General features: G+C 59.8%; 53 protein-coding genes, 1 other RNA gene and 1 pseudogene (2 of these 55 cut by a window edge). 19 read left to right on the plus strand and 36 right to left on the minus strand.

The genetic code is table 11. The features are described 5' to 3' along the window. The 4 genes in view from KUL77_RS04105 to KUL77_RS04120 are tightly spaced (at most 50 nt apart) and all read left to right on the plus strand, a layout consistent with a single transcriptional unit that may run on beyond the window. A protein-coding gene (locus tag KUL77_RS04105) for a pirin family protein (RefSeq protein WP_297143945.1) crosses the window boundary here: on the plus strand, window positions 1-323 show its 3' portion. The gene continues 382 nt to the left of window position 1, outside the view; the window shows 323 of its 705 coding nt (coding positions 383-705); its start codon lies beyond the left edge, outside the window; its stop codon occupies window positions 321-323. Between the two features lie 50 nt (window positions 324-373). Continuing rightward, window positions 374-574, plus strand: coding sequence for a zinc-finger domain-containing protein (locus tag KUL77_RS04110; RefSeq protein ID WP_297143947.1), 201 nt, complete (start codon window positions 374-376; stop codon window positions 572-574). 21 nt (window positions 575-595) lie between these two features. Beyond that, a complete protein-coding gene (locus KUL77_RS04115) occupies window positions 596-1,699 on the plus strand; it encodes a glycosyltransferase (RefSeq protein ID WP_297143949.1) in 1,104 nt (367 codons plus the stop codon). Continuing rightward, window positions 1,699-3,015 (plus strand): O-antigen ligase, encoded by a 1,317-nt coding sequence (locus tag KUL77_RS04120; protein ID WP_297143951.1) that lies wholly within the window; start codon window positions 1,699-1,701, stop codon window positions 3,013-3,015. The genes KUL77_RS04115 and KUL77_RS04120 overlap by 1 nt, the downstream gene beginning before the upstream one ends. Here the strand turns inward: KUL77_RS04120 and lpxL are convergent. Then, window positions 3,006-3,914 (minus strand): LpxL/LpxP family Kdo(2)-lipid IV(A) lauroyl/palmitoleoyl acyltransferase, encoded by a 909-nt coding sequence (gene lpxL / locus KUL77_RS04125; RefSeq protein WP_297143953.1) that lies wholly within the window; start codon window positions 3,912-3,914, stop codon window positions 3,006-3,008. The two genes, KUL77_RS04120 and lpxL, sit on opposite strands and share 10 nt — an antisense overlap. Window positions 3,915-3,957: 43 nt before the next feature. Here lpxL and waaA point away from each other — a divergent pair, with 43 nt between their 5' ends. After that, on the plus strand, window positions 3,958-5,259 hold the full coding sequence (waaA, locus tag KUL77_RS04130) for a lipid IV(A) 3-deoxy-D-manno-octulosonic acid transferase (RefSeq protein ID WP_297143955.1): 1,302 nt from the start codon (window positions 3,958-3,960) through the stop codon (window positions 5,257-5,259). On the opposite strand, the gene KUL77_RS04135 is transcribed toward waaA, so the two are convergent. The 3 genes from KUL77_RS04135 to KUL77_RS04145 form a co-directional block, all read right to left on the minus strand. Then, on the minus strand, window positions 5,233-6,561 hold the full coding sequence (locus KUL77_RS04135) for a TolC family outer membrane protein (RefSeq protein ID WP_297143956.1): 1,329 nt from the start codon (window positions 6,559-6,561) through the stop codon (window positions 5,233-5,235). The genes waaA and KUL77_RS04135 overlap by 27 nt on opposite strands. Window positions 6,562-6,581: 20 nt before the next feature. Beyond that, on the minus strand, window positions 6,582-7,235 hold the full coding sequence (locus KUL77_RS04140) for a protein-L-isoaspartate O-methyltransferase (RefSeq protein ID WP_297143958.1): 654 nt from the start codon (window positions 7,233-7,235) through the stop codon (window positions 6,582-6,584). 135 nt (window positions 7,236-7,370) lie between these two features. Then, entirely contained in the window at window positions 7,371-8,033 is a 663-nt protein-coding gene (locus tag KUL77_RS04145; protein WP_297143960.1) for a TetR/AcrR family transcriptional regulator, read from the minus strand. Between the two features lie 98 nt (window positions 8,034-8,131). Here KUL77_RS04145 and KUL77_RS04150 point away from each other — a divergent pair, with 98 nt between their 5' ends. From KUL77_RS04150 to KUL77_RS04160, 3 genes are all read left to right on the plus strand, one after another. After that, a complete protein-coding gene (locus KUL77_RS04150; RefSeq protein ID WP_297143961.1) occupies window positions 8,132-9,178 on the plus strand; it encodes an efflux RND transporter periplasmic adaptor subunit in 1,047 nt (348 codons plus the stop codon). 3 nt (window positions 9,179-9,181) lie between these two features. Beyond that, window positions 9,182-12,244 carry an efflux RND transporter permease subunit gene (locus KUL77_RS04155; RefSeq protein ID WP_297143963.1) on the plus strand — a complete coding sequence of 1,021 codons (3,063 nt, stop codon included), beginning with the start codon at window positions 9,182-9,184 and terminating at the stop codon, window positions 12,242-12,244. A gap of 110 nt (window positions 12,245-12,354) precedes the next feature. Next, window positions 12,355-15,273 (plus strand): ligand-binding sensor domain-containing diguanylate cyclase, encoded by a 2,919-nt coding sequence (locus tag KUL77_RS04160; protein ID WP_297143965.1) that lies wholly within the window; start codon window positions 12,355-12,357, stop codon window positions 15,271-15,273. On the opposite strand, the gene KUL77_RS04165 is transcribed toward KUL77_RS04160, so the two are convergent. Beyond that, window positions 15,270-16,139, minus strand: coding sequence for a LysR family transcriptional regulator (locus tag KUL77_RS04165; protein ID WP_297143967.1), 870 nt, complete (start codon window positions 16,137-16,139; stop codon window positions 15,270-15,272). The two genes, KUL77_RS04160 and KUL77_RS04165, sit on opposite strands and share 4 nt — an antisense overlap. Before the next feature lie 96 nt (window positions 16,140-16,235). On the opposite strand from KUL77_RS04165, the gene leuC reads away from it, so the two are divergent. The 3 genes from leuC to KUL77_RS04180 all read left to right on the plus strand — a co-directional run bounded on the left by leuC (window position 16,236) and on the right by KUL77_RS04180 (window position 19,713). Continuing rightward, the gene (leuC, locus tag KUL77_RS04170; RefSeq protein WP_297143968.1) at window positions 16,236-17,657 is read left to right on the plus strand and encodes a 3-isopropylmalate dehydratase large subunit; all 1,422 of its coding nucleotides are present in this window, start codon (window positions 16,236-16,238) and stop codon (window positions 17,655-17,657) included. Continuing rightward, window positions 17,654-18,301: a 3-isopropylmalate dehydratase small subunit gene (gene leuD, locus KUL77_RS04175; protein ID WP_297143969.1), complete on the plus strand. Its 648-nt coding sequence runs from the start codon at window positions 17,654-17,656 to the stop codon at window positions 18,299-18,301. The genes leuC and leuD overlap by 4 nt, the downstream gene beginning before the upstream one ends. A 125-nt stretch (window positions 18,302-18,426) precedes the next feature. After that, entirely contained in the window at window positions 18,427-19,713 is a 1,287-nt protein-coding gene (locus KUL77_RS04180) for an arsenic transporter (protein WP_297143971.1), read from the plus strand. Window positions 19,714-19,754: 41 nt separating this feature from the next. Here the strand turns inward: KUL77_RS04180 and gdhA are convergent, their stop codons facing one another. The 14 genes from gdhA to KUL77_RS04250 form a co-directional block, all read right to left on the minus strand. Further along, complete coding sequence (gene gdhA / locus KUL77_RS04185; RefSeq protein WP_297143973.1) at window positions 19,755-21,098, minus strand: NADP-specific glutamate dehydrogenase; 1,344 nt, start codon at window positions 21,096-21,098, stop codon at window positions 19,755-19,757. A gap of 78 nt (window positions 21,099-21,176) precedes the next feature. Beyond that, window positions 21,177-22,238, minus strand: coding sequence for a 3-isopropylmalate dehydrogenase (leuB, locus tag KUL77_RS04190; RefSeq protein ID WP_297143975.1), 1,062 nt, complete (start codon window positions 22,236-22,238; stop codon window positions 21,177-21,179). 23 nt (window positions 22,239-22,261) lie between these two features. After that, window positions 22,262-23,800, minus strand: coding sequence for a 2-isopropylmalate synthase (locus KUL77_RS04195; RefSeq protein WP_297143977.1), 1,539 nt, complete (start codon window positions 23,798-23,800; stop codon window positions 22,262-22,264). Beyond that, on the minus strand, window positions 23,797-24,900 hold the full coding sequence (locus KUL77_RS04200) for a threonine dehydratase (protein WP_297143979.1): 1,104 nt from the start codon (window positions 24,898-24,900) through the stop codon (window positions 23,797-23,799). The genes KUL77_RS04195 and KUL77_RS04200 overlap by 4 nt, the downstream gene beginning before the upstream one ends. 28 nt (window positions 24,901-24,928) lie before the next feature. Then, window positions 24,929-25,162 carry an ACT domain-containing protein gene (locus tag KUL77_RS04205; protein WP_297143981.1) on the minus strand — a complete coding sequence of 78 codons (234 nt, stop codon included), beginning with the start codon at window positions 25,160-25,162 and terminating at the stop codon, window positions 24,929-24,931. Continuing rightward, complete coding sequence (gene ilvG / locus KUL77_RS04210; protein ID WP_297143983.1) at window positions 25,146-26,861, minus strand: acetolactate synthase 2 catalytic subunit; 1,716 nt, start codon at window positions 26,859-26,861, stop codon at window positions 25,146-25,148. The genes KUL77_RS04205 and ilvG overlap by 17 nt, the downstream gene beginning before the upstream one ends. Beyond that, window positions 26,861-27,856 carry a ketol-acid reductoisomerase gene (gene ilvC, locus KUL77_RS04215; protein ID WP_297143985.1) on the minus strand — a complete coding sequence of 332 codons (996 nt, stop codon included), beginning with the start codon at window positions 27,854-27,856 and terminating at the stop codon, window positions 26,861-26,863. Before ilvC ends, ilvG begins: the two co-directional genes overlap by 1 nt. A 327-nt stretch (window positions 27,857-28,183) precedes the next feature. Further along, window positions 28,184-28,831: a ribose-5-phosphate isomerase RpiA gene (gene rpiA / locus KUL77_RS04220; RefSeq protein WP_297143986.1), complete on the minus strand. Its 648-nt coding sequence runs from the start codon at window positions 28,829-28,831 to the stop codon at window positions 28,184-28,186. Between the two features lie 5 nt (window positions 28,832-28,836). Next, the gene (locus tag KUL77_RS04225) at window positions 28,837-29,307 is read right to left on the minus strand and encodes an EVE domain-containing protein (protein WP_297143988.1); all 471 of its coding nucleotides are present in this window, start codon (window positions 29,305-29,307) and stop codon (window positions 28,837-28,839) included. Next, window positions 29,304-29,897 carry a 5-formyltetrahydrofolate cyclo-ligase gene (locus tag KUL77_RS04230; protein ID WP_297143990.1) on the minus strand — a complete coding sequence of 198 codons (594 nt, stop codon included), beginning with the start codon at window positions 29,895-29,897 and terminating at the stop codon, window positions 29,304-29,306. Before KUL77_RS04230 ends, KUL77_RS04225 begins: the two co-directional genes overlap by 4 nt. A gap of 41 nt (window positions 29,898-29,938) precedes the next feature. After that, window positions 29,939-30,120, minus strand: a non-coding RNA gene (ssrS, locus tag KUL77_RS04235) — 6S RNA. A 52-nt stretch (window positions 30,121-30,172) separates the two neighbouring features. Next, the gene (locus KUL77_RS04240; RefSeq protein WP_297143992.1) at window positions 30,173-30,460 is read right to left on the minus strand and encodes a cell division protein ZapA; all 288 of its coding nucleotides are present in this window, start codon (window positions 30,458-30,460) and stop codon (window positions 30,173-30,175) included. After that, window positions 30,457-30,678 (minus strand): TIGR02449 family protein, encoded by a 222-nt coding sequence (locus tag KUL77_RS04245; protein ID WP_297143993.1) that lies wholly within the window; start codon window positions 30,676-30,678, stop codon window positions 30,457-30,459. Before KUL77_RS04245 ends, KUL77_RS04240 begins: the two co-directional genes overlap by 4 nt. Window positions 30,679-30,687: 9 nt before the next feature. After that, window positions 30,688-32,904: a GGDEF domain-containing phosphodiesterase gene (locus tag KUL77_RS04250; protein ID WP_297143995.1), complete on the minus strand. Its 2,217-nt coding sequence runs from the start codon at window positions 32,902-32,904 to the stop codon at window positions 30,688-30,690. Between the two features lie 136 nt (window positions 32,905-33,040). Here KUL77_RS04250 and KUL77_RS04255 point away from each other — a divergent pair, with 136 nt between their 5' ends. Next, entirely contained in the window at window positions 33,041-33,583 is a 543-nt protein-coding gene (locus KUL77_RS04255; RefSeq protein ID WP_297143996.1) for a UPF0149 family protein, read from the plus strand. 14 nt (window positions 33,584-33,597) lie between these two features. Further along, window positions 33,598-34,929: an aminopeptidase P N-terminal domain-containing protein gene (locus KUL77_RS04260; protein ID WP_297143998.1), complete on the plus strand. Its 1,332-nt coding sequence runs from the start codon at window positions 33,598-33,600 to the stop codon at window positions 34,927-34,929. Window positions 34,930-34,937: 8 nt separating this feature from the next. On the opposite strand, the gene pepQ is transcribed toward KUL77_RS04260, so the two are convergent. The 7 genes from pepQ to pilB all read right to left on the minus strand — a co-directional run bounded on the left by pepQ (window position 34,938) and on the right by pilB (window position 44,019). Continuing rightward, complete coding sequence (gene pepQ, locus KUL77_RS04265; RefSeq protein WP_297144000.1) at window positions 34,938-36,254, minus strand: Xaa-Pro dipeptidase; 1,317 nt, start codon at window positions 36,252-36,254, stop codon at window positions 34,938-34,940. Between the two features lie 60 nt (window positions 36,255-36,314). Beyond that, window positions 36,315-36,656, minus strand: coding sequence for a PilZ domain-containing protein (locus KUL77_RS04270; protein WP_297144001.1), 342 nt, complete (start codon window positions 36,654-36,656; stop codon window positions 36,315-36,317). Beyond that, the gene (locus KUL77_RS04275; protein WP_297144003.1) at window positions 36,646-38,895 is read right to left on the minus strand and encodes a DUF1631 family protein; all 2,250 of its coding nucleotides are present in this window, start codon (window positions 38,893-38,895) and stop codon (window positions 36,646-36,648) included. The genes KUL77_RS04270 and KUL77_RS04275 overlap by 11 nt, the downstream gene beginning before the upstream one ends. Before the next feature lie 78 nt (window positions 38,896-38,973). Further along, complete coding sequence (gene hemW / locus KUL77_RS04280) at window positions 38,974-40,125, minus strand: radical SAM family heme chaperone HemW (RefSeq protein WP_297144005.1); 1,152 nt, start codon at window positions 40,123-40,125, stop codon at window positions 38,974-38,976. A 6-nt stretch (window positions 40,126-40,131) separates the two neighbouring features. Next, a complete protein-coding gene (locus KUL77_RS04285; protein WP_297144007.1) occupies window positions 40,132-40,995 on the minus strand; it encodes an A24 family peptidase in 864 nt (287 codons plus the stop codon). Window positions 40,996-41,001: 6 nt separating this feature from the next. Next, complete coding sequence (locus tag KUL77_RS04290) at window positions 41,002-42,159, minus strand: type II secretion system F family protein (RefSeq protein ID WP_297144077.1); 1,158 nt, start codon at window positions 42,157-42,159, stop codon at window positions 41,002-41,004. 132 nt (window positions 42,160-42,291) lie between these two features. Continuing rightward, window positions 42,292-44,019, minus strand: coding sequence for a type IV-A pilus assembly ATPase PilB (pilB, locus tag KUL77_RS04295; protein WP_297144009.1), 1,728 nt, complete (start codon window positions 44,017-44,019; stop codon window positions 42,292-42,294). Between the two features lie 58 nt (window positions 44,020-44,077). On the opposite strand from pilB, the gene KUL77_RS04300 reads away from it, so the two are divergent. Then, window positions 44,078-44,203 carry a hypothetical protein gene (locus KUL77_RS04300; RefSeq protein WP_297144011.1) on the plus strand — a complete coding sequence of 42 codons (126 nt, stop codon included), beginning with the start codon at window positions 44,078-44,080 and terminating at the stop codon, window positions 44,201-44,203. Window positions 44,204-44,390: 187 nt separating this feature from the next. Here the strand turns inward: KUL77_RS04300 and KUL77_RS04305 are convergent, their stop codons facing one another. The 4 genes and pseudogenes from KUL77_RS04305 to KUL77_RS04320 form a co-directional block, all read right to left on the minus strand. Further along, a complete protein-coding gene (locus KUL77_RS04305; protein ID WP_297144013.1) occupies window positions 44,391-44,741 on the minus strand; it encodes a prepilin-type N-terminal cleavage/methylation domain-containing protein in 351 nt (116 codons plus the stop codon). 135 nt (window positions 44,742-44,876) lie between these two features. Further along, a complete protein-coding gene (locus tag KUL77_RS04310; RefSeq protein ID WP_297144015.1) occupies window positions 44,877-45,233 on the minus strand; it encodes a prepilin-type N-terminal cleavage/methylation domain-containing protein in 357 nt (118 codons plus the stop codon). A gap of 341 nt (window positions 45,234-45,574) precedes the next feature. Further along, complete coding sequence (locus KUL77_RS04315) at window positions 45,575-45,874, minus strand: HigA family addiction module antitoxin (protein WP_297144017.1); 300 nt, start codon at window positions 45,872-45,874, stop codon at window positions 45,575-45,577. A 1-nt stretch (window position 45,875) separates the two neighbouring features. Beyond that, window positions 45,876-45,962, minus strand: a pseudogene (locus KUL77_RS04320) (type II toxin-antitoxin system RelE/ParE family toxin); the annotation flags it as partial. Between the two features lie 176 nt (window positions 45,963-46,138). On the opposite strand from KUL77_RS04320, the gene KUL77_RS04325 reads away from it, so the two are divergent. The 4 genes from KUL77_RS04325 to KUL77_RS04340 all read left to right on the plus strand — a co-directional run bounded on the left by KUL77_RS04325 (window position 46,139) and on the right by KUL77_RS04340 (window position 52,329). Beyond that, window positions 46,139-47,143 carry a class I fructose-bisphosphate aldolase gene (locus KUL77_RS04325; protein ID WP_297144019.1) on the plus strand — a complete coding sequence of 335 codons (1,005 nt, stop codon included), beginning with the start codon at window positions 46,139-46,141 and terminating at the stop codon, window positions 47,141-47,143. Between the two features lie 132 nt (window positions 47,144-47,275). Continuing rightward, window positions 47,276-48,355 (plus strand): efflux RND transporter periplasmic adaptor subunit, encoded by a 1,080-nt coding sequence (locus tag KUL77_RS04330; RefSeq protein ID WP_297144021.1) that lies wholly within the window; start codon window positions 47,276-47,278, stop codon window positions 48,353-48,355. Between the two features lie 4 nt (window positions 48,356-48,359). Beyond that, window positions 48,360-51,494, plus strand: coding sequence for an efflux RND transporter permease subunit (locus tag KUL77_RS04335; RefSeq protein ID WP_297144023.1), 3,135 nt, complete (start codon window positions 48,360-48,362; stop codon window positions 51,492-51,494). Further along, on the plus strand, window positions 51,487-52,329 hold the full coding sequence (locus KUL77_RS04340; protein WP_297144025.1) for a TrmH family RNA methyltransferase: 843 nt from the start codon (window positions 51,487-51,489) through the stop codon (window positions 52,327-52,329). The genes KUL77_RS04335 and KUL77_RS04340 overlap by 8 nt, the downstream gene beginning before the upstream one ends. Window positions 52,330-52,332: 3 nt before the next feature. On the opposite strand, the gene KUL77_RS04345 is transcribed toward KUL77_RS04340, so the two are convergent. The 3 genes from KUL77_RS04345 to KUL77_RS04355 all read right to left on the minus strand — a co-directional run bounded on the left by KUL77_RS04345 (window position 52,333) and on the right by KUL77_RS04355 (window position 54,291). Further along, entirely contained in the window at window positions 52,333-53,496 is a 1,164-nt protein-coding gene (locus KUL77_RS04345) for a serine hydrolase domain-containing protein (protein ID WP_297144026.1), read from the minus strand. 99 nt (window positions 53,497-53,595) lie between these two features. Beyond that, window positions 53,596-53,952 (minus strand): type II toxin-antitoxin system RelE/ParE family toxin, encoded by a 357-nt coding sequence (locus tag KUL77_RS04350; protein ID WP_297144028.1) that lies wholly within the window; start codon window positions 53,950-53,952, stop codon window positions 53,596-53,598. Window positions 53,953-53,955: 3 nt separating this feature from the next. Continuing rightward, window positions 53,956-54,291 carry a type II toxin-antitoxin system Phd/YefM family antitoxin gene (locus tag KUL77_RS04355; RefSeq protein ID WP_297144030.1) on the minus strand — a complete coding sequence of 112 codons (336 nt, stop codon included), beginning with the start codon at window positions 54,289-54,291 and terminating at the stop codon, window positions 53,956-53,958. A gap of 211 nt (window positions 54,292-54,502) precedes the next feature. Between KUL77_RS04355 and KUL77_RS04360 the strand changes: the two genes are divergently transcribed. After that, window positions 54,503-54,694, plus strand: a complete 192-nt coding sequence (locus tag KUL77_RS04360) for a hypothetical protein (RefSeq protein ID WP_297144032.1) — start codon at window positions 54,503-54,505, stop codon at window positions 54,692-54,694. 3 nt (window positions 54,695-54,697) lie between these two features. Here KUL77_RS04360 and KUL77_RS04365 read toward each other — a convergent pair whose 3' ends face one another. The 3 genes in view from KUL77_RS04365 to KUL77_RS04375 are tightly spaced (at most 3 nt apart) and all read right to left on the minus strand, a layout consistent with a single transcriptional unit that may run on beyond the window. Beyond that, complete coding sequence (locus KUL77_RS04365; protein WP_297144034.1) at window positions 54,698-55,291, minus strand: ACP phosphodiesterase; 594 nt, start codon at window positions 55,289-55,291, stop codon at window positions 54,698-54,700. A gap of 3 nt (window positions 55,292-55,294) precedes the next feature. After that, complete coding sequence (locus KUL77_RS04370) at window positions 55,295-56,068, minus strand: LytTR family DNA-binding domain-containing protein (protein WP_297144036.1); 774 nt, start codon at window positions 56,066-56,068, stop codon at window positions 55,295-55,297. After that, window positions 56,065-56,228 carry the end of a histidine kinase gene (locus KUL77_RS04375; protein WP_297144038.1) on the minus strand. The gene runs 1,078 nt beyond the window's last position, so the window shows 164 of its 1,242 coding nt (coding positions 1,079-1,242); the start codon falls outside the window, past its right edge; the stop codon is at window positions 56,065-56,067. The genes KUL77_RS04370 and KUL77_RS04375 overlap by 4 nt, the downstream gene beginning before the upstream one ends.

The raw sequence follows: 56,228 nt of genomic DNA on the forward strand, positions 1-56,228 counted from the left end.
CTGCGTATGACCAAAAGCATTTTTCTCCTGATGCGCGGCGCGGGCGTTGGGCCGTATTGGCTTCGCCAGAGGGCGAAGGCGGTTCTATCGCCATTCGCCAGCAGGTCAAATTAAGCGCAGCGCGGCTTGTGGAAGGGGCGTCGGTGCAGGTGGCGCTTGATCCAACGCGGCGTTATTGGCTGCATGTGGCCACCGGCGCTGTGCAATACGCGGGGCGTGTGCTGCACGCGGGCGATGCGCTGGGGTTTGTGGAAGAAACCGGCGTGCTTACCTTGCAGGGCGTGGCAGAGGGCGATGTTCTTCTGTTTGATCTGCCAGCTTGATGCGCACACTGTTAAACTGGGGTCTTCTGCAACTGCGTTGATGTATTGCCATGGCTGAGCCCGCAACCTCTAACCCTACGCCCGCCAAAGCGCAGCAGCGCTATGAAATCCACCGTGCGGATCTGCCGCTGGGCTGTCCGCTGCCGTCGATGGCGCTGTGGAACCAGCACCCGCGCGTATTTCTGCCGATTGAAAAAGACGGCCGCTGCAAGTGCCCGTATTGCGGCACCCAGTACGTGTTGGTTGATTAACCCGCTGGCGGCGCGGCGGGCGTGCGCCGGAAGACCGTGATCCAATTGCTGCCTGCTCTGGAGGCCGGTGGCGTTGAGCGCTCTACCTTAGAAATCGCTGCGGCCTTGGTGGCGCGCGGCGATCGCGCCATTGTGGTATCTGCCGGGGGGCGCTTGCTGCCCGCGCTGCAGGCGCTGGGGGCCGAACACGTTACGCTGGAGATCGGGCGTAAATCGCCGCTGGTGCTGCGTCATCTTGGCGCGCTGCGTAAGCTCCTCGCGCAGGCCGATATCGTGCACGCGCGTTCGCGCCTGCCCGCGTGGATGGCATGGCTGGCGCTACGCGGTCTGCGCGGTGCGCGCCCGCATTTCGTGACCACCGCGCATGGGCTGAATTCGGTATCGCGCTATAGCGCCATCATGACGCGCGGTGAGCGGGTGATCTGCGTTTCAAATACCGTGAAGGCGTATTGGCTGCAGCACTATCCAAATGCTGATCCGGCGCGCTTCACGGTGATCCCGCGTGGAATCGACCCCGCCTTATTTCCGCACGCGCTGCATCCCGATACAGAAGCGCGTGCGCGGCTGGCGCAGCAGTACTCACAACTGGGTGGGCAGGGGCCGCTACTACTGCTGCCGGGGCGCGGCACGCGTCTGAAAGGCCATGCCGATGCGATTACGCTGCTGGAGGGATTGCGCGAACGCGGCATCGATGCGCGCCTATGGATGCTCGGGGCGCGGCAGCGCGGGCGCGAGGCGTATCTGCAAGAGCTGCAGCAGCAGCTTCAAGGCAAAGGGCTGCAAGACTATGCGCTGCTCGCCGAACCGACCTCGACCATGCCGCAGGCCTATGCCGCAAGCGATCTGGTGCTGCAGCTGTCGCGGAAACCGGAGGCGTTTGGGCGCACGGTGATCGAAGCGCTCTCGGTGGGGCGGCCGGTGCTCGGCTGGGCGCATGGTGGCGTGGGTGAACTGCTCGCGGAGTTGCTGCCAAAGGGTGCCATTCCAGCGTTCGATCAGGAACAATTGGCCGCAGCTGCGCAGGCTTTGCTGGCTTCGCCACCTTCACTTCCGCAGGCCCAGCCCTATACCCTACGGGCGATGCAGGAAGCTACCTTAATGCTCTACGACACGCTGGAATCTTGATGAGTGCACAACCGGCTATACCAACCCCTTCAGGCTGGCGCTGGGCCCCCGCATGGGTCTTGGCGTTTGTAGCTCTTTGGCCCGCGCGCGGCGTGGCCGAAGCGGTGCTGGTGGTGGGGGCGCTATTGGCCTTGGCGAAGCTGCTTGCAAGCCGGTTTCGCGGTGGTGGCGCGCTCTTGAGTGGGCATGCTTGGGCGCTCACCAGCACGCTCTTTTTTGCCTACTGGCTGCCGCAGCTGTTTTCAACGGTCGATACTGTCGATGCGGCACGTTCACTGCGAAAGGTGTTGGTGGGGCTGATCTATTTACCGTTTCTGTGGCTGGTAGCCAGTGCAGTGGCGACGCAGACGGGTAGGCGCAAGACCTTTGCTGGATTGGCCATCATCGTGCTGGTATGGACGCTTGACGCGTTATGCGAGGCGATATTCGGAACCAGTCCCATTTTTTGGCTGTTTGACCACGCCAAAATCGCGATCAACGGGCACAGCATGTGTACGGCCGACGAAGTTGCAGCGGCCGACCGCTTGGGTGGCGTGCTGGGGGCCTGTAATTTGAAGCTGGGGATCGTGCTGGCCAGCCTGTCACCGTTTGCTTTGGCGGCAGCGCGGCAGAAATGGGGCGCGCTTGGTTGGCTGATTACGGCGACACTCATCGGGCTGGTGGTGTTGCTGGCCGGTTCGCGCGCATCGTGGCTGACCTATGCCATCGTGCTGGTCTGGACAGGATGGAGCTGGTTGGGGTGGCGTAAGCTGGCGCTGCTGTTGGCTGGAGGCGTGCTGGCGCTGGGCATTGCAGGCGTTGCTTCACCGCAGGTAGGCGCGCGCCTGCAGCGCACAGCACTGGCGCTAACCGGGAGCGCGGCGGGTGTTGATGAAGCGCTTTCTGGGCGCAGCCAGATTTGGTCGGCGGCGCTGTGCATGGTGCGCGAACACCCCATCAACGGCGTTGGCGTGCGCGGGTTCCGTGACGCGTTTCCCGGCTGTGACCCAACGCCTGAGCAGGCACCTGCATGGGGTGAAGGCGCGGCCTATCACGCGCACCAAATCGTGCTGGAGGTGCTTAGTGAAACGGGCGGCATCGGTTTGCTCTTTTGGCTGCTTGGCGTGGCACTGGCTTGGCGCGCATGGCGCTATGCGGAGCCTGATGCGCGTGAGCGTGCACGCCCGGCTATGCTGGCACTCGCGGCCAGTGTGTTTCCACTAAATACCCATCTGGCCGCATATTCCACCTTCTGGGGCAGCGTTCTGTTGCTGCTTATGGGCTTGTATGCCGGTAGCCTGTGCGCGCAGGAGCCTGCCGAGAAGGCTCAGCCGTAGCGTGAGCTACCGTCTGGCTGGCGCTTGAAGCGGCGGTGCAGCCACAGGTACTGTGCGGGCGCTTCCCGCACCATGGCTTCTATCGCGGCGTTGACGTTGGCGCTGTCGGCACTGGCGTCATCGGTGGGGAACGGTGAAAGCGGCTCGCCAATGCGCAGAATGTAGCGGCCACCTTCGCGGCGATGGAAGAAGGGCACCACCGCGCAACCGGTAAGGCGGGCGAATTGATGTGTGGCCGTAATCGTTGCGGCAGGGATACCAAAAAAAGGTGCGAAGACAGTGTCTTTGCCGCGCATATCTTGGTCCGGCGCATACCAGAGCGCACCACCGCGCTTGAGGTGCTTTAGCGCGCCGCGCGTATCGCTATTGGAAAACATCGCGCAGGCATAGCGCAGGCGGCCGCGTAGCACCGCCCATTCCATCACCGGGCTGCGGTGCTTGCGGTACATGCCCGCCAGCTCGATATGGCCGCACAGCAGCCGCCCGCACATTTCCAGCGTCATAAAGTGGCCGGAGACCAGCAGTACGCCGCGGCCTTCGTCCTTTATCCGCTGCAAAATTTCGAGCCCTTCGATATGCGCGGTTTCACGCTGTGTGGAAATACCGCCCCACCACGCGCGCGCAAATTCAAACAAACCTATGCCCACTTCACGAAAGTTTTCGCGCAATAAACGCTCGCGCGCGGCGGGGTCAAGTTCAGGCAGGCAAAGCGCAAGATTGGTGCGTGCGGCCTCGCGGCGCGAACCCAATAAGCGCAGCGCAAGCGCGCCGATCACTGCGCCTAACCCGCGCTGTAGTGAAAACGGAAGCCGCGCAAGTAAGGCGCATACGCCCACACCCAGCCACACGGGCCAGTGGCGAGGTGCAAGCAGAGTGCGAGAAAAAGGTGTGGAAGCCATGGGGGGATTCTACCGGGATGCCGGCCTCCGGTATCCTTAACGGATGCGGCCCGACCTTACCGAGCGCGTGCTGCGCGGTCTTTATTCGGCTGCGCTGTATCTGCTGCTGCCAATTACTCTGTACCACTTAGTCTGGCGTGGGTTCCGTCAGCGTGCCTATTTGCAGCGCTGGGACGAGCGCTATGCAGGCTATCTTTCACGGGTGCAGGCCGCGCCGGTATGGCTGCATGCGGTGTCGGTGGGCGAGGTAAATGCCGCCGCGCCGCTGCTCAATGCGCTGCGCGCGAGGCGGCCAGACCTGCGCGTGGTGGTGACCACGATCACGCCAACCGGGTCTGAGCGGGCGCAGGCGCTGTGGGGCGATAGCGTTGAACATGTGTACCTGCCCTATGATTTACCCGGCGCGGTGAATCGATTCTTACAGCAGTTTCAGCCAGCGCTGGCACTGATTGTGGAAACCGAGCTGTGGCCGAATCTGCTGTTTGCCTGCCGCGATCGCGGTATTCCGGTGCATATCCTCAATGCGCGGCTATCGGCGCGCTCACTGCGCGGCTATCGCGTGCTTGGGCCGCTGATTCGGCGCGTGCTTGCTGGGGTGCATCTGGTGGCCGCGCAGTCGCGTGATGATGCGCGGCGCTTCGTTGCATTGGGCGCGGATGCAGGGGCAGTGCAGGTTACGGGCAATCTCAAGTTTGATTTGCCGCCACTGCAGGCGCAGGCATTCGTTGCGCAGTTTCAGCAATTGGCTGGAGCGCGGCCGGTATGGATTGCGGCCAGCACCCACGAGGGCGAAGAGGCGGCTGTATTAGAGGCGCATCGCCTGCTGTGCGCGCAACAGCCGCAGGCGCTGCTGCTATGGGCGCCGCGCCACCCGGAGCGGTTTCATGCGGTGGCCCAGAAAGCGCGTGAGGCTGGGTTTAGCGTGGCGCTGCGCAGCGAGCAGGGCTGGCCAGATCGTGCGGATCAGGTGTTCATCATCGATACGCTCGGCGAGCTGCTGAACTTCTTTTCCTGCGCGCCGGTGGCTTTTGTGGGCGGCAGTTTGCAAGACATCGGCGGGCACAACTTGCTGGAACCTGCCGCGGCGGGCAGCGCAATTTTAACGGGCCCGCATTTGCATAATTTTGCTGATATTTCCAAGCGGCTGCGCGAGGCGAATGCCATGCGTATTGTGACCGATGCGCGCAGCCTCGCGGCGCAGGTAGAAACGCTGCTGCAGGACGCAGCGCAGCGGCAGGTGATGGTGGCCGCCGCGAGCCGCCTACTGGAAGACGGGCGGGGCGCGCTCGAGCGCACCCTGGCCCTAATTGCTCCGGCCTTACCGGCTGGTGAGGCTGGCGTCTAACACCTTGTCGGCGGTGAGCATGCGGTTGATGTCTTCAACGTCGGAGACATCCAGCGAACCTGCGGCTTGGTCAAGCTGCAAGCGGCTTTGCAAGAAGCTGTACTTCGCCTGCGCATAGGCCTGCTGTGCAGAGAACAAAGTGCGCTGGTTGTTCAGCACGTCCAGCACGGTGCGCGTACCTACTTCTAAGCCCACCTGCGACGCATCGTATGCGCTTTGTGCAGAGACCAGCGCCAAGCGGCGGGCCTCCACCTCACTGATGCCCGCGACCAGTGCTTGGTAGGCGCTGCGCGTGCCGCGTTCGATCGAGCGCTTGGTTTGCTCCAACGCATCGGCAGTGGCGTCGCGCTGGGCCAGCGCGCTGCGCACGCCCGATTGCGTGCCAAAACCAGAGAAGATCGGAATGTTGAGGGTCAGGCCAACGCTGGTGTTGGCTTTGTTGGCCCCCAAAAATGCCGGGTCATACAGGCTGGGAATGGCCTTGCCGTAGGACGCCGACAGGCCCAGCGTGGGCAGGTGGGCCGAACGCGCCGAAGTGACGCTGGCTTCAGCCGACTCCAAGCTGGCTTCCTGTGCTTTCAGCGTGGGGTTGCTGGCCAGCGCATCGGCCACCCAAGCGTCCACGGATTTTTCCTGCGGCAGCGCCGGTTTGAAGTCGTCGGGCAGGCCCTTCAAATTACTGACCGGGGCGCCGGTAATTTCGACCAGCGCCTGATAGGCATCGCGCGCGGCGTTGCGGGCCAGCAGCGTGCTGGCGCGCGCGCCTTCGTACTGGGCGCGGGCTTCATAAACGTCGGTGACCGGCGCAAGCCCCACTTCCAAACGCTTGCTGGCGAAGTCGAATTGCTTCTTCAGCGCGGTTTCCGCCGCCTCAGCCGCCGTGAGTGTTTCTAGCTGGGCAAGCACGTTGAAGTACGCGGCCGAGGTGCGGGTAATCAGGCTTTGCCCGGCCGCTTCCAAATTAAAGCCACCGGCACGGTCTTGGGCCTTAGCCCCTTTGAGGTTGGAGTAGCTGCCGAAGTTGAACAGCGATTGCTGCAAGTTGACGCCCCATGAGCCCGTCTGGCTATCGCCTGCGCCGTGATCGACGCGGTTAGCGCCGATCGAGCCACCGATATTGGGCAGCAGCGCCGCGCGCGCCTGCACCGGACGTTCGGCCGAGATGGCGCGGTTAGCCTCGGCGGCGGCGAATTGTGGATCGCTGTTGCGTGCGTTCTGGTAGCTCTGGAGCAGGTCATCGGCTTGCGCCACGGTGGGCACGAGGGCGAAGGCAAGGGCGAGTGCGAGCGGACGGAGCAGCATGGGGTGGGATCCTTGACGGCTTAAAGGGTGAATGCAGGCGCAGGCTGCGCGCCCGCGAGATAAACGAGGTCGGTTTCAAACAACGAATCAATGCGGGTTCCGTTGACAGCGCGGTGCACCAGCACGGCTTCCATCACCGGCGACTGGCCGTGCACGATAAACATACGGCCACCCGGATTCAGCCATTCCACAAAGCGCTCTGGCACTTCTGCGGCGGCGGCCCCAACAAAGATGACATCGAAGCTGCGGCCCGGGTTCCATTCAAACGCATCGGTGCAGCGCACGGTGACATTGGCGCAGCCTTGTGCGGCGATGCGCGCCTGCGCGGCTTCGGCGAGGTCGGCATGGCGCTCGATGCTGACCACTTCGCGCGCGAGCTGGGCAAGGCAGGCGGTGAGGTAGCCACTGCCGGTACCGATTTCCAGCACACTTTCTTCCGGCTGTAGCTGTAGTGACTGTAGTGCGCGGCCTTCCAGTACGGGCTTGAGCATGGTCTCGCCGCGGCCGATGGGCAGCTCGGTGTCGGCGTAGGCAAGGTGGCGCAGCGATTCGGCAACGAAGGCATGGCGCGGCATTTTGGCCAGCACGCTCAACACGCGCACATCCAGCACGCCCCAAGGGCGCACCTGCTGTTCCACCATGGTTTCACGGGTACGGGTGTAATCGATGCTCATTATGAAAAATGTCCGTTGCTAAGAACCGCGTATTGTAGCCCTGCGGATGCCCCATTGCTGGGCAGCTTGGCTGTTTGGGTACACCAGTACGCAGTGCTGAAAGTCACCGCGACTTGTGGCTTGGAAAGGCACTGTTCAGCGTACGGCATAGGCGCGCAAGAATAAGTCGACCACGCTGTTGAGGTGGGCGTTGAGCTCTTCGGTGCTGCTGTCAAAACCGTGCCCCAGCACGGCCTGCGCATGGATATTGCCTTTCAGCAGGGTGAAGAAATGGCAAGACGCACGCGATGGCTCAGGGATTTCCAGTTGCCCGGCTTCGATGCGACGCTGGAGCAATGCGGTAAACGCAGTGTCGATGCGCGCGGGGCCTGCGTCCCAAAAGAGTTCTGAAATTCCACTTTGCGCGACCTGCGGTGAGCACAAAATGCGATGCCCGGCGATGGCTTCTGGGGTCATGACCATCTGCAAAAATGCGCGGGCAACCAATGTGAGTCGCTCGCGTAGCGGTAGGTCGGGGTCGGGCTCAAAAAGGTGCGCGGGCATGGCCTGCTCGCAGTGCGCACGGACGACTTCAGCGAATAACCCGTCTTTATCGCCAAAATGGCTATATACCGTGAGCTTGGAAACACCAGCGGCTTGCGCGATTTGATCCATGCTGACGCCCGCGTAGCCGTTTTGGGTAAACAGCTGTTTGGCGGCCTCAAGGATCGCTGCGCGCTTTGCCAAGTCTTTAGGGCGGCCGGGGTTGCTGCTGCGGGCTGCTTGGGCGGTGGCGGGCTTGGAGCGCTGAGCGTGCATGATCTGGAACTTTTGATCTAATGACTTCGGTTACTATAGCATACTCATTAGTTCAATAAATCACTGAGCCGACTATGCGCAGACTGGCCGTCCGGGAAATGTTCAGTTGTATCGCCATGGGGGTGTTGCTGGCCGCGTGTGCAAAAGACCCGGCCCCAGCGGCAGTGCCTAAGACGGTGTTGGTGGTACAGCCCGGCGCGGGGTTAGGGGTTGCGGGCGAGGCATTTGCCGGTGACGTGCGGGCGCGCGAAGAAAGCCCGCTGGCGTTTCGCGTAGGCGGCAATTTGCAAAAGCGCCTCGTGGATGCCGGGCAAATGGTACAAAAAGGCCAGCTCTTGGCCGCGCTGGATCCGGGCGACGCGCAGCTACAGCGAGCGGCGGCCAAGGCCGACGTGGATCGGTTGAATGGGGATTTGCAGCGCTATCGTAAATTGCTTGCGCAGCAGCTCATCAGCCAATCGGCGTTTGATGCGCAACAGGCGGGCTATCTGGCGGCGCGTGCGAAGTACGACCTGATGCGCAACCAAGACGACTATACCCAGCTGCGCGCGCCTGCCGATGGGGTGATTGCCAGCCGTCAGGCCGAGGCGGGGCAAGTGGTAGCGGCGGGCCAGCCCATCTATGTGTTGGCGGCGCAGCGTGGACGCGAAGTGGCGATCAGCCTGCCGGAAGCGCGGATTCGTGATTTCCAAACCGGGCAGAAGGCCAAGATTGAACTGTGGAATGCGCCGGGGCAGCTGCTAAGCGGGCATCTGCGTGAAATTGCAGCAGTCGCTGATCCGCAAACACGCACCTATGCCGCACGCGTCGCGGTAGAAACGGAAGACGCGGGCAAGGTGGAGCTTGGCCAAAGCGCACGCGTGTGGATCGGTGCGGCGCCGTCTGGCGGTGCCTTGCGCCTGCCGCTGAGCGCGGTGCAGCGTGCGCGTGATGGTGCCAGTAGTGTGTGGGTGGTGGACGCGTCGGGGCAGGTGCAACCGCGTGCGGTGAAATTGGCCGGTTATGGCGCAGATAGTGTGCCGGTGCTCGATGGGGTGAGCGCACACGATTGGGTGGTGGCGGCCGGTGGGCATCTGCTGCGTGCAGGTGAAACGGTGCGCCCGGTGGATCGTAAAAATCGCCCCGTTACGCCGCAGGGGCACTGAGCCATGGTGCGCTTCAATGTATCGGAGTGGGCGCTGCGTAATCGGCCGCTGGTGCTATTCATCATGCTGGTGGTGGCGCTGGCGGGTGTCTTCTCTTATCGCCAATTAGGGCAGTCGGAAGATCCGCCCTTTACCTTCAAGGCGATGGTGGTACGCACGTTGTGGCCGGGGGCTACGGCCGAGCAGGTGAGTGAGCAGGTGACCGAGCGCATCGAAAAAGCGCTGATGAGCACCGGCAAGTACGAATTCATTCGCGCCTATTCGCGTGCGGGTGAGTCGCAGGTGATTTTTATGGCGCGCGATGCGATGCCATCAAAAGATGTGCCCGAGCTGTGGTACCAAATTCGTAAGAAAGTGGGCGATATCCGCATGACGCTACCAGCGGGTGTGGTGGGGCCATTTTTCAACGATGAGTTTGGCGACACCTTCGGCAATATCTATGCGCTTACAGCGCCAGGCTTTGACTACGCGCTGATGAAAGACTACGCCGACCGCTTGCAGCTGGAGCTGCAGCGTGTACCCGACGTGGGTAAGGTCGAGTTGATTGGCCTGCAGGATGAAAAAATTTGGATTGAATTATCCAATACGAAATTAGCCTCACTGGGCATCCCACTGGCGGCGGTCAAACAGGCGCTTGATGAACAAAATGCGATCGTGCCTGCAGGCTTTTTTGAGACGCGCAGTGATCGCCTGCAGTTGCGCGTGGATGGGCAGTTTGATTCGGTGGAACAGATTCGCGCCTTTCCCATTCGCGCCGGGGGGCGCAGCGTGCGTTTGGGCGATATTGCAAGTGTGACGCGCGGGTTCTCGGACCCTGCCGCACCGAAGCTGCGCTTTATGGGGCAAGACGGTATTGGCATTGCAGTGGCAATGCGCGACGGTGGCGACATCATCCGTTTAGGGAAAGCGCTCGAGAAAGAGTTCCAGCGTTTGCAAACCGCTCTACCCATTGGCATGCAACTGCGCAAAGTGTCGGATCAGCCGCAGACCGTACACGAGGCAGTGGGGGAGTTTGTACGCGTGCTAGCGGAGGCCGTGGCCATTGTGCTGCTGGTGAGCTTCTTCTCACTGGGGCTGCGCACGGGCGCGGTAGTGGCCGTGAGTATCCCACTGGTGCTGGCGATGACCTTTATGGTGATGCACTGGTTCGACATCGGCCTGCACAAGATTTCGCTCGGCGCGCTGGTGTTGGCGCTGGGGCTCTTGGTGGATGACGCCATCATCGCGGTGGAGATGATGGCGATCAAAATGGAGCAAGGATATTCACGCATCAAAGCCGCCGGCTTTGCGTGGGAGTCCACCGCCTTCCCCATGTTGACGGGGACCTTGGTCACCGCTGCCGGGTTTTTGCCCATTGCAACGGCGGCATCGAGTACTGGCGAGTACACGCGTTCGCTGTTTCAGGTGGTGACGATCGCGCTCTGTGTGTCGTGGGTGGCCGCGGTGCTGTTTATTCCGTGGTTGGGTGAAAAGATGTTGCCCACACCCCACGCGTTGGCAGCACAAAGCTCCCATGACCCCTATGCCACGCCGTTCTACCAGCGCTTGCGCGCTTGGCTCAATACCTGCCTGCGCCATCGTTGGTGGGTGATTGGCACAACGATAGCGCTGTTTGTGGCCTCTATTTTGCTATTCCGTTTTGTGCCGCAGCAGTTCTTTCCGAATTCGGTACGGCCCGAATTGATGGTGGATTTAGAACTGGCCGAAGGCAGTTCACTGCGCGCCACCGAAGCCGAAGCCAAGCGGTTGGAAGCCCTGCTGAAATCGCGCACCGACATCACCAATTACGTGGCTTATGTCGGCACTGGATCGCCGCGGTTTTATCTGCCGCTGGATCAGCAATTTCCGGCGGCTAACTTTGCGCAGTTTGTGGTGTTGGCGAAAGACCTGCCCTCGCGTGAAGCCACTCGTCAATGGCTGATCGAGCAGGTGGCGCCGCAGTTTTCTGCGCTGCAGTTTCGCGTCACACGGCTAGAAAATGGCCCGCCGGTGGGATACCCGATCCAGTTCCGCGTGTCGGGAGAAGATATTGGGCAAGTGCAGGCGCTTGCGCACCGCGTAGCGGAGAAGGTGCGCGGCAATGTATATGTCACCAATGTCAATTTGGACTGGGATGAACCCAGCAAAATCATTCGCTTGCACCTAGACCAAGACCGCGCCCGCGCACTGGGCGTGAGTAGTGCGCAGGTGGCGCAGTTTCTCTCAAGCTCGCTATCGGGGCTATCGGTTAGCACCTATCGTGAAGATAACGAGTTGATTGAAATTTTGCTGCGCGGTACCGGTGATGAACGGCAACGCCCTGATTTGTTAGCCAGTCTCTCCATTCCAACACCTGGCGGCAGCGTGCCACTGGCACAGGTGGCCACGCTGGAATACGGTTTCGAAGACGGCATCATCTGGCACCGCAATCGCCTGCCCACGGTAACCGTGCGCGCCGACCTTGCCGACGACGCACTCACGCCGCCCACTGTCGTGGCGCAGATCGAGCCCACACTTGCGCAGATCAAAACGTCGCTGCCAGAAGGTTATCTGCTGGAAACCGGCGGCACAGTGGAAGACTCGGCGCGCGGGCAAAACTCGATCAAAGCGGGAATGCCGCTTTTTTTGATTGTTGTGGTGGCGCTGTTGATGCTGCAATTGCGTAATTTCTCGCGCACTGCATTAGTGCTGCTCACCGCGCCTTTGGGGTTGATTGGTGTGGTGCTGGCGCTGCTGCTGTTCCGCGTTCCGTTTGGTTTTGTCGCCATGCTGGGAACCATTGCGCTGGCTGGGATGATCATGCGTAATTCGGTGATCTTGGTGGATCAAATTCGCCAAGATATGGATGCCGGGCATGATCGCTGGCATGCCATTGTGGACGCCACGGTGCGCCGCTTCCGCCCCATTGTGCTCACGGCATTGGCGGCGATCTTGGCGATGATCCCGCTATCGCGCAGCGCGTTTTATGGGGCAATGGCCATTTCTATTATGGGAGGGCTTGCGGTGGCGACCTTGCTGACGCTGTTCTTCCTGCCGGCGCTCTACGCGGCGTGGTTCAAGGTGCGGGAAGACGAATCCGTGACTTGATGGTCTGCCTTCCTGCCCAAAGTAATGCTAGATTGGCGGCCAAATAGGTAGATCAGCGCATCAAGGGAGGCGTTTTGCAGGGGGGCGCGCATCTTGTATCTATCAGTAATGTGCTGAACCAGCGCTTGTTTGCGCTGGTGCTTCTGCTGCTGGCGCTGGTTACCGCGCCGCCGGTACGGGCCGAAACGCCCGTGCTCCGCCACTACACCATCAGCGGTTGGGCGATGGAAGATGGCCTGCCGCACCCGTTGGTGCATGCCATTGCGCAAGATCGCGACGGTTTCATTTGGGCAGGGACATGGGAAGGTGCGGTGCGCTTCAATGGCCGCGACTTCACCGTGTATGACCGGCAAAACACGCCTGCAGAACTCTCCGGTGTCTATAGCATCCTTCCGGAAAAAGACGGCGGCATCCTGTTTGGTACCACCAGTGCCGGGGTGTATCGCTATTTTCAAGGCCGCTGGGAGCCCCTAGGGCAAGGGGAGGCGCGTAAGTTGCGGGTGCGCGCGCTATTGCGTGACCGCATCGATGGCGCAATTTGGATCGTCACCGGGCAAAAATTGCTGCGGCTAGATCGCAATGGCGTGCTGCATAACACCGGGGATGAGGTGGGGCTGCATTCGGTCAAAGTGGTCACCATTGCGCAAGATGCGCAGGGCGCCTTGCTGGTGGCCGGCGAACGCGGCGTACAGCGCTTGCTTGGCAATAAGCTGACGCCGTGGGGAAGCGATTGGCTGCCCAGTGATTCGATCATGGACTTGATCCAAGACGGGCGTGGCGGCTGGCTGGCCGCGGGGGATGGCGGCGTAGCGTGGAAGCAGGCCAGTGGCCAGGTGCAGCACTTTGTTAACCACCAACGGGTGGATCGTGTCGTGCTGGATCGCAATGGTGTGCTGTGGATGGCGATGGCCTCCGGCGCGCTGATGCGGCAAGACAGCATGGGGGAGAAAGAGGCGCAGCGGGTCAATATTCCCGGAACGCTCAGCCCTGCGCTGTTTGTCGATCGAGAGGGGCTTGTCTGGCTAGGCGGCACAGATGGTCTGTTTCGCGTTGCAGAGGGGGCAGGCAGCGGTATCACACACAGTGATGGGCTGAGCAGCGACTACATCCGCTCGGTACTACAAGACCGCGCGGGCACTGTGTGGATAGGCCAAGCCAATGGGCTGAGTCGCTGGCGTAACGGCAAGATCGAAAACCTAACGCTCACCCAGGCCAAACAAGGGCGGCAGGCTTCGGTACTGGCGCTGACACAGGCCCACGACGGCGTTTGGGTGGGAACCTATGACCAAGGCGTGTTCAAAGTGGATCAAGCAGGGCGCGTGTTGTCGGAGTTGCGCCTGCCGGGCCTGCGCCAGCCGTTGATTCGCGCGCTGCTAGAAGACCCCGACGGCAGCCTGTGGGTGGGCGGCAACCATGGGCTTGTGCGTATTAAACGCGATGGCAAACGCCTGCCCTATCTGGATGCCTCCGCGCAGGCGTCCGATATGGTGCAAGCGCTTTATCGTGGGGCAGACGGGATGCTTTGGGTGGGAACGGCCAACGGCATGGTGTCGATCGCTCCCGATGGTGTTATGAAGCGCTGGCGGCCGGATATCGAGATTCCGGCGAACTATGTCTTTGATTTTTTGGAAGACAGCAACGGTGATCTTTGGATTGCAAGCGAACGCGGCCTGCTGCGTAAGCGTGGCACTACGTTCAATACCTACGACCACCACGTAGGCATGCCACGCGATAAGGTATTTCGCATCTTGGACGACGGTGCAGGAAATCTGTGGCTGTCGTCCAATATGGGTGTGTTTCGTATCGCGCGCAGTGAATTTGACCGTGTTGATACGCAGCGCAGCACAACGCTTGCCGTGCATGTGGTGGATAAAAGCGATGGCATGCCGGGTAGCCAGTGCAACGGCGCTTCGATGCCAGCGGGCTGGCGGATGCACGATGGGACGCTGCTGTTCCCCACATCGGCGGGTGTTGCGCTTATTGATCCGCAAAGCGCTGAGCGCGATGGGGAGAGTGTGCCTAAGGTAGCGCTGGAAAGTATCGCCGTGGACGGTGTGCCTAGGTCTATTGGGAAGCAGCTGCAGTTGCGCGCAGGCGAAAGCCGCCTACAGATTCATTTTGCGGGGCTCAGCTTTCGCGCTCCAGATAAGCTGCGTTACCGCTACCGTCTGCATGGGTATGACCGCGCTTGGGTAGAAAGCGATAGCGGCAACGAAGCGGTTTATACGGGCCTGCCGCCGGGAAATTACCGGCTGCAGGTGCAATCGATGGCGCTTCCGCTTGATTGGTCGAAGCAGGATTTGATTGGCGAAACCGAGCTTGCCATCGTGATGCAGCCAGCCCTTTGGCAGCGCACGTGGGTGCGTGCAGCGGCGGCGGCTGTCATGCTGCTAATCGTCGTGCTTGCACTATGGTGGCGAAGTGCTAGTTTCCGTCGCGCCCAGCGCAGGCTAGGGCGCATTATTGCCGAACGCACCGAAGAGCTGAGTGAGAAAAATCGCCAGCTAGAGGTTGCGGGTTTTCGCCTGCAGTTCCAAGCCAGTCACGACGATTTAACTGGGCTCCCCAATCGGCGCGCAGGGGATAAGTTCTTGAACGAGCGCGTGGCGCAGGCGCAGGAAGAGCGTGCACCGCTGAGCGTTGCACTGCTGGATATCGATCACTTCAAGCGCGTCAACGACCACTACGGACACCCAGCAGGCGATGCGGTGCTGCAGCACTTTGCCCAACATCTGAGTGAATTTGCCGCCGAATGGGGCGTCTTTGTGGCCCGTTTTGGTGGCGAAGAATTCTTGATTTGCATGGATGCCTTTGGCGTGCAGGACGCCACGCATAAAATTCGTCTGCTGCTTGCAAAGGTGGCCGAAAATAGCGTTGTTCTGGCCGATGGAACGGCAATTGGCGTGACGTTTAGCGCGGGCGTAACGGAGCTTCAGCCCGAACATAATGCCTATACGCTGTTCACCCGCGCCGACGATCTTCTGTTAAAGGCGAAGCAGGCCGGGCGGAATCAGGTGATGTCAGACTAAACGCGTTCGGCTTCTAACAGCGCTAAAAAGGCTTGGCCTGCGCGCGGGAGCGAGCGCCCAGCATGGGTCACAGCGCCCAGCCGACGTGAAAGTGAAATGCCGCTGACCGGCAATACACGCAGCTGCTGATCGACCATCGTGTGCGGCAGCACGCTCCATGCAAGGCCAACCGCACTGAGCATTTTCAGCGTTTCCAAATAGTGCGTGGTCATGCGTAGGCGCAGCTGCAGACCGTGCCGCACAAACGCGTCGGCCACGATGCGGTGGGTAAAAGTGCCGAGGTCAGGCAGCACAGCGGGGTGGCGTGCGAGGTCTTCAAGACTCAGCCGCTTACGCTGTGCAAGCGGGTGCTCGGGGGCGGCAACAAAGCAGAGTTTGTCCTCCCAAATGGGGGTAGTTGAGAGCGGGTGCGCGGCTTGGCCCAATGTGGTGAGCGCCAGCTCAATTTTGCCCTGCAGGACTTCTTGCCAAGCCTGTTCGGAATCTAAAAAACGAATATCCAAGGTGACGTCTGGATACAACGCGGTGAAGCGGCGGAGCAGCGGCGGCAAGCGGTGCAGGCCGATATGGTGACTGCTGGCCATCCGCAGCGGCCCACTCACGCCGTGGCCAAGTGCGTGCAGCGCCTGCTTGGCGGCGTCGGCATCGGCCAGCAGCTGGCGTGCGCGCGGTAGTAGCAGCACGCCCGCCTCGGTGAGAACGGTTTGCCGGCCCACGCGATCAAACAATCGTGCATCCACGGCGGCTTCGAGCTGGGCGATGCGCTTGCTGATAGCAGGCTGGGTAAGATGCAGAGAATCACACGCGGCGGAAAATCCGCCGTGTTCGGCCACCGCCACAAAGGCGGCTAAGTTGACGAGTTCCACAATAATTCCTGATAGGAATGATTTTAATTAAAAATATACATTTGAGTTATAAATAACAAGCGGGCATGCTGGAAGCCTGTTATCAAGGTAAGCGCAATGGCCGGGAAAACGCTGTACGACAAACTATGGGAACTGCACGAGGTGGTGCGTCGCGAAGACGGCTCGTCGCTGCTGTATATCGACCGGCAGATTCTGCATGAAGTCACCTCGCCGCAGGCATTTGAAGGCCTGCGCCTTGCCAAACGCGCGCCGTGGCGCGCCGGGGCCAATATCGCCACACCCGATCACAATGTCCCCACTACGCGTGCTGAGCGTGCGGGTGGGCTGGCTGCGATCGCCGATGAAGTCTCGCGGCTGCAAGTGCAAACGCTGGATGAAAATTGCGAAGACTTCGGCATTACCGAATTCAAAATGAACGATCCACGGCAAGGCATCGTGCATGTGGTGGGGCCGGAGCAGGGCGCCACATTGCCGGGCATGACGGTTGTCTGTGGCGATTCGCACACCTCCACCCATGGCGCGTTTGGCGCGTTGGCACACGGCATTGGTACGTCGGAAGTGGAGCATGTGCTGGCCACGCAGTGCCTTGTGGCGCAGAAAATGAAGAATATGCGCGTGCGCGTGGAAGGCGAGATTCCGCCCGGCGTAACCGCGAAAGATATCGTGCTGGCGATCATTGGCAAAATTGGCACCGCCGGGGGCAACGGCCATGCGCTGGAATTTGCGGGCAGTGCTATTTCTGCGCTGTCGATGGAAGGCCGCATGACTGTGTGCAATATGGCGATCGAAGCTGGTGCGCGAGTAGGTATGGTGGCGGTGGACGAAAAAACCATCGCCTATTTCAACGGCCGCCCGTTGGCTCCCAAGGGCGCGCAGTGGGACGCTGCCGTCGCCCATTGGCGCACGCTGGTGTCCGACGCTGACGCGCAGTTTGATCGTGAAGTGGAGCTACGTGCAGAAGACATCAAACCACAGGTAAGCTGGGGCACGTCGCCAGAAATGGTGGTAGCGGTGGATGGCTGCACACCAGACCCGGCACAAGAAGCCAGCCCCACCAAGCGCGCATCGATCGAGCGCGCGCTGCACTACATGGGCCTAGCACCCAAGCAGCCGATTAAAAGTATTCAATTGGATCGCATTTTTATTGGTTCGTGCACCAATGCCCGGATCGAAGATCTGCGCGCGGCCGCTGCCGTGGCCAAGGGACGCAAGGTGGCACGCAGTATCAAACAAGCGTTGGTTGTGCCGGGCTCGGGTCTGGTTAAAACTCAGGCCGAACGTGAAGGTTTGGATCAAATCTTTTTAGACGCAGGCTTTGAATGGCGTGAGCCGGGTTGCTCGATGTGTTTGGCGATGAACCCCGACCGTTTGGAGCCGGGCGAGCACTGCGCTTCTACCTCCAATCGCAATTTTGAAGGCCGCCAAGGCAGCGGTGGGCGCACACATTTGGTAAGCCCCGCCATGGCCGCCGCCGCGGCCATCGCAGGCCATTTTGTTGATGTACGGGAGCTGCAATGACCCCTTTTACCACGCATACGGGCTTGGTCGCGCCGCTGGATCGCGCCAATGTCGATACCGATCAAATCATCCCTAAGCAATTTTTGAAGTCGATCAAACGCACCGGCTTTGGCCCCAATCTGTTCGACGAATGGCGCTATTTAGATATAGGTCAACCGGGGCAAGACTGCAGCAAGCGCCCACTCAACTCTGATTTCATCCTCAACGCAGCGCGCTACCAAGGCGCAAGCGTGCTGCTGGCGCGCGAAAACTTCGGCTGTGGTTCCAGCCGCGAGCACGCGCCGTGGGCGTTGGCCGAATACGGCTTCCGCGCCATCATCGCGCCCAGCTTTGCCGATATTTTCTTCAACAATAGTTTTAAGAATGGCTTGCTGCCGATCGTATTGCCGGCTGAGGCCGTGAACGCGCTGTTTGCACAGTGCGAGGCGAATGAGGGCTATACATTAAGTGTGGATCTTGCCGCGCAAACGGTGACCCGCCAGGACGGCGTGCAATACTCGTTCGATGTGGATGCCTTCCGCAAGCACTGCCTACTCAACGGCCTTGATGATATTGGTTTGACCTTGCAAGAACATGCTGCGATCAAGGCGTTTGAAGCGCGCCACAAGGCCGCGCAACCATGGCTGTTTGCTGGGCTAGGCTGAAGGCGGGGTTAGAGCAGATAATACGCCTGCTATCACGCTGGCTTTGATGTAATGAATGTTCTGACTGGGTTTCATATCGACAATTACTGCGGCGGTGACGCACAAAAAGCGGGCAAGAGCGGCCTATGCTGATTGCGCTGCTGATCTTCATCGTCACCATTGCCTTAGTCATCTGGCAGCCCAAAGGTCTTGGTGTGGGATGGAGCGCTATGTTGGGTGCTGCATTGGCCTTGTTGACCGGGGTCGTGGCGTGGGCGGATATCCCGACGGTCTGGGGTTTTGTCTGGAATGCCACCTTTACTTTCGTTGCGGTGATCATCATCAGCTTGTTGCTGGATGAGGCCGGTTTCTTCGAGTGGGCAGCGCTGCATGTGGCGCGCTGGGGTAATGGCAGCGGGCGCCGATTATTCACCTTTCTCGTATTGCTCGGTGCGGCGGTGGCCGCGTTGTTTGCCAATGATGGCGCGGCATTGATCCTGACGCCGATCGTGATCGCCATACTTATGGCGCTGCGGTTCAGCCCGTCGGCTACATTGGCGTTCGTGATGGCGGCTGGATTTATCGCAGATACCGCCAGCCTGCCGTTGGTTGTCTCCAACCTAGTCAACATCGTCTCGGTGGATTATTTCGACGTTGGCTTTGCCGAATATGCCGCGATTATGATTCCGGTCAACCTTGTCTCTGTCGCGGCGACGCTGGGGATGCTGTCGTGGTTTTTTCGCCGCGACATTCCGCGCAACTACGACGTGACTCAGCTGAAGGATCCGCGTTCGGCCATTGTCGATCGCACTACCTTCAAGGCAGGCTGGGCGGTGTTGGCGTTGCTGCTGGTTGGGTTTTTTGGGCTGGAGCAGATCGGTGTACCGATCAGCGTGGTAGCAGGGTGCGGTGCGCTGGTGCTGCTGGGCGTGGCGGCGCATGGTCATGTGATATCGACCCGCAAAGTGATTCGAGAAGCGCCGTGGCAGGTCGTGGTGTTCTCGCTTGGCATGTACCTAGTGGTTTACGGCATGCGCAACCAAGGGCTGACGAACTATCTGACGAGATTGTTGGATCTTTTTGCCGAACAGGGTTTGTGGGCCGCAACGGTCGGGACAGGCCTGCTGATCGCGTTCCTGTCGTCGATCATGAACAATATGCCGACCGTACTGGTTGGTGCGCTGTCCATCGATGCCAGTCAGGCCGAGGGCGTCGTGCGTGAGGCGATGATTTACGCCAACGTCATCGGCAGCGATCTGGGGCCGAAATTCACCCCGATTGGCAGTTTGGCCACGCTGCTGTGGTTGCACGTATTGGCGCGCAAGAACATCAGGATCACTTGGGGCCATTACTTCAAGGTCGGTATCGTCTTGACGCTTCCAATCCTGCTCGTGACTTTGCTGGCCTTGGCAGTGCGGCTGAGCTTTGTGTGACGGATACGCGACTCACGGCTGCAGCCCCACTGCCGTGGTGTTCAATACAGCCCTTGCGCCAGCATTGCGTCGGCCACTTTGACAAAGCCGCTGATGTTGGCGCCGTCCACATAGTTCACACTGCCATCGCGACGGGTGCCGTGACGCACGCAGTTGCCGTGGATGTCTTTCATGATGAGGTGCAGACGCTCGTCCACTTCGGCGTGGGTCCACGCTAGGCGCATGGCGTTTTGGCTCATCTCTAAACCGGAAGTGGCCACGCCGCCCGCATTGCTGGCCTTGCCCGGCGCGTACAGCGTGCCGGATTCTAGGAACACGTCCACAGCTTCCAAGGTGGAAGGCATATTGGCGCCTTCGGCGACGCAGAGCACGCCGTTGTTCACCAGTGCGTGCGCGTCGTCACCGTCCAATTCGTTTTGTGTGGCGCAGGGCAGGGCGATTTCAGCCGGGATATGCCACGGGCGCTTGCCGGGCAGATAGTCAAAACGCTTGTCTTCACCCAGCTCGGCTAGGCGGCCGCGGCGTTCGTTTTTTAGCTGCATAATCTGTTCAACGGCTTCCGCATCGAACCCGTCTTTTGCATACAGTGTGCCGTCGGAGTCGCTGAAGGTCAGCACCTTTCCGCCGAGTTCGTTGACCTTCACCGCTGCGTATTGGGCCACATTGCCCGAGCCGGAAAGCAGCACGCGCGCGCCGTGGGTTTGGCGTTTGGCGTGACGCAGCATTTCTTCTACAAAATACACGGTGCCGTAGCCGGTGGCCTCGGGGCGCATCAGGCTGCCACCGTAGGCAATGCCCTTGCCGGTGAACACGCAGGAGGCGTCGTTGCTGAGCTTTTTCATCATGCCGGCCATAAAGCCGATTTCACGTGCACCCACGCCAATATCGCCTGCGGGGACGTCGGTATTCGCACCGATATGGCGGTACAGTTCCAGCATCAGCGCCTGACAAAAGCGCATCACTTCACCGTCGCTTTTGCCCTTGGGGTCGAAGTCTGAACCGCCTTTGCCACCGCCCATGGGGAGCGTGGTTAGTGCGTTTTTGAGCGTTTGTTCAAACGCCAAAAACTTCAAAATAGAAAGATTCACCGAAGGGTGAAAACGCATGCCGCCTTTGAATGGGCCAATGGCGCTGCTGTGCTGGACGCGAAACGCGCGGTTGACCTGCACATGGCCGTTATCATCGGCCCAAGCCACGCGGAATTGAATGGCACGCTCGGGTTCAACGAGGCGCTGCAGCAGGCCCATGCGGGCGTACTGAGGATGGCGCTGCAAAAATGGCCAGAGGCTAGCCGTCACTTCGTTGACGGCCTGCAAAAACTCGGGCTGGTCGGGGTCGCGGCGCTGGATATTGGTAAGGAAATCGTCTCGGAGTGGGAGCGTCATTAAGAATCCTTCAGGGTGGAAGTGAGGGCGGCTGTGTGATGCGTGTGTTCATGGGCGTAACTCCTAAGAAGGGCATGTCTAGCGCATGCCTTGGATGACCGCAGTAGTGACGGCGGTGGTTGAAATGGCGCTGCTTGCGGGCGCAAGGTCAGCGGTAAAAGTGCCTTGCTGCAACGCAGCATTTACAGACTGTTCCACACAATCGGCTTCGGATGCAAGCCCTAATGAATGCCGCAGCAGCATGGTGGCGCTGAGGATCGCAGCGTAGGGGTTGGCAATGCCTTTGCCGGCAATATCGGGCGCGCTGCCGTGGATGGGTTCATAGATGCCGTTCTTGCCTTCGCCAAGCGAGGCAGACGGCAGCAGACCAAGCGACCCGGCCAGCATCGAGGCTTCGTCGGTGAGGATGTCGCCGAACATATTTTCAGTAACGATCACGTCGTAGTCGCGCGGCCGCGCCAGTAGGTGCATGGCCATCGAATCCACGAGTTGGTGTTCTAGCTGTACGTCGGGAAATTCATCGCGCATCACACGCGTGGTGACGTCACGCCACAGGCGTGAGGTTTCCAGTACGTTGGCTTTATCCACCGAGGTGAGTTTGCCGCGGCGGCTGCGTGCGAGCTGCGCGGCGTGACGCACCACGCGCTCGATCTCAAGTACCGAGTAGCGGCAGAGGTCGCTGGCGTCGGTGGCGCTGCGGGTTTTGTTGCCAAAATAGATGCCGCCGGTGAGTTCGCGCACCACGAGTAAATCGACACCTTCAAGCAGTTGCGGTTTGATCGGAGAAGCGCCCAGCGTTGCCGTATGCGGTTTCACCGGGCGCAGGTTGGCAAACAGACCGAGTGCGCGGCGGATCGCAAGCAAGCCCTGCTCTGGGCGCACCTTGGCATTGGGGTCAGACCACTTTGGGCCGCCCACCGCGCCCAGTAGCACCGCATCGGCGCTGTGTGCGGCGGCAAGCGTGGCCTCTGGCAGTGGTTGGCCAGTGGCGTCAATTGCCGCACCACCGATCAGGTGCTCATGAAATTGGAACGTGTGGCCAAACTGTTCTGCCACCGCGCGCAGCACGGAGACGGCGGCGGTGGTGACTTCGGGGCCAATGCCATCCCCTGGCAGTACAACGATGTTCGCGTGAGACATGCAGATCGTCCTTGAGGTAAGCGTTAGGCGCTGGCGGCAAAGCGCAGGCAGGAGGCGGCGCGCTGAATCTTGTTGGCTACCGCCAACCACGCGATAGCGGAAGCCTCGAGTACGTCACGGCTGGTGCCTTGGCCGGTATAGGTTTCGCCGCCAATGCGTGCGCTGATATTGGCTTCACCGCGCGCGTCGCGGCCAATGCCCATGCTGTGCACTTCGTAGCTTTCCAGCTCGAAGTCCACACCACTGGCGCGGGCCAGTGCGGCAAATAGCGCGGCGATGGGGCCGTCGCCGTGGTCTTCGTGCTGTACGTTGCGGCGGTCAGGGTCAATTAGTTCTACGCGGGCGTGGGTGCGTGCACCTTCGTCGGTGAGGTGCATGCGCACCACTTCCCATCCGGGGGCATGCTGGTGGCCTTCCACGAGGCGCAGCAGGTCGGCGTCATGGATCTCATGTTGGGTTTGTGTCATCACCTTGGCTTGGGCAATCACTTCATCCAAACGCGCATCATCCAGCACATGTCCCAATGTGCGCAGGCGATCGGCCACCGCCGCGCGACCACTGTGGCGGCCTAATACCAATTGCGAATCTTCCCAGCCTACGTCCTGTGGGCGCATGATTTCGTAGGTGTCGCGGTTTTTCAGCATGCCGTGTTGATGGATGCCCGACTCATGTGCAAATGCGTTTTGCCCCACGATGGCCTTGTTGCGCTGCACTTGGATGCCCGTGAAGCGCGAGAGCAGGCGCGAGGTGTCCAGTAGTTTGGGGGTGACAATGCCGGTGTCCACGCCGTACCAGCCACCGCGTACTTTCAGCGCCATTACCAATTCTTCCATCGCGGCATTGCCTGCGCGCTCGCCAATACCATTGATGGTGCATTCCACTTGGCGCGCACCGCCTTCAATCGCGGCCAGTGAATTGGCTACCGCTAGGCCAAGATCGTTATGGCAATGTGCGCTGAAGATCACGTCATCAGCGCCTTTTACTTTGGCGCGCAGATAGCGGAAGAGCTCGCGGATTTCATCGGGTGTGGCGTAGCCAACGGTGTCTGGAACGTTGAGCGTGCGCGCACCTGCGGCGACAGCGGCGCTGAACACATCCACCAAATAATCGTGCTCGGTGCGGAACGCGTCTTCGGCAGAAAACTCGATGTCATCCACGTATTTGCGTGCCAGCTCCACGCCCATGATGGTGCGTTCGATCACCTGCTCACGGCTCATATTGAGCTTGTGTTCGCGGTGCAGCGGGCTGGTGGAAATAAAGACATGGATACGCGGTTTGGCGGCATCGTGCAGGGCGCGTGCACAGGCTTCGATATCGCCTTGATGGCAGCGTGCCAAACCGGCAATGGAGGCATTACGCACTTCCTTGGCAATGGTCTGCACGGCGCCGAAATCGGCAGGGGAGCTATTGGGGAAACCGGCTTCGATCACGTCCACACCAAGATCGGCCAGCGCGTGGGCGAAAGCAATTTTTTGTGCGGCGCTCATGGTGAAGCCGGGGGATTGTTCGCCGTCACGCAGGGTGGTGTCGAAGATGCGAACGTGGTCTTTGGAAATGCTCATGCGAAGGTGATCTCTGCTGTAGATTTTGTGCGCGCGTTGCGCGGCACGGGGATAGGTTTGACAGAATGCAGTAGGCCAGCCGTAGGTGTTGATGCACCTGCGGCCGGCGGTGTAAGTCGTTCTTGCTTGCGCTGACGCGGTTTGCGCGGCGGCCGTGGGCGCACATCGCGCAGTAGAGTGGCCAGAACATTGGCATCCAAATTGCCACCAGACACCACCGCACATTTGCGCTTGCCCGCCACGCGGCGGCCAGCGGCGAGTGCCAGCGCGCCCGCACCTTCGGCGATGACATGTTCTTCTAGTGCAAGTCGCACCAAGGTTTCGCGCAGTTCGGGTTCACGCACGATCACTACATCGTCAATGAGTTGTTGCAGTAATGTGCGGGTGATGAAGCCGGGGACCTTTACTTTCACGCCGTCGGCCAAGGTGGCGACGGGTTCACGAATGCTGGCATCGCCACGCAGTGCGCGGGCCATGGAATCGACGCCTTCCACCTGCGCGCCAATGATGCGCACGCCTTGAGATTTCAGCGCCAATGCGACGCCCGAGGCCAACCCACCACCGCCGATAGGTACGATCACCACATCGGGACGAATGCTGTGGGCAATTTCTAAGCCCACTGTGCCTTGTCCTGCAATGACATCGGGGTCATCGAAGGCCGACAGCAGGCGGTAATCGTTTTGCGCCGCGAGCTCATTCGCAAACGCCTTGGCTTCGTCGTAGGTCTCGCCGTGCAAGCGCACGGTAGCCCCCCAATGCGCCACACCAGCAATTTTGGTTTGCGGTGCAGATTTTGGCATCACCGTAATGGCCTGCATGCCAAGGCGATACGCGGCCCACGCGAGCCCTTGTGCGTGGTTACCCGCTGAGGCGGCAATGGTGGGGCGCAGGTCGCCGCGCTCGCGTGCGGCAAGCAGTGCATTCAGCGCACCGCGCACTTTGTACGAGCCAGTGCGTTGCAGGTTTTCTAGTTTTAGCCAGCAGCCAAAACGTTCGGCGTAGTGAGTGGGAGTGATGTCGAGATAGGAGCGCAGCCGTGCCTGCGCCGCCAGTACATCACTGGCGGTCACGCGTGGGGGAGGGGCTACGGAAGGCTCCATTAAACGTGGGCCTGTACAAAGTGCTGCATTACGCGCATGGCTGCACCTTCACGCTGAGGCAGTCGTACAGCTTTTCCAGTTGGTGTTTGAGGCCTTCCGGCTCGCGCTGACCTTCCACGGTCATGCGCAGATTCCATTGGTCTGCACCATCGGCTTGGCCTTCCACATGGATCGGCTGAAAGCCGCGCCGTTCGGTAGTGCCTACGATGCGCACCAGCGCGCCTTCCACTTGACGCAGGGTGAGATCAAGCTGGTAGCGCATCGGTGGTCTCCTGTTCGGTGTGGCTGGGGTCGAGCATTTGCGCGTTGTTGTGGTTAGGCGGCACCAGTGGCCAGACGTTGGCGGCAGTGTCGATAGGAACATGCAGCAGTGCAGGACCGTCGGCATTAAGCAGTGCTTGCAGTGCGGCATCGACACCAGCGGCCTTGTCCACGCGCAGTGCTTGGATGCCAAAGGCTTCGGCCACGGCGGCGAAATCGGGGTTGTCGGAGAGGTCCACTTCGGAATAGCGTTTATCGAAGAACAACTCCTGCCACTGCCGCACCATGCCGAGTGCTTGGTTATCCAGCAGCACGATCTTTACCGGCAAGCGATAACGCTTCAGTGTGGCCAGCTCTTGGATGTTCATCATGATCGAGCCATCACCACTGACGCAGACCACCTGCGCATCACGGCAGGCTTCCTGCGCGCCCAGTGCGGCGGGCAGGCCAAAGCCCATCGCACCCAACGCACCGGAGGTGAGGTGTTTTTGCGGGTGCGACATCTGCCAATGTTGGGCCACCCACATTTGATGTTGGCCCACATCGCACGCCACGATGGCGTTCGGGGCTAGCTCAGAGATACGCTTGAGCAGTGCCGGTGCATACACGCCTTCGCCGGGGGCGTTGTAGCGCGGTGCGTATTGCTGCGCACGCTGTTTGCATTGGCTGCGCCATGCTTTACGCGCCGTACCGTTGCGGCCATGCAGATGGGCGGCGCAGGGCAGGGTGAGCTTGGTCAGCGTGGTGATCAAGTCACCGCGCACGCCAACATCGGCTTGGCGCAGCTTGCCAATTTCGCAGGCATCTAAATCCATGTGAACGATGCGCGCCTGCGGCGCAAACTCGGCCAGCTTGCCGGTGGCGCGGTCGTCAAAACGTGCGCCCACAACGATCAGTAAATCGGCTTCTTGCACCGCCAAATTCGCTGCGCGGCTGCCATGCATCCCCAGCATGCCCATATTCAGCGGGTGCTGGGTAGGCAGAGCGCCCAAGCCTTTCAGCGTCAGCACGGTGGGGATTTGTGTGGCATCAACAAAGGTGCGGAACTGCTGCACGGCACTGCCAAGATTGATCCCGCCGCCGCCGTAGATCACTGGGCGCTGTGCTTGTGAAATCATCGCCAGCGCTGCGTGCAGGGAAGCGTCTTTCGGTTGCTCCACTGCGTCCGTACCCAACGAAACGTGTTCGGGGAGCTGCGAAGCATCGGCTAATTGCACGTCTTTCGGGAGATCAATCAAGACCGGGCCGGGGCGGCCGCTACGCGCTAAGCGAAACGCTTCACCCAGCATCGTTGGAAGGTCTTCCACGCGGCGCGCGATGAAATTATGTTTGACCATGGGCATGGTCATCGCGAATACATCCAGTTCTTGGAATGCATCGGTGCCCATCAATGCCGTAGGTACCTGCCCGGTGATGACCACCATGGGCACCGAGTCCACCATTGCATCGGCAATGCCGGTAACAAGGTTAGACGCACCGGGGCCGGAGGTTGAGATGCAGACGCCCACGCGCCCGCTGGCCCGCGCATAGCCATTGGCAGCATAGGCAGCGCCTTGTTCATGGCGCGGCAATACATGCCGCAGTTGCGGGGTGTCGTGCAGGGCATCGTAGAAGGGCATGATCGCGCCGCCGGGATACCCAAACAGGGTGTCCACTCCTTCTGCCACTAATGCCTGAGCGAGCCAGCGAGCGCCGTTCATTACGCAGCCTCTGCGGTTTTTTCGGGGGAAGGCTGCTGGGCCGAACCTAACCATTCCATCTTGGCGCGCAGCTTCTTTCCAACCACTTCGATGGGATGTTCCAAATCGGCCTGCTTCATCGCTTTGTAATTGGCATTACCGGAGGCGTATTCGGCGATCCACTGGCGTGCAAAAGTGCCGTCTTGGATTTCCGTCAGCACTTTCTTCATTTGTGCGCGGGTGTTGGCATCCACCACGTAATCACCACGGGTCAGTGAGCCGTACTGCGCGGTTTCGCTGATGAACTCGTGCATGCGGGTGATGCCGCCTTCGTAGAACAGGTCCACGATCAGCTTCAGCTCGTGCAGGCACTCGTAGTAGGCCACTTCCGGCTGATAGCCCGCTTCCACCAAGGTTTCCCAGCCCGCTTGCACCAAGCGCGTGGCGCCGCCGCACAGCACCGCCTGCTCGCCGAACAGATCGGTTTCGGTTTCTTCTTTGAAGGTGGTTTTGATCGCGCTCTGACGCGCGCCACCAATGCCTGCGCAGTAGGTCAGCGCGAATTGCTCGGCCTGGCCGCTCTTGTCTTGATACACCGCATACACCGACGGCACGCCGCGGCCAATTTCATACTCGCGGCGCACCAGCGCGCCGGGGCCTTTCGGCGCCACCAGCACCACATCGAGGTCTTCGCGCGGGGTGATTTGGCCGTAGTGCACGTTGAAGCCGTGGGCAAACAGCAGGCAGGCGCCCTTGTCCATATTCGGTTCAATCACCTCGGCATACAGCTGCGGCTGCACCATGTCCGGGGTGAGGATCGCGACGATCTGCGCTCCTTTCACCGCCTCGGCCGGAGCCTTGGGGTGGAAGCCATCGGCCTTGGCCTTGAACTCGGTGGGGCCGCCCGGGCGCAGGCCCACGGTGACGTCAAAACCAGAGTCGCGCAGGTTGAGCGCGTGGGCCCGGCCTTGGCTGCCGTAACCGATGATGGCGATGCGGGGTTTGCTGCTGGTCATTACGGGTTTCCTTGGTGTGGATGGGTTGAAGTTTTTGAGAGGTCTTAAAACGAAAAACCCCGCAACCTTTCGGTGCGGGGTTTTGTCGATTCGGGCGTTTGTTTCTTTTTTACACGCCGTACCGTCCCGCACATGTGGGCGAGGTAATAAGTACGAGTACGAGAATGGACGCCGCGGAAGCGGAGTTCAAACACGATGACGGTGGTGTGTTGTGCTGCAACATAGACGCAGAAGAACACATCTCAAATTGACTTGTCAACTAGATTATCAATTCCAATTTGGAATTGAAAAAATCACTTTTAAGAATTGAATGAATAAGCCTGTGCCTCAAAACACCTGCGGCGGCTGACCGCCCACGATCACCACATCGGCCGGGCGACGGGCGAACAGGCCCACACTCACCACGCCGGGGATCTGGTTGAGCGCGCGTTCCATCGCCACTGGGTCGGTAATGGCGAGGTTATGAATATCTAAAATGACGTTGCCGTTGTCGGTGGTCACACCGTCGCGCCAGACCGGGTCGCCGCCAGTCATTTTCAGAATTTCGCGCGCCACGAGGCTGCGCGCCATCGGGATCACTTCCACCGGTAGCGGAAATTTACCCAGCACAGGCACCTGCTTGGACGGATCAATAATGCAGATAAAGCGTTCGCTGGCTTCGGCAATAATTTTCTCGCGAGTCAGCGCCGCGCCGCCGCCCTTGATCAGGCATTTATTGCCGTCGCATTCGTCGGCACCATCCACATACAGCGATAACGGCCCGGCGGCGTTCAAGTCAATTACTTCAATACCGTGCGCTTTCAGCCGCGCGGTACTTTGCTCAGAGCTGGATACCGCCCCTTGGATGCGGTCTTTCCATGCGGCCAGCGCATCGATGAAATAGGCCACGGTGGAGCCAGTGCCCACGCCCACGATCATGCCGTCTTCAACGTATTCAATGGCACGCTCGGCGGCCAGTTTTTTTAATTCGCTCATTAGCTTTATTCCAGAGAGAGCAGCAGCTTCCACTGCGCGAGAGTGACGGGGAAAACAGAAAGCCGGCTGCCGCGCGCGGTAAGTGGGAAACCTTCACCTAGGGCGTCGGTATGCTCGCGGATTTCGGTCAAGGAAATGGTGCGCTTGAGCTTGCGTTCAAACGCCACATCCACCAAAAACCAGCGTGGTGTTTCGCGCGTGGCCTTGGGGTCAAAGTAATAGACGTTAGGGTCGAACTGCGTTTCATCGGGGTAGGCGTGGCTAGCTACAGTGGCGAGGCCCACGATGCCCGGTACCTTGCAGTTAGAGTGGTAGAACATCACTCCGTCACCGATCTGCATGCCGTCGCGCATAAAATTGCGCGCTTGGTAGTTGCGCACGCCGTTCCACGGTTCGGTGCCAACGCGTTCCAAATCGTCGATGGAGAACGCGTCTGGTTCGGACTTCATCATCCAATAGCGTTTGCGTGGGCTCATGCGATGTCCTTGGCAAGATAGGTGGCCTCTTCGCAGCAGACCGCATCGAGTGGCACATCCCAGTGGTCTTGCGGGATAGCGTCGAGGCGCTGCGCGGCAAAGCCTACGCCCACCAGATGCGGCGGGGCGGGCTGTGTGTGGCGGGCGGCGAGGCTGCGGTCATACCAACCACCGCCCATACCAAGACGATGGCCGTGCGCGTCAAAGCCTACCAGCGGCAGCACGATCAGCGCCATATCCGCAGCGGTCAGTGCGCTGCTGGGGTGAATGTCGGGCTCGGGGATGCCGTAACGGTTGGTCACCAGGGCATCGCCGGAACGCCACGGTGCAAACCGCAGCACGCCGTCTGGGTGTAAAACGGGCAGGCAGTACACCAAGCCTGCTGGTAGGCGCATTTGCAGCACATGTAGGCCAATTTCGCCATCCATCGCCCAATACCCGGCCACATAGCCGCTGCTCGGGAAGAACGGCAGCGCGAGCACGCGCTGCGCCAAGGCTTCGGCGGCAGCAATGCGGGCGGCGGCGGGAAGCGCGCGACGTCGTTCACGCAGAAGAGTGCGCAACGCGGCGCGATCAGTAGGCTGGCTCACGCGGTGGCCTAGGTCTTCAAAAGAAGGGGCAGCAAAAGAAAATGTCTCCGCTGTGGCGATGCCTGCCAACGACCTTGAACCCGGGGTTCAAGTGGGAACGCTTGAATGCCTTTGGGCTTCCCGCACAAGGCGGACATGCACTCCCGGCGCTCATTGCGTCCCCGCGGTCGTCATTAAGGGACAAGGTGAATGTTGTGCACGCCGTCGCGCACAGCAGAGGACGCGCTCAGTATAGCCTGCGTGCCGCGTAGATGGCAGGATTGACGTGTGCCTATTCAGGCAAGTAGGGCGTCGAGCTTGCGGTTGGCTTCATCAACCAGCGCAAGCGAAGCATCAAGATTTTTTGCGGCAGGCGTGGTTTTGCCCTGCTGCAGCTCGTGGGCAAGATTCAGCGCGGTAAGCACGGCCAGCCGGTCTGGCGGCACCAGCTTATTGCTGCCGCGCAGTTCGCGCATACGCGTATCTAAAACGCGCGCCGCGGCGGTGAGGCTGTCACGCTCGGCGTCTGATACGCCCACGGTGTATTCGCGGTCCAAAATACGGACGCTAACGGGTTCGCTCATGTGTGCTGCTCCAGCGATTTAAGCCGCGCGATCATCGCTTCAACGCGGCTGCGCGCCTGCTCTTGCTTGTTCAGCATCTGCGCACGCTCGCCGTTCATTTGCTCCACCTGCTGGCGCAGGCTGCGGTTCTCATCCTGCAGACGCTGCATGCGCGCGGCGATCAAATCGATCCGCGCCAACAGTTTGTGCAGTTCGCCGTGTAGGTCGCGGTTATCCATGCTCGCACATTAGGCAGCTAGGCTGGTGTGGTCAAGCAAAAAGCGCAGGCAGGCGTCGGCAGAAAGCGGTTTCGAGAACCAATAGCCCTGCACGATATCGCAGTGATGCGTGCGTAGGAACTCAAGCTGTTCTTGTGTTTCCACGCCTTCCGCCACCACGCGCAGCCCCAGTGCGTGCGCCATCGCAATAATGGTAGGGGTGATGGTGGTGTCTTCGTTTTCAATTGTTGCGCCTAGCCCGTCAATAAAGACTTTGTCGATTTTGAGCGTGGTCAGCGGAAGGCGGTGTAGATACGCCAAAGAAGAATAACCAGTGCCGAAGTCATCCACGGCTATGGAAACACCCATCGCGCGGAATGCCTGCAGACGTTTGCTGCTGAGGTCGGCATCGGCCATCACCACACTTTCGGTGAGTTCAAGCTCCAACGCGGAGGCGGGCAAGCCGTGGTGGGTCAAGGTGTTGCTGAGCGCATTAGATAACCCGTCGCGTTGCAGCTGCAGTGCCGACACGTTTACCGACATTATTAAAGTGGGCGCGATACCGGCGTGGTGCCATGCCACCAATGTGCGGCAAGCTTCTTCCAGCACCCACTGGCCAATTGAAATAATCAAGCCGCTTTCTTCTGCCAGTGGAATGAATTCGGCGGGCGACACCACCCCGTACTCGGGTGAAGTCCAGCGTAACAGTGCTTCCACGGCGCTGATGTGGCCGCTTGCAAGGCTGAGTTGCGGCTGGAATACAAGCTGCAGTTGGTGGTGTTCGATCGCGTTACGCAATGCAGCGATCAGGCCCGCACGCCGACGGATGTCGTCATCCATCGACACCTGATAGTGCATCAATGCGTGCTTGCCCGCCGCCTTGGCGCGATACATGGCGGTATCAGCGTGCTTCATCAAGTCGGTGGGCACCTGCGCATGATCAGGGAACAAGCTGATGCCGATGGACGGAGAAATAGTGAACGAATGGCGCTCGTCGATACGCAGTGGCGCATCGAATGCGGTGAGGATGCGCTGCGCACAGGCGTCGGCTTCATCGGCGTGTTCGATGTGCTCCAAAATGGCGACAAACTCATCGCCACTCACCCGCGCGAGGGTGTGTTCAATGCCGATCACTTCTTGCATGCGCCGCGCCACGCTACGCAGCACGCGGTCGCCCATGGCGTGGCCCAGCGAATCGTTGATGTCTTTGAAATTATCCAAATCCATAAACAGCAAGGCGAGGCGGGTGTTTTGCCGACGCGCCTGCACAATCGCCCGCGACAGGCGCTCAGAAAGCAGGGTGCGATTGGGGAGGTTGGTTAGAGGGTCGTAATTGGCGAGGTAGCGCAGCTCTTTTTCAATGCGCCGACGTTCGGTGATGTCGTTGGTCACCAGCACGTACAGTTTGCGCCCAGAGCCCGGCTCTTGAATGGCGTTGCACTGCATCGCGCAGAGAAAATCGGTGCCGTCTTTGCGCCGCTGCCACATTTCGCCCGACCAGCTTTCCTGCGCCAAAATCTGCTGCCGAGCCTGCTGGTAAAACTCAGGTTCGTGTTGCTCGCCGTTGAGGATGGATGCGTCTTGGCCCACCGCCTCGGCTTCCGAATAGCCGCTTACCTTGCTAAAGCTTGAGTTCACACGAATAAAGTGAAAGTGCTCGTCCATCACTGCAACGGCTTCATTCATGCAGCGCATCACTTCTGCTGCAATTTGCTGCTGGCTTTGCAGCTCCATTTGCGCATTGATGTTGCGTACGGTGCCTGCAATCAACACCACGCGGCCGCTGGAAGAAAATTCTACTGAACGGCCACAGGCACGCACCCATTCCCACTGACCGTCGTTGCCCAGCATGCGGTGTTCGGACAAAAAGAAGAGCGCGTGGCCAGAAAGATAGTCACGCAAGCGCTGCTGCAGCAACGGCAAATCATCGGGGTGAATGTGCGGATCTTTATTCAAAATAATTTGAACAGAAAGATCGCTGGATGCATCTGGTGAAACGAGGATCTGTTCTAGCGCATGGGTGGGTAAATGGTATTGCCAGTAGCGCTCGTCAGAGGCCCACAGGGCAAGACGCAAGCGCTGCTCACGCTCACCTAGCGCACGCAGATGGTCGCGCTGGGTGCGCTCGTGGCGACGGTTGTTGAATAACGCCAGTGCGGCCAGCGCCAGCACCAAGGTGGCGAGCAGTAGAATGAGAAATGGGTCGGAGGGTGCGTCCATTGCAAACGCCGTCGGCAAGGTCGTCATGGTGCGCCTCGTGGCGGTGTTTGCTGGCGTTGTGTCGCGTATTTCCCCATGCCGCCAGTGTAGGCGCGGAGGCACATGCAGAACAACAGGCGCAGCGGTTGCTACACTCATCACCTTTCTAGCCAAGGAAGATCGCGTGAGCGATAACGAATTGCCAAGTTGGGACGATGTCCAAGACGCTGCGGATCGGCTGTTACTATCCAGCAGCCCCGCCGAACTGCACGGTGGGCTGTGCGGCTGGCTGGCGGGGGGCGGCATGGATAGCGCAGGCTGGCTGGCGCTGGTGCTGGCCGACCCGGCCCTGCCCACTCCGGCGCAGGGTGACGTGCTCGACCGGCTGCGCACCGCAAGCGCCCTGCAACTGGCCGATTTAGAGTTTGGCTTTCAGCCACTGTTGCCGGACTTTGCCACCGTCACCGCGCGCGCCGATGCGCTGTTTGCTTGGTGCCGCGGGTTCCTCGGCGGGTTTGGCTTGGCCTGCGGCGATAAGCCGTTGTCGGAAGAAAGCCAAGAAGCGTTGAATGACCTCGCAGGGCTAGCGGCGGCAGAACTCGACGATGAAGAAGAAGGCAACGATGAGGAGTCGTTAGCAGAAATTGAAGAATATCTGCGCATGGCCGTGCTGCTGCTGCACGCCGATTGCGTGCTGGGTGCGCAACACCGGCAGCGCTTGCACTAAGGTGAACTAATCCGATGTACCCCATCACCGCCGCGTGGCGTAAAGCACTGGCGCATAGGCGCAAGCAATTGATGGACGCGGCAGGCGACGGCGCTATTTTGGTGCTGCCTGCGGCGCAGGCGCGTGTTCGTAGCCGCGACACCCATTACCCCTACCGGCAAGATTCAGATTTTTGGTATCTCACTGGCTTCGACGAACCCGACGCGGTATTAGTGCTGGTTCCGGGGCGCAAACACGGCGAGTCCATTTTGTTTTGCCGCGAGCGCGACCCCGAGCGTGAAGGTTGGGATGGCCCAAGGCTTGGCCCGGAAGGTGTAATCGACACCCTTGGGCTGGATGACGCCTACCCCATCGACGATATCGACGATATTTTGCCCGGCCTACTGGAAGGCCGCCGCAGCGTGCACTACCACCTAGGCCGTGACGCGGAATTCGACCTTAAACTGATTGGCTGGCTCAATCGCGTGCGTGCGCAGGTACGGCAAGGTGCGCAGCCGCCGCAAGAGTTCTTGGCGCTGGGGCATTTGCTGGATGAAATGCGCCTGTTCAAAAGCGAGGACGAAATTAAGCTGATGCAGCACGCCGCTGACATTAGCGTGGAGGCGCATCGTGCCGCGATGCGGCTGGCGTCTGCTTGCCATTACGAATACGAACTGCAGGCCGAGTTGGAACGCGTGTTTCGTCTGCGTGATGCCCAGCCCGCGTACGCCAGTATCGTTGGTGCTGGGCACAACGGCTGCGTGCTGCACTATGTGGCCAATCGCGGCAAGCTACGCCGCGGCGATTTGGTGCTGGTAGATGCGGGCGCGGAATATCGCGGTTATGCCGCCGATATCACCCGCACGTTTCCTATCAATGGCCGCTTCAGCAAGGCGCAGCGCGCCCTGCATGATCTGGTGTGTGCCGCGCAGGCAGCGGCCCTCGCGCAGGCGCACCCCGGAATAGCTTACGAAGCCGGGCACGAGGCAGCGGTGGCCACCTTGGTTGATGGCTTGCTATCGCTGGGCCTGCTGAAAGGACAGGCCAGTGCGCTAATCGAAAGCGGCGCGTACAAACGCTATTACCGGCACAAAACCGGGCATTGGCTGGGCCTAGACGTGCATGACGTGGGCGAATACCGCATCGACGGCGTATCGCGCCAGCTAGAGCCGGGCATGGTGTTTACCATCGAACCCGGGCTTTATATCCCCGAAGACGATGCCAGCGTCCCTGCGGCTTACCGCGGCATCGGTATTCGGATTGAAGACGATGTGCTGATTACCAAGAGCGGCCACCAGGTGCTCACGGATGCGTTAGAACGCAGCGCCGATGACATTGAGCACCTTATGGATGAAAGCACTGCCTAGCTGGGTTCTTATTCCGCAAACGCCTCGCGGGTAAGGTTCAGTGGGGCGGCTTCGGTGCACACTACGTCATCTTCGATGCGAATACCGCCAAACGGTTTGAACGCTTCCACACGATCCCAATCAACGGTATCGGCCAAGCCCTTTTGCTTCAGTTCGTCCAGCAGCATGTCGATAAAATAGATACCGGGTTCGATGGTGACCGCCATGCCGGGTGCTAGCGTGCGGGTCAGGCGCAGGTACGGGTGGCCGTCGGGCTTGGCCACCGTGCCGCCCGCATCGCCCGCCGCAAACCCCGCTACGTCGTGTACCTGCAGGCCAATACCGTGGCCGATGCCGTGCGGGAAGAATGCGCTCGACACGCCGCGCTCCAGTGCTTCCTCAGGGCTCACCTTCAGCACACCAAATTCTTTGAGCACGCCGGAAAGCAGCAAATGTGCATCCAAATGGATGCGCGCATAGTCGGTACCTGCGCGGACCTTGTCGCAGAGGGCTAACTGCGCGGTGTCCACGGCGCGGATCATCGCCGCAAACTCATCGTCGTGTGTGGAATACGTGCGGGTGATGTCGGAAGCGTAACCGCCAAAACTGGCGCCAGCGTCGATCAGGAAGCTGCGCACCGGCTTGGGCGGCAGGCGATCGCGGTGGGTGTAGTGCAACACCGCGCCGTGCTCATTGAGCGCGATGATATTGCCGTAGGGCAGGTCGTTGGCGTCTTGGCCTGCGGCTTGGCAGTAGGTTAGATGGATGCCGAACTCGCTGCTACCCGCGCGGAACGCACGCTCAGCGGCGCGATGTGCGCGTGCGCCGATGCGGTTGGCTTGGCGCATCATTTCCACTTCATAGGCGGTTTTATAGCCGCGGTGGTATTCCAAGTACTGAATGACCGGCTCTGGGTTGTTGGGCACATAGCCGCCCAATGCACTTTGCGGTTCGCCAAGAATGGCGCAGCGGAACGCGGGTGGCAGCAGGCGCTGTGCATCGTCGGCGCTGCGGATCACTTCAATATCAAAATGCTCGACCCAGTAGCCTGTAGGCATGGCCGGGACGACGTGCCAGTAATCGTGCGGCTGCAGGAAGATGAGCTTGGGGCGCTGTCCGGGTGTGATGATCAGCCAGCTACCGGGGGCTTGAGTCAGCGGCAGCCATGCCTTGAACTGCGGGTTGACCGCATAGGGGTAGTCGCGGTCGTCGAAAACTTGATAGTGCAGCGTACCGCTGGGAATCAGCAAATGCTCAAAACCACCACGCCGCAGCGCTTCCGCAGCGCGCTGTTGCAGCGTGTCGAGATGCTGAGAATAGAGAGGGGCAAGTGTGGCATTAGACATGGCAGGGGCTACGTGTGAACAAGTGTCCATTGTCGCCCATCCAGCGTGTTACTGCAGTGATTAGCCTTCCGGCTGCGCGGTCCACACCTTTAAGCGGTGCGCATCATCGGCAGACGCGCCGAGAAAACGCAGGCCCACCCAAAACTGGCCGGGTGCGGCGGCGCGGTCTTTCCACAGCACATGCGCCCCCAGCTCCAGTGGGCGGCTTGCACCCATGCTATCCGGAAGATTGAAGCGGAATTGAAACAGCGCGTCATCGGGAAGGCTGCGGTTGGCGATCAGCAGCATGCCCCCCACCGAAACATTGCCCAGCTGGCCCACCACTTCTTCGGTAACCGTGTCAAAAACTTCCACTCGGCCCTGCACCGAGCGGCGCGGCTGGCGGCGTGATTCAGCGCCCATCCTGTGCTCCTGTTACCGTACCGCCGGGGGTGTCTGCAAGTTGCTGGAGATTGCCCAGCGCCTCCTTCCAAGCTGCGTTGGCGGGGGCGTTCGCGTGCTCGACGATACGCAGCTGGCCGGCAGCGAGTTTGCGCGCCAAGGTGTCCAGTGTGTCGTTGCCCACGCGCTGGCCGCGGCGGTTGACCAATAACGTCAAGCCCGTCGCTGGGCTGGCCCAAGCAAAGCGGCGGCGCTGTGGTTCGCCGTGTTCGTTATCCATATCGATCCAAGCGGGCAGGCGCAGCTGGGTCAGCTGCTCGTAGGCGGCCTGCTCCTGTGGCGTGCGCTGCGGCAGGTCGGGGCTATCGCTCGCTTCCACCGCGTCTTCACCCAAGCGCGCCCGTGCTTGCAGTTGGGAAAGTAATTTCTCTTGAGACGCGGCGGCGCGTTCGGGCTCGATGTCATTGGTAAGGTGGCGGGCAATCGCACCGGCATCCTCGGTGTGGTAGCCCACTTGTTCAAGCGCGGCGCGAATTTGCCCAATCAGGTCGATCGATGCGGTGCGGTACTTGGACGAAGTGCAGGCATCGAGCAGGCGCGAGGTTACATCGGTGAGCTTCTGCCATGCCTCCGAATGCTCGCCACCACGCAAATGGGCCAGCGAGAGCACGTCGGTCCACGTTTCTTCCATCAGCCGCGCTTGGAACTCGGGCAAAGTGCGGTCGGCCAGCAGGCGGGCGATCTCAGTTCCTGCGCACTGCCGCGCCACCGCGAGCTTCTCACGCCCGCGCGCAGCATCCACCTGCCGCCGCTCGGCCATCTCAGCACGGCGCTGCATGGCCTGCAGGCCCGATTGCAAGGTTTGGTTGGCATCGCTAAACGTGGCTTTATCGCCGGTTTTGTCTTGCTGCACAGACGACGCCGCGCGCTGCAGAAGGCCTAGCCATTGCGCGTCCATATCGTCTTCGGCCAGCCAGTTGGCTCCTGCCTCGGAGAGCGTATCAAGCAGCTCGCGCGCGGGGTGGCTGGGGTTGGTGAAGAATTCTTGGTCACGCAGGGCGATTTGCGTCAGCGGTAGGCGCAGGCGTTCAATCAGCGCCTCGCCGGGGCTGGATTTGCGCAGCTTGCCCTGCAGCTGGGTCATGAACAATTGCAGAAGGTCGAAGCTGTCGTTGTCGGTCTGCGAGAGTGCCACACCGTGGCCGCGCTGCTGGCGGGTTTGTGCCATCAGCATCTGGCGTAGGTCGGCCAATAGGTCAGATTTGTTCGTGGTGCCGTTGCTGAGCTGCTGTAGCGCGGCCAATAGGTCTTCGTGCGGCAATTCTTCGCGCAGGCGGTCGTCCGTGGGTGCGGCACGGAGTTTGCTGAGTAGCGAACGGCGTTGCCCCAGCATGGACTGTAATAGCGCGAACTCTTGATTGGACGGCTGTAGCGGTGCAGCAGGTTCGCGTGGGGCCACTAGCTCGCCAAACGGCGAAAGCGTGTTGCTGTCGGTGTGAGGCGCCGCCGCTGTGGGCGTGGCATCCGCAGCGAGGGTGCCGTCGCTGGTATTGGCGCGCACTCGTACCGGGATAAAACTAAGGTGCGGCAAAATGCCTGATTCCACCAATTTCGCGTTGAAGTTATCGAGCAGCGCCGTGTAGTGCTCAAATAGCACGCGCTCAAACTGTTGGAACAGGTGCATCCGCGCAAGGCGCGAGAGCTTCAGGCTGTCTGATGCTTCACCCAGCGCTTCGCAAAGCTGGCGCGGGCCTAGCGGCACAGTATCGGCTTCAAATGCGGATGTTCCGGCCAAAACGCCAAGCCGGTAGCCAAGCAATTGCAGCCCAAGGCTATTACGCGAGCTGATGCGGCTAGCCATGTTATCCAGCAGCACCTCGTCGCTTATCACGTCTTCGTCGAGCAGGCTCAGCGTCAGCGTTGTTGCCTCTGGTGTGGCCAGAGCCTGCCGCTGACGGGGCTCTTGCAGGTTGGCCAGCGAGGTTTCAATGTGGTTGTAAAACGTGCGGCTGAACATGCGCAGCCCGCCACTTAAACTGCGAATCGAAGCGCTGCGCTCACCTTCCAGCTTAGGGTCACCGCTATGCGGAAGCCGCGCCAGCGACAGCTCGGTCTCCATCATGATGGGGTGAATGAGCTCATCCAGCTGCGAACCGGCGCGCGCCATCAAACCTTGTAAAACAGTACGCGCACGGCGCGGCAGGCGCGCTTGCGCCAAACTGGTAGAAGTGGGATGAGCGGCGTCAGAAGGTACTGCCACGAGCAGCGTTGCCTCTTATATGGAACTTGAATAATGCCATGTTATGCGGGAATGTTGATCCCCTCAATGAGACGCAATTCATTCCAAAAATAGGCCAATGACATCATTAGTAAAGCGGCGGCCTAATTCGGTGGGGCGCAGCCAGTCGTCATCGGCTTCCAGCCAGCCATTTTCGCGTGCTTTGGCCAGTTGCGGCGCAATCGCGCTGCGCGGCAGGCCGGTGCGGGTTTCAAATAACTGCATTGAAACGCCATCGTTCAAGCGCAGCGCGTTGAGCATAAAGTCGAACGGCAAACGCGCTTCGCTCAGAAATTCATCTCCAGCAATCGCGTCTTGCGTACCGGCTTTCTCAAGGTACAGATTCGGATGGCGAATTTTCCAGCGCCGCTGCACCTGCTGCGTCGCCCCCAAGGTCAGCTTGCCGTGCGCGCCCGCACCAATGCCGAAATAATCGCCAAACTTCCAATAGTTCAGGTTATGCGCGCACTGGTGGCCCTCACGCGCATAGGCACTCACTTCGTACTGCGCAAACCCGGCCTGCGCCAGCTGCGCCTGGCAGGCTTCTTGGATATCCCACGCAGCGTCGATATCGGGGATGCCTGCAGGCGGGCGCGCGGCAAACTGCGTATTGGGCTCCAGCGTGAGCTGGTAATGGCTCATATGCGTGGGCGAAAGCGCGATGGCGCGCTCTACGTCGTGCTGTGCCATCGCCAGCGTTTGCTGCGGCAGCGCGTACATCAGGTCGATATTGATATTGGAAAACCCAGCGTCCTGCGCCATTTTGACTGCGCGCTCGGCATCGCCGCTGCTGTGAATGCGGCCGAGGCGCTGCAGGCAGCCGTCGTCAAAACTTTGCACACCAAAGCTCAGCCGGTTCACCCCCGCCGCGCGGTAGCCTTGAAATGGCCCGTGCTCCACCGTGCCGGGGTTGGTTTCCAAGGTGATCTCTGCACCGGGAGCAAAGCGCAGACGCGCGCTGGCCAGCTGCAGAAACCGATCAATGGCCTCCGGTGGAAATAACGATGGCGTGCCGCCGCCAAAAAACACGCTGTGCACCACCCGGCCCCACGCTAAAGGGAGGTCAAAATCGAGGTCGGCAATGAGAGCGTCCACATACGCATCAAATGGCAGCTCGCCGCGTTGTTGGTGCGAGTTGAAGTCGCAGTACGGGCATTTGCGCACGCACCACGGCATGTGGACGTAGAGTGATAACGGCGGTGGCGTGAGCATAAGGGGCTAGCGTAGCCCAGAGAAACGCAAATACGCGTCAACGAGGTCTTGCCCCCACATGAAACTGATCCAGCCGGCGGCCGCCAGATACGGGCCAAACGGAATGGGGGTAGCTTTGTCGCGGCCTTTCACGGTGAGCCAGATCGAGCCGACCACCGCGCCTAAAAGTGATGAAATGAGGATCGTGGGCAAAATACCGGACAGCCCCATCCACGCACCCAGCGCGGCCAGCAGCTTGAAGTCGCCGTGCCCCATGCCTTCTTTGCCGGTGAGCTGTTTGAACACCCAGTACACCGACCATAGGCTCATATAACCCGCCATGGCCCCCAATAACGCGGGCTTTACCGGCATATACAGGCTATCGCTGGCGGCGACCAGCCCCAGCCACATCAGCGGCAGGGTAAGCTGATCGGGTAGCAAGCGGGTACGAAAGTCGATGCCGGAGAGGGCAACCAGAAAGCTGGTAAGCAGCAGCGCGCCAAAGCCCTGCCAGCCAAAGCCAAAACGCCACGCGCAGGCGACAAACAGCAATGCGGTGATGAATTCCACCAGCGGGTATTGGATGGAAATAGGCGTATGGCAGGTGCGACAGCGCCCACGCAGGGCCAACCAGCTCAGCAGCGGGATGTTTTCATACCACGCCAGCTGGCGGTGGCAGTGGGTGCATTGCGAACGCTCCACCACAATGCCGGGCGGCGCAGGGGCGTAAAGCTCGGGTTCTTCCAAAATTTCGCGGGCATCGCGCTTCCACTGCCATTCCAAGCGCGGTGGCAGGCGCAAAATTACTACGTTCAGAAAACTGCCAATCAGCAGGCCAAGTCCGGCCACGGCGGGAAAGCCGAGGCCGGGGTGTGTGTCGAGAAATGCCATGTACGATTAGCCAACAGTTGCTGCGATTTTGAAAATTGGCAAGTACATAGCAACCACGATTGAGCCCACCAAGCCGCCAATGATCACCATCACCATGGGTTCAATTAGGCTGGAGAGCGCGTCTACAGTATTGCTAACTTCTTCTTCATAAAACTCTGCAACTTTATAAAGCATAGAGTCTAGAGCGCCGGACTCCTCGCCAATAGCGGTCATTTGCACCACCATATGTGGGAATAAGTTAACTTGCTTCATTGCTACATTGATGGGGTAGCCCACTGCTACATCTTCTTTAATGGCAAGAATGGCTTTTTCGTAAATTTTGCTGCCCGTGGCGCCAGCAACGCTGTCTAAGGCTTCCACTAGCGGGACGCCTGCAGAAAATGTCACTGCGAGTGTGCGAGAAAAACGGGCAATGGCTGATTCGTTCAGTACTTTCCCAATAACGGGGAGTTTTAACATCATTTTGTCGATGTTGTGGCGAAGAATGTCCGATCGTTTGTAAAAGTAGATAAACGAGCCGACCGCGATTGCTAGAACTATGCCGATTAGCCAGAACCATTTTACAATAATGTCGGAAATTCCGAAAACAAGTCTGCTAAATGCTGGGAGATCGGCTCCGAAGCTGGTGAATGTTTCTTTAAAAATAGGTACTACAAAAATCATTAATACTGCGCTGACAATAATTGCGACGGCAATAACAGCGGCTGGGTAGAAGAGGGCTTTCTTGATTTTCCCTTTAATGCTTTCAATGTTTTCTTTGTAGTCGGCGATGGTTTCCAAGACGGTTTCTAGAACGCCTGAAGCTTCGCCAGCACGCACAAGGTTGCGGAACAGTTCGTCAAACTGCACCGGGTACTGGCTCATTGCTTCGTAAATAGATGCGCCGCCTTCAATATCATTGCGCAAGCTATTGACCATTTTTTTCATGGTCGGGTTTTTGTTGCCGCTACCAATGATCTCCAACGCCTGCACGATGGGCACGCCAGATTTCATCATGGTGGCAATCTGGCGGCTGAAGATCGCAATATCGCGCGCCGAAACTTTTTTAGCTGCCCCGCCAAACAGCGGCTTGGGCTTGGGCTTCACCACGGTGGGGGTGATGCCCTGCTTGCGTAGGTCGGCGCGCAGCAAGTTGGCGTTGCGTGCCAACTGCTCGCCTTTCATCACCTTGCCGCGTTTGTCGCGGCCCTGCCAGACAAATTCTTCCAACGGGTTGAGGCGGCGCGCATCGGCGCGTTCCTTGGCCTTGGTAACCGCTGCTCGGCGTGCAGACATGACGATCCCCTTCAGTCTCTTTTAGTCTTTAGTAACACGGTTGATTTCAATGAGGCTGGTGATCCCCTGTTTCACCTTATCCAACGCGGAGCGCCGCAAATCGCGGACGCCGCTGCGCAGGGAGGCCTCGGTCAATTCCTGCACATTACCACCGGCCAGCACGATTTGCTGAATTTCTTCGGTCATGGGCATGACCTGATAGATGCCCGCGCGGCCCTTGTAGCCGCCGGTACAGTCTTGGCAGCCCACCGCTTCATACACAGTAATGCCCTCGTGGATCTCATCGGCGGTGAAGCCTTCGGCCAATAAGGCGTGCTCCGGCAGGTGCTGCGGGCGCTTGCAGTCGTGCAGGCGGCGCACCAAGCGCTGGGCGATCACCAGGTTGACCGAGCTGGTGATGTTGTAGGGGGCAATGCCCATGTTCATCATGCGCGCGATGGTTTGTGGGGCATCGTTGGTGTGTAGAGTAGACAGCACCATATGGCCGGTTTGCGCGGCTTTCACTGCAATTTCGGCGGTTTCAAGGTCGCGGATTTCGCCCACCATGATCACGTCCGGGTCTTGGCGCAGGAAGCTGCGCAAGGCGGCGGCGAAGGTCATCCCGCGTTTGGCGTTTTGCTGCACCTGGTTAACGCCGGGCAGGCGGATTTCCACCGGGTCTTCCACCGTGCTGATATTGCGGGTTTCATCGTTCAAGATGCCAAGCGCGGTGTACAGGCTCACGGTTTTACCCGAGCCGGTGGGGCCGGTGACCAGCACCATGCCGTAAGGTTTGTGGATGGAGTCGAGAAAGAGCTTTTGCTGCTCTGGCTCGTAGCCCAGTTTTTCGATACCCATCTTGGCGGCGCTGCCGTCCAAGATACGCAGCACGATTTTTTCGCCAAACAGCGTGGGCAGGGTGCTCACACGGAAGTCGATCTGCTTGGACTTGCTGAGGTTCAGCTTGATACGGCCGTCTTGCGGGATGCGCTTTTCGGCAATGTCCAGCTGCGCCATCACCTTGATGCGTGCGGCAATGCGGGAATGCAGTTTCACCGGCACTTTTTTGGCAATCTTCAAAATACCGTCGATGCGGTAGCGCACCCGGTAGTCGGTTTCGTAAGGTTCAAAGTGAATGTCCGACGCGCCACGGCGAATGGCGTCCACCAAGGCTTTGTTAACGAACTTGACCACCGGCTTGTCGTCACCGTTGGCATCTACGCCGGTGTCGTTGCTGAAGTCATCGTCGCCAGCGGCGCTAGACTCTAGCCCTTCCAAGCCTTCGGCATCGTCCAGCTCGTCATTAAACGACTCGGCGGCCTCCAACCATTGGTCGAGGCTCTTTTTAATGCGCTCGGCATCCACCAAAATGGGTTCAACCGCCAAGTTGGTGTGGAACTTCAGCTCCTCCAGTGCTTGGTTGTTGGTGGGGTCGGAGGTGCCCACAAACAGGCGCCCGCCGCGTTTGAACAGTGGCAGCACGTTGTGCTTGCGCAGCAGCTCTTCTTTCACCAACGAAACCGCCGACTGCGCCGGGTCAATGGCCAGCGCGTCCACCAGCGGCATGCCAAACTCCACCGAATTCGCCGCCGCCAGCGCAGCCGGGGTGGTGAGCTTGTGGTCAAGCAGGTACGCCGCAAGCGGGGTTTTTTCCACCGTGGCGCGCTCCATGGCGCGGCGCGCGGCAGCTTCGTCCAGCGCACCGTCTTGCACAAGGCGGCGGGCAATACCGGTGATACCCATCAAGTTGGGGGCTGCAGCTGTGTTCATCTGGTTGGGTTTCTCAAGGTTTACGGCATAACTTTAACGTAAACGTAGAAATTGGCCTATGGCGGCCGCAGGGGAGCTGCTCGATGTGTTGCGCGCAATGGGCTATACCCTGCTGCGTATCGATCGGCAGGGACTGCCCATTTTAGATGAAATGCGCCAGCGTTTTACCAAAGATGATGATTGATACAGTGCGCAATTCCCGGGGATGGATCAAAGTCTGCCGAGGGGGGTGATCGCCTGTATCAGTGCTTCCCCAGACAGCCAATCACCGCCATGCACATACTTGCACTGACCGGCAATAACGGCATTGGCTGGTTGGGCTACCGCGCTCCCCGGGTGTGTGTGGGGGGGGCGGACAAGATCAGATTGCTTTATGGCGAATGTGTGCAGTTGCCTGCGCCGTTGGTTAGGTCGCAGGTGACGGTGCCAGTGCCTGGGGCACGGGGGGTGCCAGTGATGGGGGTGCTAAAATTACTGAAGCCACTGGCGTCAGTGGTGCCAGAACAGGCTCCATTGTGGGGGGCTGGGACAGTACCTGTGGGGTCGCTGATGCCTGCGAGAGCCGTGTGGGCGTATGACTTAAGTTCCATCATGCAGGCGCGATTGGCGGCACGGATGGTGTATTGCTGGTAGGCGGGCAGGGCGATGGCGGCAAGGATGGCGATAATGGCCACCACGATCATCAGCTCAATGAGGGTGAAGCCGTGCGCGCGCGATTTCATGAAGGTGGCCTGTCAAGTATCTTGGTGTTGACAGGATGTAGCAAGATGTGTGCCAGTAGTGGGTGGCGCGGTAGTCTAGACAAAAAAGAGGGGCCGAAGCCCCTCTTCTTGATGCACGAGCGAAACGGGCGAGAATTAGTTGCCCGAAGCCGACGTGTAGGTGCAGGTGCCACCGGTGGCCATCGCACAGGTCACGGCTGCGTCACCGTTGCCGGCGGCGGTGGCGGTGATGTCGGTAATGGTGGCCAGAGTCATGCCGGAGGCATCGGTAGTGCCGGTGCAGGCGCTGATGTTCGGCACGGCCGGGGCGCGGTTGTCGTTGATGTCGGCCAGCACGGTGTTGGCATACGCCTTGGCTTCCGCCAAGCAGGCGCGGTTGGCCGACTTGATGGTGTAGTTCTGGTAGGCCGGCAGCGCAATGGCAGCCAGAATGGCAATGATCGCCACGACGATCATCAGTTCGATCAGGGTGAAGCCTTGTTGCTTGTTCATAGGTGTATCCCCAGGGTTAGGTTTGAGTTTCACGCACCGGCGTTGCCCGTTGGTACCGGTCCCGAAACGGGCTCGGTGGTGCGTGCAGGTGTATTAAAGCAGGAACCATGCCAAAACTGCAAAGCATGACTTTATTCCTGTTTTGCCTTTGGCGAAGCACTTCCCCCTGCCGTCGGCTGGGGAAGTGTACGACACTTTGCGTCACAGGGTGACGTAAGTTTGCGAAGTGTGCGGTGGGTCGGGTTTGTGGGGGGGGTATGGGCTTGTCAGGGTTATGCCGCTGGCCGATCAAAGGTGCTGTGAGGCATTTTGCAAGCCCGGGTTTTTGGAGGGCTTTTGAGTTAGGCCGCCGCTTTCAATGGATGAATTTTTGCCAGCGTAGCGGCCAAAGCATCACGTGCGGTTTCCATGTCGAACCGGGCTTGCCCACGCAAAAAATAGCCGTCGGACAAGCCGAAGAAACGGCATAGGCGCAAATCTGTATCGGCAGTGATGGCGCGCCTTCCGGCCACAATCTCGCCAATACGCTGCGCCGGAACGGCAATCTCTTTTGCTAGCCGGTAGTTGCTGATGCCCAGCGCTTCCATGAAGTCGTGTTTTAGTACTTCGCCAGGATGAATAGGGCTGAGTTTACGTGTCATGGTCATTGATGCGAATGCTGTGCTGGCCTTTGCGGTCACGGTGCAGGGCTTCCAGCTTGTTACCCGGTGGAATGCGCAAGTCATCCAACCGGCCTGCAAGTCACGTCCAATCTGGATTATAGCTCCGTCTGATTTGGATTCTGAGCCCGTCCAATTTGGAATCTGCCGTTCTGCGGCCTCTTCCCAATTCATGGCTCATGCCCGCGCACCGCTGCCCCCGCTATACTACGCAGATAATTCCATTCGCCAGCTGAGCCTTTGTCTATGAGCATTGAACAACTCGCAGAAACCGCCCGTGCCATGGTTGCCCCGGGGAAGGGCATCATTGCAATCGACGAGTCTTCTTCTACCTGTAAGAAACGCTTTGACGGTGTGGGCATCGAGTGCACCGAAGAGAACCGCCGCGCTTACCGCGAGCTGCTGCTCACCGCGCCAAACGCGAACCAGTACCTGTCTGGTGCAATTTTGTTTGACGAAACCCTACGTCAGTCCACCAAGAGTGGCGTACCGTTTGCTAAATACATGCTGGACAATGGCATGATCCCCGGCATCAAGGTGGATAAGGGCACCCATCCGCTGGCCGGTTTCCCGGGCGAGGTGGTCACTGAAGGGCTTGATGGCCTGCGTGATCGCCTGAAGGAGTATTACAAGCTGGGCGCGCGTTTTGCTAAGTGGCGTGCGGTGATCAATATCGGTGACGACATCCCTTCCGGCACCTGCATCGAGGCCAATAGCCACGCACTGGCCCGCTATGCTGCGCTATGCCAAGAGGCTGGGCTGGTGCCGATGGTTGAGCCGGAAGTGTTGATGGACGGTAATCACGATATTGGCACTTGCTATGAAGTTACCGAAGTGGTGCTGCGCTCGCTGTTTGATGCGCTGTACAACCAAAGCGTGATGCTGGAAGGCACCATTTTGAAGGCTTCTATGGTGGTGGCGGGTAAAGACTGCGAAGAGCAGGCCAGCGTTGAGGAAGTGGCCGAGTCCACCTTGATGTGCCTGAAGTCGGCGGTGCCGGCCATTCTGCCGGGCATCGTGTTTTTGTCTGGCGGCCAGAGCGACCACGATGCCACCGCGCATCTGGATGCAATGAACCGCATGGGCCCGAACCCGTGGCCGCTGAGCTTCAGCTATGGCCGCGCCATGCAGCAAGCGGCGCTGAAGCTGTGGGCGGCTGATATGACCGGCAACTACGCCAAAGCCCAGCAAACAGTGTTTGAACGCGCCAAAGCCAACGGCCTAGCCGCGCTGGGGCAGTGGGAAGGTTGAGCTTTTGCGGTAGCGTGTCACCAAACGCCGGCCTTGTGTCGGCGTTTGTGTATATGAACGTCTAAACCAACGGCACGTGTGGGGCCCGCTGTTGGGCGGGTAGAATCGGCAACCCGTTGAATGAGTTTCATTATGGCTCCGCGTTTTTTGCCGCTTTGTTTCGCCTTGCTGGCGTTGTTTGGGCTTTCGGCTTGCAATAAGGAAGCCAAAACTGGTCCCGGTGCAGGCGGTGGGCGCAGTAGCGGGCCGGTGCCGGTGGAAGTGGCCATCGTGCGCGCGCAAGACTGGCAAGACACGCTGCGCGCGCTGGGAACGGTGAAGGCGCGCGAGGCGGTGACGGTTACCGCCAAGGTGAGCGAGACCGTTGCCAAGGTGCATTTTGAAAGTGGGCAAGAGGTGGCCAAAGGCGCACCGCTGGTGACACTGAGCGGGTCGCAGCAGGACGCGCTGCTGGCGCAGGCGCAGGCGCAGCAAAAAGAAGCACAGCTGCAATTTCAGCGGCAAGAACAGCTACTCAAGCAGCAGCTAATTGCGCGGGCAACGCTAGATTCGGCCAAGGCCACGCTAGATTCCGCCAATGCGCAGGTGGCACAGATTCGGGCCAATTTATCCGACCGTGTGATTCGCGCACCGTTTGCGGGTGTGCTGGGCATTCGCCAAGTAAGCCCCGGTGCGTTGGTAACGCCGGGCACGGTAATTGCCACGCTGGACGATATCGCCCATGTGTATGTCGATTTCCCCGTGCCTGAAACCGAGTTGGCTGGCGTGGCAGCGGGGCAGGCCATTACCGGCAGCGTGGGCGCTTACCCCGCGCAGCGTTTTGACGGCCAAGTAGATACCGTGGCGGCGCGGCTTGATGCCGCCACCCGAGCCGCCACAGTGCGCGGTGATTTTGCTAACCCTAAGCACCTGCTCAAACCCGGTATGCTGGTCAACGTGGCACTGGTGCGCGGCGTGCGCCAAGCGCTGGTGGTGCCGGAACTGGCGGTGCAGCAGATTGGCAGTGAAACCTTTATTTGGAAGGTTAAAGCCGATGACACGGTGGAGAAGGCCGATATCGTGGTGGGCGGGCGCACCCCCGGCTTAGTGATGGTGAGCGAAGGTATTGCCGCCGGGGACCGCATCGTGACCGAAGGCACCGGCAAGCTCCAGCCCGGCATGAAGATCGCCGCAGGCGGCGCTGCGCCTGCTGGCCAGAGCGCGGCGAAGTAACGCTATGAAGCTGTCTGATCTTTCTATCAAGCGGCCAGTGCTGGCCGTGGTGATGAGCCTGCTGCTGATTGTCTTGGGCATCATGTCGTTTCTGCGGCTCACCCTGCGCGAGCTTCCGGCGATTGACCCGCCAATTGTGTCGGTGTCGGTAGACTACCCCGGAGCCTCAGCGGGCGTGGTGGAAACCCGAGTGACTAAGCCGCTAGAAGATGCACTGGCGGGCATCGAAGGCATCAATACGATTGATTCCAATAGCCAAAACGGCAGCTCACGCATCAGTATTGAATTTTACGCCTCGCGTGATATTGAAGCGGCGGCCAACGACGTGCGCAACGCGGTAAGCCGTGTGGCCGACCGTATGCCTGAGGAAGCCCAGCCGCCAGAAATCAGCAAGGTGGAAGCCGATTCTGACGCAATCATTTGGCTGAATCTGCGCTCCACGTCGATGGACCAGATGCAGATGTCGGACTATGCGCAGCGCTATCTGGTGGATCGGTTCTCCAGCTTGCAAGGTGTGGCGCGTGTGTTTTTGGGCGGCAGCCAGCGCTATGCCATGCGTGTGTGGTTAGACGGCGATAAGCTTGCCGCGCGCGGGCTAACTGCCGGCGATGTAGAAAGCGCGCTGCGCAATGAAAACGTCGAGCTTGGCGCAGGCCGTATTGAATCTACCAACCGCGATTTTATTTTGCGCGTTGCACGCGACTACACCAGCGCCGAAGCCTTCGCACAAATGCCGCTGGGCAAAGGCGCAGATGGTTATGTGGTGCGGCTGGGGGATGTGGCGAAGGTAGCGCTGGAATCTACCGAACGGCGCGCGTATTACCACAGTAACGGCGAACCGGCGATGGGGATTGGCATCGTCAAAACCTCCACTGCCAATAGTTTGGAAGTGGCGCAAGAAGCCATTGCCGAAGCCGACCGCATTCGCCCCACCTTGCCGAATGGCACCGATATTTATGTGGCTTATGACAGCACCACGTTTATTTCGGCGGCGGTAGAGCGGGTGTATGAAACCCTGTTTGAAGCCATCGCCTTGGTGTTGGTGGTGATCTGGTTGTTCCTTGGCAGTGTGCGCGCGGCGATGATCCCAGCGGTCACGGTGCCGGTGTGCGTCATTGCATCCTTCATTGCGCTGTATGCGTTTGGTTTTTCCATCAACCTGCTCACGCTATTAGCATTGGTGCTGTGTATTGGCTTGGTGGTGGACGACGCCATCGTGGTGGTGGAAAACATCCAGCGCCGTGTCGATTTAGGCGAGCCTGCCTTGGTGGCGGCCAAACGCGGCACCAAGCAGGTGGCGTTTGCGGTGTTGGCCACTACCGCGGTGTTGGTGGCGGTCTTCTTGCCGGTGGGTTTTTTGCAGGGCAATACCGGGCGGCTGTTCCGCGAGTTGTCGGTGGCCTTGGCCTCGGCGGTGGCGATTTCGGCCTTCGTCGCACTGACGCTTACGCCGATGCTGGCCTCAAAGCTGCTGCGCCCGCACAGCGGCCCGCAGGCCGCGCGCGAAAACCGCGTGAGCCTATGGCTCAATGCGCGCTTTCATAGCTTGGCAACGGCCTATCACCGCGTGCTGGATCGCCATATTCACCGTGTATGGCTGTTTGCGTCGATCATGCTGGCGGCCGTGGTGGGGCTGGTGGTGTTGTTCAAAACCCTGCCCAGCGAACTGGCGCCCACGGAAGACCGTGGTTCCTTCATGCTGTCGATGGAAGGCCCAGAAGGCGCGGGTTACGACTACACCGTGGGCCAGATGAAGAAGGTGGAAGCCATTTTGGGGCAAGAAACCGGGCCGGATAAATCTATTTTGCGCGCCAACCCACGTGTGCCTGGTGGCTGGGGTGCCAGCGAAGAAATGCACACCGGGCGCGCCATGATCTTTCTTCAGCCTTGGGATAAGCGCGAGCAAAGCACGGTACAGCTGGCGGCAGAGTTGGAGAAAAAATTCTCCGGCCTCACCGGGGTGAAAGTACGCACCATGGCCGGTGGTGGCTTGGTGCGCAGCCGTGGGCAGCCGTTCCAGTTGGTCTTGGGTGGGCCAGATTACAAAGAGCTGGCCGGTTGGCGCGACATCATGCTGGCCAAAATGGCGGAAAACCCCGGCTTTGTGGGTCCAGATTCAGACTACAAAGAAACCCGGCCGCAGATGCGTGTGGTGATCGACCGTGCGCGCGCGGCCGACCTTGGCGTATCGGCCACCGAAATTGGTAAAGCGCTAGAAACTATGATGGGCGGCCGCCGCGTCACTACCTTTGTGGATAACGGCGAAGAGTACGACGTGAAGCTGCAGGCCGAACGCAAGGGGCGTGACTCCGTAGCCGCGCTGGATGCTCTGCAGGTGCGTGGGCGCGGCGGCGCACTGGTGCCGTTATCGAATTTGGTGACGCTAAAAGAAATTGCCGAGCCCGGCACGTTGAACCGCTTTAACCGCCTGCGTTCGATCACCCTCAGCGCACGCTTGGCGGAAGGCTATCCGCTGGGTGACGCGGTGGCATGGGCGCAGCAAACCGCACGCGATAGCCTGCCCGATTACGCGCAGATCAGTTGGAAGGGCGAGTCGCGCGAGCTGCAGCAGTCGGGCAGCGAAGTATTGATCACCTTCGCGTTGGCGCTGCTCATTGTGTATCTGGCCTTGGCCGCGCAGTTTGAGAGTTTCCTGCATCCGCTGGTGATCATGCTGACCGTGCCGCTGGGTGTGCTGGGCGCGCTGATTGGTCTGTGGGTTACGCACGGAACGGTGAATTTGTTCTCGCAGATCGGCATTGTGATGTTGGTGGGGCTTGCCGCTAAAAACGGTATCTTGATTGTGGAGTTTGCCAACCAGCTGCGCGATGAAGGGCGCTCCATTCACGAGGCCATCGTGGAAGCGGCGTCCATTCGCCTACGCCCCATTTTGATGACTTCCATTGCCACCGTAATGGGCGCGGTGCCACTGGTGATTTTTGGTGGCCCGGGTGCGGCAAGCCGTGCCACGATCGGTGTGGTGGTGGTGTTTGGCGTGTCGTTCTCTACCTTGCTGTCTCTGTTTGTTGTGCCTGCGTTCTATGCCTTGCTGGCAAAATACACGCGTTCGCCGGAAGAGCTGGCGCACAAACTTGACACATTAGATGCGGAAACCCCGCAGGTAGGCGGACATGCGTGAGCACGACGGTCATTCTCCTTGGAAATCACGTGCCCCGCGCACCCCACGCACCCCGCGCCATGAAGCGCCAGTGGCAGAAGCCCCTGTTCACCCCGCACGCGCACAGCGTGACGTAGAGCTGCGTCTGTATGGTTTGAACGCCGTGCAGGCGGTGTTTGCCAAGCGCCCGCAGGCTATTCGCAAAGTGTATTTGGCTGAAGCGCGTATCCCGCAGTTACAGCCCTTGCTGAAATGGTGCGTGGCCAACAAGGTGGGTTACCGCGTGGTTGAAGACGCCGACCTGCAAAAGCTGGCCGCCAGCAGCCACCACGAAGGGGTGGTGGCCGAAGTGCTGCGCGCCGAGCCTCTGGCGCTATCGAACTGGTTGCGTGATCTTCCTGCCGGGCCGCAATGCGCGCTGTGGCTGGATGGCGTGGGCAACCCGCACAACCTTGGTGCGATCTTGCGCAGCGCCGCACATTTTGGCGTTAGCGCGATTTTGCTGCCGAAGCATTCCCCGTTGGCACTGTCTGGTGCAGCGGCACGCGTGGCCGAAGGTGGGGCCGAGTCGCTGCCATTTGTGCGGCTGGGACGCGAAGACAATAGCTTCGCGCAATTACGCAGTGCCGGTTTCCAATTGGCCGCTACGGTGGTGCGCGGCGGCGCGGATCTGTTTGCCACGCCTCTGCCCGAGCGTTTGATTTATGTGCTGGGCGCGGAAGGGGCGGGGATGTCTGGTGAACTTGCAGCCGCCTGCGACCTGCGCCTATCCATTCCCGGTAGTGGCGCGGTGGAAAGCCTCAACGTGGCCTCGGCGACTGCCGTGCTGCTCGCCAGCTGGGCGCACGCACGCTGAGCGTTACCAGCCTGCAGCGCCCTGTTCTTCGGTGGCGCTGAAGTTGGAATGTGCGCCGCTGGAGTCATTGGCCACGCCGGTGGCGAAATACGCCACGCCGGTGCCTGCTTTGCGGTCGATCCATAACCCCGACAGCAGGCCATAGGCATTGCCACTATGGCCCATGCGCGCACGGCCATCACCGAATAGATCATCGCGGCAGGCTTTGCCATCGCCTTGGGCAAGATGCTGGGTGGCAAGGCCATAGGCGCAGAAAAAACCGCCACGGTTGGGTTCGTCTTCTTCACCAATCACGCCGTTTTCACCGTTAAAGCGCCACACCGGCGTGGCCAAAAGTTCAACCGAGGCCGGGCTAAGCACGCGCACGCCATCTAGCTCGCCGTTGTTTAGCAGCATGCGGCCAATCCGCGCCAGCCCACGTGCGGAAATGCGCAGCCCGCCTTGCGGTGAAAATAAGGTGCCGTTGTCACCCGGCTGCCATTGGCGCAGGTTGCAATTGCCGTCGCTGGCGGCGATCACCATGCACGCGGGGCGCTGGCCGTGCAGGTCATCTTTTTGTGCTACGCCGTGTTCGTCGTACAGCACTACCGCATGCGCAAGCGCTGAATCGCTACAGCCCGACCAGTTGAAGCACGCATCGATCTTGAGCGGAAACAACACTGTGCGCCGCATCAGTTGGTCGAAACGCTCGCCGCTGGCGCGTTCCATCAACTGCGCCACCAGTGGGAAGTTGAGGTTGGTGTAGCGAAAAAATGTACCGGGCGCGTGCTGGCTGTCCCAAGCCTCGGGTTGGTCGATGATGGTGTGAATGCTGCTGCCCAGCGGTACGTTCCAGTAACCGGCGCTGTCGGTGAGGCTGGAGGTGTGCGAAAGCAGCATGCGCAAGGTGATGGGCGTATTGGGAAATGCGGGGTTGCGCAGCGCAAAGCCCAGCAGCGTGGAGACGTCAGCGTCAAGGTCTAGCTTGCCCTGTTCCACTAGCCGCAGCACGCCGATGGTGGTGACCAGTTTGCTGATCGATGCGATGCGTGCAGGGTCGTCGGCGGTGAGTGCGCGCTGCGCGGCAACATCGGCCATGCCTTGCGTCTGCGCACTGGTTTCACCTTGTCGGTCAAACGTTACGCGTACGCGGGCGGTAGGAGTCGCGGCGATGCTAGAGCAGCTCATCAAAACTAGAGCAAGGCAGACAATACGTTGTGACAATGAAAGCATTCGGCTTATCCGCAATGGGTTCATTTGCAGGGTAGCGGAAGGAGGCGGAGCCTACTAGGCTTCCGGCAGCAGAAAGCCAGCTTGGCGATGGTGGCGTAGTGTCAATAACTCAATCTGCGTGCCGTGAACGGCATAGAGCACGAGGTAGTCTTCAAAGACGTATTCGCGTAGCTCAATGTCGTTACCTAAAAGTGCACAGGCCTGATCCCATGCGGCTTGTACGCTGGGTGTACTCGGGTTGCGGTCGAGGAAGTTGCGGCCGATATGCGGGAACTGAGCTAATAGCGCAGGCACAGTGACGTAGGCCTGATCGAGTAAGCGTTGCGCAGCAAGTTCTGCACCATGGTCAAGCAGGTTTGCCACGGCTTCGTCCAGCCTGATTTCGTAGGCATTCCGAAGCGTGACTTTCATGTTTTATGGCCGCGCTTTGCGTGCGGCAATGGCTGTGTTGAGTTTTGCCTGTGAACGTTTGCGTGCACTCTCTAAGGAGAGGCTGGGTTTGCCATCACGAATGTCTTGTAGGCCGGAGATTGCGTCGTTCAATACACCAAGATGAAGCGCAGCACGGGCTTGTTTATCGCGTTCAAGTTGGTGGTAGTAGTCCAGCTTTCGTGCATCCACCAACGCAACATAGCTCTCACCGTTACGGGTGATGATCTTTTCATGCCCGGCGCGCACTTCGTCTGCTAGCCGGGTCAAATCGCTGCGCACCTTATTAAAAGGAACGATATCGGCAGAGGTGATGGGCATGGAGACCTCTTTGTAAACATCTATGTGAATGTTAATCAATTTGTGTATGTCCAACAAGGTCGTGCTGCGTGTGCGGTTCTAGTGGTGCTGGTAATTGTTTCGCTGAACAAATGGCAACAAACGAGGAGGTGTGACTTCTTGGCTATTGCGTGTATTGAGATGGTGTACTACATTACCAACACACCAAATCACACCAAGTAAGGAGAACACTATGAACGTCCAAACCCAAACAACCCGCACCTTCGTTGAACGCCGTAACCTGCCGCGCAGTGTGGCCGAAAACCGTTACCAGTCGCACTTGGGCGAGGGGCGCGAGTTCGGCATTGGCTACGGCCGTAGCAGCGGTTATGCACGCGTGCGCAGCTACGTGAGCCAGCAACCGAAGCTGTTCCGCTGCAGCTAATACTCAAAAGGAGGGGTGCATCGCTGCGGCCGCCTGCACCAGTTCCGGGAAAAACGTCTCGAACGCCGCCTGCATCGCTTCTTCATGCGTGTGCAGTACATCGAGGCAAGCAATGAGTTTGTCACCATTGCGCGAGAGTCGTGTCGAAATGCCACGCACAGCGGTATCCACACTCTCGCGCTGGACATAAGAGCCCAGCCAATCGTGCGCCTGCATGCGCGGTGCGATGGCCGCAAGGCGCGGCGGTAATGCGTGTCGGTGCTTGTGCAAAATGCGATACACACGCGCGCTAAAATCAGCCAGTGATGCCGTGTTCCAGCGCGTCCAATCGCGCGCAAAGCAATGGTCGAAATACACGTCGAGCGCAATTCCTGCATAGCGGCGCAGGCCGGCGGGGTCAAATATCGCGCGTGCGGCCACTACAGCGGGGTGGCTGTCGGTATAGCGGTCGATCTGCCAATGCCGCACGATTTCCGCGCGGATAGGCAGTGGCCAGTCGGTCAACGCGCTGGGGCCGTGCACGAAATCACCCAATAGCGCGCCGAGTATTGCTGCATCCGATTGACGTGCCAGCCATGCGTGAACGAGGTAGTTCATCAATTACATCTGTTTGAATAAGGGCATGAACGGTTGACTGACGCTGAGCGTTTCGCTGCGTTGCTTCAGGCGTACGGTGCCGCGCCCGGTGTCATCGCGGCTGATGCCAGCGATAGCTTTCAGATTCACAATTGTGCTGCGATGAATTTGCTTGAAACAGCGCCCGTCTAGGCGTGGTAACAATTCGCGCAAGGAACTACGAAGCAGTGCTTCCCCATTGGCCGTTACCACGGTGGTGTATTTGTGTTCGGCCTGAAAATAAATGACATCGTCGATCAAGATCAGCTGAGTTTCGCGGCCGGTGCTGGCGGTGAGCCAAGTCAGCGGTTCTGCCGCCTGCGTTGCAGCGGGGCGTGCGCTGAGCTTTTCCAAAAGCGCCGCGAGCATGGGGGCATGGTGGCGGACATCGCGTGTTTGTATGCGGGTAAGCGTGGCAGCGAGCCGGTCAGGTTGAATGGGCTTAAGCAGATAGTCGATCGCGCCGTGTTCGAAAGCGTCTAGTGCGTATTGGTCATACGCGGTGACGAACACTATTTGCGTCAAGGGGCTGGCTTCCACCGCGAGCGCCGCCACTTCAAGGCCGCTCAGGCCAGGCATACGGATGTCGAGGAATGCCACATCGGGTTGATGCTCGGCCAAGGCCTCGACTGCGCTGGCACCGTCTTCGCATTCGGCAACGATGCGCAGCGCAGGCCAAGCGCGCTGCAGCTCCGAAACGAGTGACTGACGCAGCAATACTTCGTCTTCAGCCACAAGGCAGGTGGGGGCGTCCGTCATAAAGCAGTTCCTGCTGCAGGCAGTGAAACCGTGGCGGCTACGCCGGTGGGGAAGTTCGCAACAACGGCCAAGTTAGCATCTCCGTTGAAGCGCAGGCGCAGTCGCTCGCGTACATTCTTCAAGCCAATGCCACTGCCACTGGTGCTGCTATTAAATCCTT

It is taken from the genome of Thermomonas sp., from assembly GCF_019104945.1.
Taxonomy (GTDB): Bacteria; Pseudomonadota; Gammaproteobacteria; order Xanthomonadales; family Xanthomonadaceae; genus Thermomonas.

Bases quoted from the DNA above. Each gene is read 5' to 3' on its own strand.
- KUL77_RS04110 (WP_297143947.1), top strand. From the start codon at position 374: ATGGCTGAGCCCGCAACCTCTAACCCTACGCCCGCCAAAGCGCAGCAG.
- KUL77_RS04120 (WP_297143951.1), top strand. From the start codon at position 1,699: ATGAGTGCACAACCGGCTATACCAACCCCTTCAGGCTGGCGCTGGGCC.
- lpxL (WP_297143953.1), bottom strand. From the start codon at position 3,914: ATGGCTTCCACACCTTTTTCTCGCACTCTGCTTGCACCTCGCCACTGG.
- waaA (WP_297143955.1), top strand. From the start codon at position 3,958: ATGCGGCCCGACCTTACCGAGCGCGTGCTGCGCGGTCTTTATTCGGCT.
- KUL77_RS04135 (WP_297143956.1), bottom strand. From the start codon at position 6,561: ATGCTGCTCCGTCCGCTCGCACTCGCCCTTGCCTTCGCCCTCGTGCCC.
- KUL77_RS04140 (WP_297143958.1), bottom strand. From the start codon at position 7,235: ATGAGCATCGATTACACCCGTACCCGTGAAACCATGGTGGAACAGCAG.
- KUL77_RS04145 (WP_297143960.1), bottom strand. From the start codon at position 8,033: ATGCACGCTCAGCGCTCCAAGCCCGCCACCGCCCAAGCAGCCCGCAGC.
- KUL77_RS04150 (WP_297143961.1), top strand. From the start codon at position 8,132: ATGTTCAGTTGTATCGCCATGGGGGTGTTGCTGGCCGCGTGTGCAAAA.
- KUL77_RS04155 (WP_297143963.1), top strand. From the start codon at position 9,182: ATGGTGCGCTTCAATGTATCGGAGTGGGCGCTGCGTAATCGGCCGCTG.
- leuC (WP_297143968.1), top strand. From the start codon at position 16,236: ATGGCCGGGAAAACGCTGTACGACAAACTATGGGAACTGCACGAGGTG.
- leuD (WP_297143969.1), top strand. From the start codon at position 17,654: ATGACCCCTTTTACCACGCATACGGGCTTGGTCGCGCCGCTGGATCGC.
- KUL77_RS04180 (WP_297143971.1), top strand. From the start codon at position 18,427: ATGCTGATTGCGCTGCTGATCTTCATCGTCACCATTGCCTTAGTCATC.
- gdhA (WP_297143973.1), bottom strand. From the start codon at position 21,098: ATGACGCTCCCACTCCGAGACGATTTCCTTACCAATATCCAGCGCCGC.
- leuB (WP_297143975.1), bottom strand. From the start codon at position 22,238: ATGTCTCACGCGAACATCGTTGTACTGCCAGGGGATGGCATTGGCCCC.
- KUL77_RS04195 (WP_297143977.1), bottom strand. From the start codon at position 23,800: ATGAGCATTTCCAAAGACCACGTTCGCATCTTCGACACCACCCTGCGT.
- KUL77_RS04200 (WP_297143979.1), bottom strand. From the start codon at position 24,900: ATGGAGCCTTCCGTAGCCCCTCCCCCACGCGTGACCGCCAGTGATGTA.
- KUL77_RS04205 (WP_297143981.1), bottom strand. From the start codon at position 25,162: ATGCGCTACCAGCTTGATCTCACCCTGCGTCAAGTGGAAGGCGCGCTG.
- ilvG (WP_297143983.1), bottom strand. From the start codon at position 26,861: ATGAACGGCGCTCGCTGGCTCGCTCAGGCATTAGTGGCAGAAGGAGTG.
- ilvC (WP_297143985.1), bottom strand. From the start codon at position 27,856: ATGACCAGCAGCAAACCCCGCATCGCCATCATCGGTTACGGCAGCCAA.
- rpiA (WP_297143986.1), bottom strand. From the start codon at position 28,831: ATGAGCGAATTAAAAAAACTGGCCGCCGAGCGTGCCATTGAATACGTT.
- KUL77_RS04225 (WP_297143988.1), bottom strand. From the start codon at position 29,307: ATGAGCCCACGCAAACGCTATTGGATGATGAAGTCCGAACCAGACGCG.
- KUL77_RS04240 (WP_297143992.1), bottom strand. From the start codon at position 30,460: ATGAGCGAACCCGTTAGCGTCCGTATTTTGGACCGCGAATACACCGTG.
- KUL77_RS04245 (WP_297143993.1), bottom strand. From the start codon at position 30,678: ATGGATAACCGCGACCTACACGGCGAACTGCACAAACTGTTGGCGCGG.
- KUL77_RS04250 (WP_297143995.1), bottom strand. From the start codon at position 32,904: ATGACGACCTTGCCGACGGCGTTTGCAATGGACGCACCCTCCGACCCA.
- KUL77_RS04260 (WP_297143998.1), top strand. From the start codon at position 33,598: ATGTACCCCATCACCGCCGCGTGGCGTAAAGCACTGGCGCATAGGCGC.
- pepQ (WP_297144000.1), bottom strand. From the start codon at position 36,254: ATGTCTAATGCCACACTTGCCCCTCTCTATTCTCAGCATCTCGACACG.
- KUL77_RS04270 (WP_297144001.1), bottom strand. From the start codon at position 36,656: ATGGGCGCTGAATCACGCCGCCAGCCGCGCCGCTCGGTGCAGGGCCGA.
- hemW (WP_297144005.1), bottom strand. From the start codon at position 40,125: ATGCTCACGCCACCGCCGTTATCACTCTACGTCCACATGCCGTGGTGC.
- KUL77_RS04285 (WP_297144007.1), bottom strand. From the start codon at position 40,995: ATGGCATTTCTCGACACACACCCCGGCCTCGGCTTTCCCGCCGTGGCC.
- KUL77_RS04290 (WP_297144077.1), bottom strand. From the start codon at position 42,159: ATGAAAGGCGAGCAGTTGGCACGCAACGCCAACTTGCTGCGCGCCGAC.
- pilB (WP_297144009.1), bottom strand. From the start codon at position 44,019: ATGAACACAGCTGCAGCCCCCAACTTGATGGGTATCACCGGTATTGCC.
- KUL77_RS04300 (WP_297144011.1), top strand. From the start codon at position 44,078: ATGGCGGCCGCAGGGGAGCTGCTCGATGTGTTGCGCGCAATGGGCTAT.
- KUL77_RS04305 (WP_297144013.1), bottom strand. From the start codon at position 44,741: ATGAAATCGCGCGCGCACGGCTTCACCCTCATTGAGCTGATGATCGTG.
- KUL77_RS04310 (WP_297144015.1), bottom strand. From the start codon at position 45,233: ATGAACAAGCAACAAGGCTTCACCCTGATCGAACTGATGATCGTCGTG.
- KUL77_RS04315 (WP_297144017.1), bottom strand. From the start codon at position 45,874: ATGACACGTAAACTCAGCCCTATTCATCCTGGCGAAGTACTAAAACAC.
- KUL77_RS04325 (WP_297144019.1), top strand. From the start codon at position 46,139: ATGAGCATTGAACAACTCGCAGAAACCGCCCGTGCCATGGTTGCCCCG.
- KUL77_RS04330 (WP_297144021.1), top strand. From the start codon at position 47,276: ATGGCTCCGCGTTTTTTGCCGCTTTGTTTCGCCTTGCTGGCGTTGTTT.
- KUL77_RS04335 (WP_297144023.1), top strand. From the start codon at position 48,360: ATGAAGCTGTCTGATCTTTCTATCAAGCGGCCAGTGCTGGCCGTGGTG.
- KUL77_RS04340 (WP_297144025.1), top strand. From the start codon at position 51,487: ATGCGTGAGCACGACGGTCATTCTCCTTGGAAATCACGTGCCCCGCGC.
- KUL77_RS04345 (WP_297144026.1), bottom strand. From the start codon at position 53,496: ATGAGCTGCTCTAGCATCGCCGCGACTCCTACCGCCCGCGTACGCGTA.
- KUL77_RS04350 (WP_297144028.1), bottom strand. From the start codon at position 53,952: ATGAAAGTCACGCTTCGGAATGCCTACGAAATCAGGCTGGACGAAGCC.
- KUL77_RS04355 (WP_297144030.1), bottom strand. From the start codon at position 54,291: ATGCCCATCACCTCTGCCGATATCGTTCCTTTTAATAAGGTGCGCAGC.
- KUL77_RS04360 (WP_297144032.1), top strand. From the start codon at position 54,503: ATGAACGTCCAAACCCAAACAACCCGCACCTTCGTTGAACGCCGTAAC.
- KUL77_RS04365 (WP_297144034.1), bottom strand. From the start codon at position 55,291: ATGAACTACCTCGTTCACGCATGGCTGGCACGTCAATCGGATGCAGCA.
- KUL77_RS04370 (WP_297144036.1), bottom strand. From the start codon at position 56,068: ATGACGGACGCCCCCACCTGCCTTGTGGCTGAAGACGAAGTATTGCTG.